Consider the following 56,496-nt stretch of genomic DNA (forward strand, 5'->3'; position numbering starts at 1 on the left):
CGGCAGACCTGCTGTACCTGAGGGGCGCCGTCCTGAGGTCTCCGAGGTGCCGGCTGTTCCGCCGGACCCCGTCACACCCGAGGTTCCTGCTGTGCCTGGGGTGCCTGCCGTACCCGAGGTGCCGGCAGTCCTGCTGTACCTCAGGGTTCCTGCCGTACCCGAGGTTCCTGCCGTACCCGAGGTTCCTGCCGTACCCGAGGTGCCTGTCGTGTCCGAGGTGCCGGCAGTCGTGCTGTACCTGAGGGTCGCGCCGCACCTGGGGTCCCGCTCTACTGGAGGTGCCGGCTTGTTCCGCCGACCCTGCCATACCCGAGTGTCCCGCCGCACTCGCCGTGTCTGCGGTGTCCGGCGTGTCTGCGCACGCGCTGTACCCGAGGTGCCTGTCGTACGCGAGGTGCGCGTGTCGGGCGTTCCTGCCGTGCCGGGGGCGCCCGCTGTACCTGCCGGGTCTGACGGGGCCGAGGTGCGCGTCATGCCTGTTGTGTGGTGGTGCGCGGCGTTCCCGTCGCACTCGCCGTGTCTGCGGTGTCCGGCGTGCCTGCGCACGCGCTGTACCCGAGGTGCCTGTCGTACGCGAGGTGCGCGTGTCGGGCGTTCCTGCCGTGCCGGGGGCGCCCGCTGTACCTGCTGGGTCTGAGGGGGCCGAGGTGCGCGTCGTACCTGTTGTGTGGTGCGCGGCGTTCCCGCGGCACTCGCCGCGTCTGCGGTGCCCGGCGTGCCGCCGTTCCTGCCGTGCCCGCGTATCCGGCGTGCGGGGGTGGGGCGGGTGTCGCGCCCGAGGCCCGTGGGTGTCTTCGGGAGGCGGCGATGGGCGTTGAGGCGTGTGTTGGTGATGGGTTTGATCGGGAGCCGGTGTGGCACCGCCCCGGCGACTTCCCAGGTCAGAATGTGAACGCAACAGCCGCTGGGGCTTGGCATTCGCGGACTGCGACGCCGTCGTCGGCTTGGTCGTGAACCACGATCCCGCTAGCTGCTTGGAGGGCTTGCAAGGCACCTGAGCCAGCCAAGGACCCAGCCACTGGTGTACTGCTGCTGGGGGACGGAGCGGGCTTCCGGCTCCGTACCGCCCCCCAGCAGGTCTGTCAGGCGAGGCCGGCCGTGCCTCGGGGGAGGAAGCGGGTGCCGTTGACCTTCTCGGCGATGCCGGTGCGGTCCAGGTACGGCGTGATGCCGCCGAGGTGGAAGGGCCAGCCGGCGCCGAGGAGCAGGCACAGGTCGATGTCCTGGGCTTCCGCGACCACGCCCTCGTCGAGCATGATCTTGATCTCCTCGGCGAGCGCGGTCAGCACCCGGGTACGCAGCTCGTCGGCGGTGGACGGGTTGTCGCCGACCGTCACCCGCGCCTCGACATCCGGGTCCACGACCGGCTTGCCGTCCGGCCACACGTAGAACGAGCTCTTGCCGGCGGCAACGACCTTGGCCAGGTTCTCCGACACCGCGAACCGCTCCGGGTACGCGCGGTTCATGGTCTCGGCGACATGCAGCGCGACCGGCAGACCGACCAACTGCAGCAGGACGAACGGCGGCATCGGCAGCCCGAGCGCAGACAGGGCACGATCGGCTTCCGGGATCGGCGTGCCTTCGTCGACCGCCGCGCTGACCTCGCCGAGGAAGCGGGTCAGCAGCCGGTTCACCACGAAGGCCGGTGCGTCCTTCACCAGCACGCAGGACTTCTTCAGCTGCTTGCCGACCGCGAACGCGGTCGCGAGCGAGGCGTCGTCGGTCCGGTCCGCGCGGACGATCTCCAGCAGCGGCAGCACCGCGACCGGGTTGAAGAAGTGGAACCCGACGACCCGCTCCGGGTGGTCCAGGTCGGCGGCCATCTCGGTCACGGACAACGACGACGTGTTGGTCGCCAGGATCGCGTCCGGCCGGACGATCTTCTCCACGTCGGCGAAGATCGTCTTCTTCAGCTGCAGCTCCTCGAACACGGCCTCGATCACGAAGTCGGCGTCGGCGAACACACCCTTGTCCACCGACCCGGTGACGAGCGCCTTCAGCTGGTTCGCCTTGTCCGGGCGCACCCGGCCCTTCGCGAGCAGATTGTCGATCTCGCCGTGCACGTACCCGACGCCGCGGTCCACCCGCTCCTGGTCGAGATCGGTGAGTACGACGGGAACCTCGAGCCGCCGCGCGAACAGCAGCGCGAGCTGACCCGCCATCAGACCCGCACCGACGACGCCGACCTTGGAAACGGGCCGCGCCAGCGACTTGTCCGGCGCACCGGCCGGCCGCTTGGCCCGCTTGTTCACCAGGTCGAACGCGTACAGCCCGCTGCGCAGCTCCTCGCTCATGATGAGGTCGGCGAGCGCCTCGTCCTCGGCCGCGAACCCACGGTCCCGGTCGTTGTCGCGAGCGGCAGCGATCAGCTCGAGCGCCCGGTACGGCGCGGGGGCGGCGCCACTCACCTTGACGTCGGCGAAGGCCTTGCCCCGGGCAACGGCAGCGGCCCAGGCGTCGCCGCGGTCTACCGAAGGCCGCTCGACGGTGACAGCACCCGTGAGGACCCTCGAAGCCCACAGCAGCGACTGCTCGAGGAAGTCCGCCGACTCCAGCAGCACGTCGCCGATGCCGAGCTTCACCGCCTCCGGCCCGCTGAGCATCTTGTTCTGGTTGAGGGCGTTCTCGACGACGACCTTCACCGCGTTGTCCGCGCCGATCAGGTTCGGCAGCAGGAAGTTGCCGCCCCAGCCGGGGATCAGCCCGAGGAAGACCTCGGGCGTCGACAGCATGCCCGCGGCCGTCGAGACGGTCCGGTAGGTGGCGTGCAGTGCGACCTCGAGCCCGCCGCCGAGCGCGACGCCGTTCACGAACGCGAACGACGGCTTGCCGCCGTCCACGAGCTTGCGCATCACACCGTGCCCGATCTTGCCGAGCGCGAGCGCCTGCTCCCGGTCGGTGAGCTTAGGTACGCCGGTCAGGTCGGCGCCCGCGGCCAGGATGAACGGCTTGCCGGTGACGCCGATCGCGACGATCTCGTCGCGGGCCAGCGCCGCGTCCAGGGCCTCGTTCAGCGACCCCAGGCCCTTCGGCCCGAAGGTGTTCGGCTTGGTGTGGTCGTGCCCGTTGTCCAGCGTGATCAGCGCCATCAGGCCGGCTTCCCCGGGGAGTACGACGTCCCGGGAGTGCGCGACCGTGACGACCTCGTCGGTCGACAACGCGGAAGCGCTGGAGATCAGTTCCTGCAAGCTCATGCGGCCGCACCTTCCCAGTTCGGGTTCTCCCAGATGACCGTGCCGCCCATGCCGAGGCCGACGCACATGGTGGTGAGGCCGTAGCGGACCTCGGGGCGCTGCTCGAACTGCTTGGCCAGCTGGTTCATCAGCCGGACCCCGGACGATGCCAGCGGGTGGCCGAACGCGATCGCGCCGCCGTACGGGTTCACCCGCGGGTCGTCGTCGGCGATGCCGTAATGCTCCAGGAACGCCAGCACCTGCACGGCGAACGCCTCGTTCACCTCGAAGGCCTGGATGTCGTCGATGGTCAGGCCGGCCAGCCGCAGCGCCTTCTCGGTGGCGGGGATCGGACCTTCGCCCATCACCTCGGGCTCGACCCCGGCGAAGGCGTACGAGACCAGCTTCATCTTCGGGGTGAGGCCGAGCTCCTCGGCGGTCTCCGCCGACGTCAGCACACAGGCGGTCGCGCCGTCGTTGATACCGGCCGAGTTGCCGGCGGTGACCCGCCCGTGCGGACGGAACGGCGTCTTCAGGCCCGCCAGGTCCTCGAGCGAGGTGCCCGGGCGCATCGGCTCGTCAGTGCTGGCATAGCCCCAGCCCTGCTCGGCAGACCGGGTCGCGACCGGCACCAGGTCCGGCTGGATCAGGTCGTTCGCGTAGGCCTTGGCGGCCTTCTCCTGGGACGCCACGGCGTACGCGTCGGCACGCTCCTTGGTGATGCCCGGGTACCGGTCGTGCAGATTCTCGGCGGTGGAGCCCATCACCAGCGCGGAGGTGTCGACGAGCTTCTCGGCGATGATCCGCGGGTTCGGGTCGACGCCCTCGCCCATCGGGTGCCGGCCCATGTGCTCGACACCGCCGGCCACGACCACGTCGTACGCGCCGAACGCGATTCCGGCGGCGGTGGTGGTGACGGCGGTCATCGCGCCGGCGCACATCCGGTCGATGGCGTAACCGGGCGTGGTGTTCGGCAGGCCGGCCAGCAGCGCGGCGGTCCGGCCGATGGTCAGGCCCTGGTCGCCGATCTGGGTGGTGGCCGCGATCGCGACCTCGTCCACCCGCTCCGGGGGGAGGCTCGGGTTCCGCCGGAGGAGCTCCCGGATGCATTTGATGACCAGGTCGTCGGCTCGGGTCTCGGCGTACTGGCCCTTGGCCTTGCCGAACGGGGTGCGAACGCCGTCGACGTACACGACATCGCGGATCTCACGGGGCACGGGGGCCCTCCTCTGGGGTCGGAAAAGCTACCCCGATGCTACCCGTGAGTAACAGAACCGCCAAAGTAGCCGCGCGTGTGGGTCCGCTCACAAAACCGTGACCCGTGGAAATGCGGCGCGAATGAGCGCATGCTGTGTTCAAGGTCCGCGTTACTGGAGTTGTTCCATGAACAATCTTGATCTGTCCGTGCCGGTCCTGAGCCGGGGGAAACATCGGAACCCACGCAAGGGTGCCTGCTTCATGGAGTTCGCGTCCTACCTGGCCGGTGAGCCGTGGTCGGACCATCCGTCCTGCACGCATCCGTTGCTCGCGGGCGTCGCCCGCGACGTCAACGACTGCACCACGGACGCCGGGCGCTCCCGTCTGGCTCCGCTGATCCCGTCGGTGATCGGGCTGACCCCGGACGACCCGCACGTCGTACCGCGGGTGACCGCGCGCTGCATCCAGCACGCGCTGCCGGTGGTCTCGCAGGAACGGCAGTACATCCTGGCCGTCGCGCTGCTGGTGGGGGAGAAGCAGTTGGCCGCGCTCGACGGGAGGCCGCTCGACGACGTCGAGCCGGATTCGCTCGCTGTGCTGGAGTCGGTGCCGTCGGCGACCAAGTGGGCGCGGTCGTTCACCGCCCGCGCGCGCCGTGCGACCCCGGACTTCGCCCGCCGGACGGCGCCACGCGCGGTGTCGTGCGCGGTCGAGGGCATCTCGCAGGCGTGCGTGACGGATCCGGACGACCGGCTCTACAAGCTGCTCGTCGACGCGATCGCGGAGACGACCGCGTGGATGCCGGCGCCGGTACCCGAGGCCGCGCCCGAGCCCGCAACGGAGTCGGCTACTCCTGAGGTCGTACGCTTCACTGTGTGACGTCGGAGATACCAGTCCACGAGTGGGGATCCGCTGATTCCGAGGCACCTGGAATCCTTGTGCTGCAGGAGATCTTCGGAGTCTCCGACTACATCAGGCGCCGTGCGGCGGATCTGCACGCCCTCGGGTACTACGTGATCGCGCCCGAAATCTACTGGCGCCTCGACGACACCGACCTGGACGAGTCCTCGCCGGACCTGCTGCCACGGGCGATGGGCATCGTCGGCCGCCTGGACTGGGATCTGGCGGTCAAGGACGCTGTCGCGGTGCTGGAGCGGCTGCGGGCGCGCGGCCGGGGCACCGGTGTGGTCGGCTTCTGCTTCGGCGGCGGATTGGGCTTCAACGTGGCTGCGGTGTCGTCGCCCGACGTCCTGGTCAGCTACTACGGCTCTGCCCTGCCTGGGCTGCTCGACCTCGCGCCGAAGGTGCGGGCGGCGAGCCTGCACCACTTCGGCAACGACGACGCCTACCTGGACGTCGATGCGGTGGTGCCGGGGCTGGGCGACGCCGAGATCCACCGCTACGACGGCGCCGGTCACGCGTTCGACAACCCCCTGCCGATGTTCCACCACGCCGAGGCGTCCGCGCTGGCCTGGCGCCGTACCGAAGACTTCCTTGCCCGTCACCTCCCAACCTCCCAAGGATGAGCATGAGCCTGTACGACATTCCGCTGACCACTCTGTCCGGTGCGCCGACCTCGCTCGGCGAGTACAAGGGCAAGGCCGTCCTGGTCGTGAACGTGGCGTCGAAGTGCGGTCTGACGCCGCAGTACGAGGGCCTGGAGAACCTGCAGGAGAAGTACGCGTCCCGCGGCTTCACCGTGCTCGGCGCCCCGTGCAACCAGTTCGGCGGTCAGGAGCCCGGGTCGGCCGAGGAGATCGAGACCTTCTGCTCGACGACGTACGGCGTGACGTTCCCGATGCTCGGCAAGCTCGAGGTGAACGGCGACCACCGGCACCCGCTGTACGCCGAACTCACCCGGACCCCCGACGCCGACGGCGAAGCCGGCGACATCCAGTGGAACTTCGAGAAGTTCCTCCTCAGCCCCGAGGGCGCCGTCGCCGCCCGCTTCCGCCCCCGCACCGAGCCGGAGTCCGACGAGATCGTCACCGCCATCGAGGCTCAGCTCCGGGCCTGACCACCGCAGATCCCCGCCGCCGGCGCGCGGCGGGGATCGTTTTCGTGCAGCATTGCAACAACTCTTTCGAAAGAGTACTTTCGACGCATGCCGAATCCGCACCGCCGACTGAGCGACCCGCGCGAACTCAACGCCCTGGCACACCCGGTGCGGATGGCGATCATCGAGCTGCTGTCGCTCAGCGGGCCACTGACCGCGACCGAGCTGGCCGACCGGCTGGACGAGACCCCGGCGAACTGCTCGTGGCACCTCCGCAAGCTGGCACAGCACGGGTTCGTCGAGGAGGCCGAGGGCGGGAAGGGACGGCAACGCCCCTGGAAGGTGCCGGGACTCGGATTCCGTTGGGACGAGGAGCACGCATCACCGTCGCTCGAGGAACGTCGCGCGGCGCAGGCACTGTCCGACGTGATGATGGGGCGGGCGATCGACCGTCTGCGGGAGTCGCAGCAGCGGGCCCCGGAGGACACCGAGGAGTGGCGTGCCGCGCGGAGCAACACCGAGATGGTCGCCTGGCTGACCGCGGACGAGCTCGAGGAGATGAACAGCGCGATCAACGCGGTGCTCGACCGCCATGCCGAGCGGCTGACCGATCCGTCGCAGCGCCCGGCGAACGCACGGCTGTGCGAGTTCGTCGCCTGGGGCGTGCCGACGTACTTTCCGGGGGTGGAGACCTCATGAGGAGGCTGTTCGCACAGCCCGGGTTCCCGCGCCTGTTCGGTGGCCTGAGTACGTCGATGCTCGGCGACTCGGTGATGCTGCTGGTGCTGAGTATGTGGGTGAAGACCCTCACCGGCTCGAACGCACTGGCCGGCTTGACGTTCTTCTTCATGGTGCTGCCGGCGCTGGCTGCTCCGGTGCTCGGCGTCTGGGTGGATCGGCTGCCGCGCAAGCCGATCCTGGTCTGGGGCAACGTCGCCAGCGGTGCCGCCGTACTCCCGCTCGTCCTCGTTCGGGACTCCGGCGACGTGTGGCTGATCTGGTTGGTCGCCTTCCTGTACGGCGTGTCGTTCGTCGTACTGCCCGCGGCGCTGAACGGACTGCTGAAGGACCTGCTGCCGGACGAACTGCTGGTCGACGCGAACTCCAGCCTGGCCACCATCAAGGAGGGGTACCGGCTGTTCGGCCCGCTGGCCGGCGCCGCGATCTTCGCCACCGCGGGCGGCTGGCTCGTCGCGATCGTCGACGCGGCCACCTTCGTGCTGGCCGGCCTGTTGATCGCGACGATCAAGGTCACCGAGACAACGACCGCGGCGAAGAGCACCTTCCGCGAGGACCTGCTCGGCGGTGCCCGTTTCCTCGCCGGCGACCGGGTGCTCCGCCACGTGCTGGCCGGGCTGGCGATCTCGATCCTCGTCATCGGCTTCTTCGAGTCGTCGATCTACGCGCTGATGGACGCCTTCGGCAAGCCGCCGACGTTCTCCGGCGTCTTCGTGACCTGTCAGGGCGTCGGCGCGATCGCCGGCGGCCTGACCGCGAGCCGCGCCGTACGCCGTCTCGGCGAGATCGCCACCTGTGCCCTCGGACTGGTCGTGCTCGCCGCGTCGACCGTCGTCTGTGTGGTCGCCCCCAGCATCCTCGTGGTGCTCATCGGCGCCGCGATCTGCGGTGTCGGCCTGCCGTGGACGTTCGTCTCGTTCACGACGTTGATGCAGCGCCGTTCGCCGGGTCAGCTGATCGGGCGCGTGTCGACCGCCGTCGAGGTGCTCGTCGCGACGCCGCAGGCGATCTCACTGGCCCTCGGAAGCCTGCTGGTGAGCCTGCTCAGCTACCGCCAGATCTTTGTCGTCATCGCGACGGTGATCCTGCTCGGCGCACTCCAGATCGTCCTCACTCTCCACCCCGAAATCCGGCGGGATCTGACGAAGGAGGAGGACGCGGTCAGTCCAGCGGTTTGACCGTGGCTTCGGACGCCATCGCGTCGGTGAGGACCTCCGCGGTGAGGGCGATCTGCCAGGCGCGGGCGTGGTGGTCGCGGAGGAAGGTCGTGACCACCTCGAGGCTCACGTCCTTGGGCGGCGACCAGGCGAGACGGCGGATCGTGTCGGGCGCGAGCAGGTTCTCGGTGGGGAGGCGGTGCGCCTCGGCGATCTCGGCGACCGCGGCGCGGGCGGCGGACAGCCGGGCGGCCGCGTCGGGGTCGCGGTCGGCCCAGGCGCGGGCCGGCGGCGGACCGTCGTACCGCGGGCCCTGCTTGGGGAGCTCGGCGTCGGGGAGCCGGCGGGCGTGGTCGATCGCCTCCCACCAGGTCCGCATGTGGCGGTGCGCGCCGCGGCCCTTGAACGCGGTCAGCCGCTGGAGCGTGTCGCGGTCGGCCGGCATCGCGGACGCCGCCTCGACGATCGCGGCGTCCGGCAGCACCCGGCCGGGGGAGATGTCGGCGGACTCGGCGATCTGGTCCCGGGCCTCCCACAGCGCCCGGACGACGGCCAGGCTGCGGCGGTTCCGGACCCGGTGCATGCCCGACGTTCGCCGCCACGGGTCCGGCTTCGGCTCCCGCGGCGGCGCGTCGAGGATCGCGGCGAACTCCTGCGCCGCCCACTCCCACTTGCCCTCGCGGTGCAGCTCCTGCTCGATCGCGTTCCGCAGCTCGATCAGCATCTCGACGTCCAGCGCGGCGTACACCAGCCAGGGCGCCGGGAGCGGGCGGGTCGACCAGTCGGCGGCGGAGTGCTCCTTGCGCATCCGGTAGCCGAGCACCTCGCTGACCAGCGAGGCGAGCCCGACCTTCGGGTAGCCGAGCAGACGGCCGGCCAGCTCGGTGTCGAACACCTGCCGCGGCACCATGCCGACCTCGGCCAGGCAGGCCAGGTCCTGGTTCGCGGCGTGGATGATCCACTCGGCGTCGACGATCGCGTCGCCGAGGGCCGACAGGTCCCCGAACGGGATCGGGTCCACGAGCGCGGAGCCGGAGCCCTCACGGCGCAACTGGACCAGGTACGCCCGGTGCGAGTAGCGGTAGCCGGAGGCGCGCTCGGCGTCGACCGCGACCGGGCCGCTGCCGGACCGGAACGCCTCGACCGTGCCGGTCAGGGCAGAGTCGGTGTCGATGACGTCGGAGAGCCCGTCCCGCAACTCCAGGAGGGGCAGCTGCGCGGTCGGGTCGTCGGGGACGGACGGCTGTTGGGTGGCTGGGCTCATCGGCCCCGCTGTCCGCGCCGGGTCGGCATCGCGACTACCCCCGGCGGAACGGGCGGCAGTCCGGCCGCCGTACACAGCACCTCGCCCCACGCCTCGGCGTGCCGGGTCACGTCCACGACGCCGCCGGGGCCGGGCACGGGGCTCCAGGACGCGCGGATCTCGATCTCCGCCGTCGCGTCGTCGTCGGCCATGCCGCCGAAGCTTTCCGATACCACCCTGGTGACGGTACCGCTCGGCGCCAGGAAGTCGGCACCCCGGTCCGCCAAGGCCTCCATCAGCCACGTCCAGCCCACGCCGCCGAGCAGCGCGTCGGTCACCATCTCCGGTTCGACGGCGGCACGCACGTACGCGACACAACGGAAGGTCGACTGCCAGGCGTCGTTCCCGGCCGGGTCGTAGAGGACGACCAGACGGCCGGTGGCGACATCGTCACCGTCGACCGTCACGTCGGCGCTGACCGCCGCCGCATGCGGTGCGATCCGCTGCGGTGCGGGCATCTCCTCGACGAAAACCTCGGGCCGGAACCGGGCACCTCGTAACTGCGAGACTGCCTCGGTGAACTCCGCGGGTGGCGCGTCGACCTGCTTGCGGGCACCCATATCGGCAGCCTACGACCGATTACTCACCGCCGCGCGTCAAGACGCGCCGGTAGCTGTGTGTGGCCGCGCGTGCGCCGCGGCGCGGTCGGGGCCTGTCCGGGCGCTCGGGAGCGCGTGGGATCATCGCTGTGTGACGCGACCCTCCGCTCTGGACGATTCCGCCTATCTGCTCGCTGCCAGGGGTGAGCGGGTGCCGCACACGCCGGTGTGGTTCATGCGGCAGGCCGGCCGGGCACTGCCCGAGTACCGCGCGGTGCGGGAGGGGATCTCGATGCTGGAGTCGTGCCTGCGGCCCGACCTCGTCGTCGAGATAACGCTGCAGCCGGTCCGCCGTTACGGCGTCGACGCGGCGATCTTCTACTCCGACATCGTGCTCCCGCTGAAGGCGGCCGGGTTCGACATCGAGATCAAGCCGGGCGTCGGTCCGGTCGTCGCCGACCCGATCCGGGACGCCGCCGGGGTCGCCCGGGTCCGTCCGGTCACGCCGGCGGATGTGTCGTTCACCACGGAGTCCGTGCAGCAGTTGGTGTCCGAGCTCGGCGGTACGCCGCTGATCGGGTTCGCCGGCGCGCCGTTCACCGTCGCGTCGTACCTGGTCGAGGGCGGGCCGAGCAAGGACTTCGCGAAGACCAAGGCGATGATGTACGGCGACCCGGCGCTGTGGCACGCGCTCGCGGACCGGCTCGCCGACGTCGCGATCGCGTACCTGGCGGTGCAGGTCGAGGCAGGCGCGTCGGCGATCCAGCTGTTCGACTCCTGGGCCGGCGGGTTGTCGCCGCGGGACTACGAGCGGTTCGTGCTGCCGCACTCCGCGAAGGTGTTCGACGCGATGGCGGGGTACGGCGTCCCGCGGGTGCACTTCGGCGTGAACACCGGCGAGCTGCTCGGCCTGATGAGCGAGGTCGGCGCGGACGTCGTCGGCGTCGACTGGCGGGTCCCGCTCGACGAGGCCGTGCGCCGGATCACGGCCGCCGGCGGCGCCCCGAAACCGGTGCAGGGCAACCTCGACCCGGCCCTGCTGTTCGCCGGCTGGGACGCGATCGAGCCCGAGATCGACCGGATCCTCGCCGAGGGCCGGGCCGCGCCCGGTCACATCTTCAACCTCGGCCACGGTGTCCCGCCGGACGCCGACCCGGAGGTGCTGCGCCGGATCACCAAGTACGTGCAGGCGGCCCATGTACCTGCCTGACCAGGGCGTCACGCTTGAGCCGCTGCGCGCGGACCACGCAGACGCAGTCCTCACTTTCGAGCGCGAGAACCGGGCGTACTTCGCGGCCTGGATCTGGGATCGCGGCGACGAGTACTTCGCCGACTTCGCGACCCGCCACGCGGCTCTGCTCGCCGAGCAGGAGGCCGGAATCTGCCGCTTCCACGTGCTGGTCGACGACACCGGCGCGGTCGTCGGGCGGGTGAACCTGATCGATCTGGAGCACGGGTCGGCCGAGCTGGGCTACCGGATCGCGGAGAAGTGGGCGGGCAAGGGGCTGGCGACGGCCGCGGTGCGTGCGGTGATCGAGCTCGCACCGACGTACGGGCTGACCGCGCTCCGGGCCGGGGCCTCGGATCACAACCCTGCCTCGCAAACGGTGCTGACCCGCGTCGGGTTCCGGGCGGTCGGGACCAGCAGCACCGACCTCGGGCCGGGAAAGCAGTACGAAATGAGCTTGGTATGAGCCGGGTCGTGGTCGTCGGCGGCGGGATCAGTGGGCTCGCCGCCGCGCACGCGCTGGCCACCGGGCCGAACCCGCCGCACATCACGGTGCTGGAGGGCTCGCCGCGGCTCGGCGGGAAGCTGGCCGGGGACGCGATCGAGGGCGTGCCGGTCGATCTCGGCGCCGAGTCCGTGCTGGCGCGGCGGCCGGAGGCGGTCGACCTGATCCGCGCCGTCGGCCTCGGGGCCGACGTGGTGCACCCGGCGACCACGTCGGCCGGCTTGTGGGTCGGCGACCGGATCCGGGCCATCCCGCCGACCGTGATGGGCGTCCCGGTGGACCCGGCGGCGACCGCCGACGTGCTCGGGGCCGCAGCGGCCGAGCAGGTCGCGCACGAGGCCGAGCTGCCGGCTCCCGCGCTGACCGAGGACGTGGCGATCGGCCGGTTCGTTGCCGAGCGCATGGGCTCCGCGGTGACCGACAAGCTGATCGACCCGCTGCTCGGCGGGGTGTACGCCGGGAAGGCCGAGGAAATCTCGCTCGCCGCCGCGGTCCCGGACCTGTACGCGAAGCTGCGGACCGCGCCGAGCCTGCTCGCGGCCACGTCCGAGCTGCGTGCAGTGAGTCAGAAGCGGACCGGCCAGCCGGTGTTCGCTGGCCTCGTCGGCGGTATCAACCGGCTGATCGGCGCCCTCGAACAGGACCTGGCCGCCCGCGGCGTGGAGATCCGGACCAAGCTCGCCGTCCGCCGGATCTCGCGGACCGCCGACGGGTTCGAGCTGGAGGCGGGCCCGGTGCCCGCGCCGACGCTGTTCACCGCCGACGCGGTCGTGGTCGCCGTACCGGCCGCTCCGGCGGGCCGGATGCTGGCGGAGACCGCGCCGGCGGCGTCGGCCGAGCTGGCGGCGATCGAGTACGCGAGTATGGCGATCGTCACCCTCGCGGTCCGCAAGCGTGACTGGCCGGCCGGCGCGACCGGTTCCGGGTTCCTCGTCCCGTCGGTGGAGGACCGGACGATCAAGGCCTCGACGTACTCGCACGCGAAGTGGGCCTGGTCTGCGGAGGCTGGAGGAGAGCTCGCCGTCCTGCGTGCCTCGGTCGGCCGCCTCGGCGAGGAATACGTGCTGCAGCGGTCCGACGAGGAACTGGTCCAGCTCGCGGTGTCCGACCTGAAGCAGGCCATCGGTCTCGACGCGCCGGTCGTCGGATCGCTGGTGACCCGCTGGGGCGGCGGCCTCCCGCAGTACGCCGTGGGGCACCTCGACCGGGTCGATCGCGTCGAGGCCGCGGTGGCCGGCGTCCCCGGGCTGGCGGTCTGCGGAGCGGCGTACCGGGGCGTCGGGATCGCCGCGTGTGTGGCATCGGGTGGCAACGCGGCCACCCGGGTGCGGGAGCACCTGGACGTATTGGAGACAATGACATCGTGGAAACCGTGACTGGTAAGCCGAAAGCCCGCGAGCTCAACAACGTCATCCGGTACACCTTGTGGTCGGTGTTCAAGGTCGAGACGCCGCTCGGCGACGCCGACCGCGACGAGCTGACCGCCGAGCTCAACGACCTGATCGGGAAGCTGGCGGCCGACGACGTGGTGATCCGCGGGATCTACGACGTCGAGGGGTTCCGCGCGGACGCGGACTTCATGATCTGGTGGCACGCGCCGACGTCGGACGCGCTGCAGCAGGCGTACCACGCACTGCGCCGGTCGCGGCTGGGTCGGCACCTGGTCCCGGTCTGGTCGCAGTTCGCGCTGCACCGGCCGGCCGAGTTCAACAAGAGCCACATCCCGGCCTTCCTCGCCGACGAGGAGCCGCGGCCCTACGTCTGCGTGTACCCGTTCGTCCGGTCCTACGAGTGGTACCTGCTGCCCGACGAGGAGCGCCGCGCGATGCTCGCCGAGCACGGCAAGATGGCCCGCGGCTACCCCGACGTACGGGCGAACACGGTGGCGTCGTTCGCGCTCGGCGACTACGAGTGGATGCTGGCCTTCGAGGCCGACGAGCTGCACCGGATCGTCGACCTGATGCGCGACCTGCGGGCGTCGACGGCGCGCCGGCACGTGCGCGAGGAGGTCCCGTTCTTCACCGGCAAGCGGACCGAGCTCGGCGACCTGATCGCCAACCTGGTCTAGGGATGCACCGCAAGGCGTTCCCGGTGCTCTACGTCAGCGACGTACGCCGGGCCGTCGGGTTCTACACGCTCCTCGGGTACGAGCCGACGTATCAGTTCCCGCTCGAGGGCGACCCGCACTACGTCGGCCTGGAGCGCGGCGAGTCGTCCCTTGGGCTGTCCGACGCGAACTGGCCCGAGGCGCAGCTCGGCATCACGGTCGGGACGGCGCCGCGCTTCGAGCTGTTCGTGTACGTCGACGACGTCGAGGCCGAGGTGGAGCGCTTCCGCGCGGCCGGTCACCCGGTCCTGCAGGAGCCGGCCACGATGCCGTGGGGCGAGCGCCAGGCGTACCTGGCCGACCCCGACGGCAACCCGGTGGCGCTCGCGACCCCGGTCTAGGTGTGCCCTAGGTTCCCGGCTTCTGCAGCAGGTAGTCCTCGGCGCGCATCGACGTGGGCGGCCGGACGTCGGACGGGATCAGCTCGCGCAGGTCCCGCTCGGTGAGCTGGTCCGGGTCGCTCGAGGACAGCCGGGTGGCCTGGTTGGAGACCGCCTCCTCGAGCACGTTCCGGATGAACCGGCCGTTACCGAAGCTGTGGCCGCGGGGCGCCGGCGGGATGACGGTGCGGACCTTGTCCAGCACCTCCTCGCCGTAGATCATGCCCTTCTGCCGCGCCTGCAGCTCGAAGATCGCCACCAGCTGGTCGGTGTCGTACTCGCTGAACGACAGCAGCTTCGGGAACCGCGACTGCAGACCGGTGTTCGACTCCATGAAGCGCTGCATCTCGCGGTGGTACCCGGCGACGATCACGATGCAGTCGTTGCGGTGGTCCTCCATCATCTTCAGGATCGTCGCGACCGCTTCCAGGCCGTAGTCGCCGGGGGTGTTCTCCGGCGTCAGGCTGTACGCCTCGTCGATGAACAGCACGCCGCCGAGCGCCTCACGGAACTTGGCCGCGGTCATCGGGGCGGTCGAGCCGACGGCGGCGCCGACCAGGTCGGAGCGGTCGACCTCGACCACGTGGCCCTTCTCCAGGACGCCGAGCTGGTGGTAGATCCGGCTGAGCAGCCGGGCGATCGTGGTCTTCGCCGTACCGGGCTTCCCGACGAACACCATGTGCCGGGCGCGCTCGTGACTCGGCAGGCCGAGCTCGGTGCGGCGCAGGTTGGTCTTGACCTCGGCGACCATCCGGCGGACCGCGTCCTTCACCGACTCCAGGCCGATCAGCGAGTCCAGCTCGGCGAGCGGGTCGTCGCTGAAGTCGACGACCTCGGGCATCGGATCGTCGAGGGTGCCGCCGCTGGTGCTGGGACGCGCCTTCGGCACCTCGTCGTCCTTGACGGTCTTCCAGGCGGCCGACAGCGACGCCTCCTGGTCGGCCGCGGCCGCGTTCTCGATGATGGCCCAGCGCTCGCGGTCGAGCATCCGGAACAGCGTGGTCAGGTCCGGGACCTCGGCCTCCGGCCACGGGCCCTTGGCCAGCACACCGGACAGGTGCACCCCGACGCGGGCCGCGGCGGCGCCCCAGGACCGGGCGAGCGCCGACTGCCCGCCGCGGATCGCGCGCGACATCCACTGGTTGACGTGGCCGTGCCAGATCGGCAGCGTGAAGGCCTCGTGAATGTCCTCGAGCGCCTTGTGGACGTCGAGCGTGGCATCGCCGAGGATGTTCGCCACCGACTGCGGGACACCCCGCAGGCCGGTGGCGAGGATCAGTTCGGCCAGCACCTGGGCGAAGTCGCCGGCGTACTCGTCCGGGCTCGCCATCAGCATCCGCGCGTGCGTGTCGCGGACCGAGTTGAGCGAGTAGCGCAGTGCCGCGGTGGGGCCGGCGAGCTCCGGCAGCACGGCGCGCTCGGAGTCCTTGAGCGCGTCGGTGCGCCAGAACTTCGCGATCTCGTCGTACTCGCCCGTGACGTGCAGTTCGGTCAGCTCGCGGTCGGCCAGCACCCGGTCGAACGCGGCGGTCAGGGCGGTGGCGCGGGCTGCCATCGGGGGAGCGTCGACGAACATCCCGACGACGTTGCGGGACAGTTGGAGCGCGTGCCGGCGGCCGTTCTCGCGGAACCCGCGGGCGCCGGCGATCGCCTGCAGGTGCCAGTCCGTCGGCGCGACGTAGATGACATGGCCGTTGCCGCCGAGCCGCGCCGACGGCCGGTAGAACTCGCGGGTCAGCTCGGTCGGCAGGTCGGCGTACTCACCGTGCAGGACCGGGATCCACCCGGTCAGCAGCGGCGCGGCCTGGTGGGTGAACCAGACCGCCGCCGGTGTGCCCTTCACGAAGTCCGGGAACGCCTCCGGCCGCAACGGCCGCAACGCCTCGGGATCGTCGGCCCAGGCCTTCAGCTGCGCCCGGATCCGGGACAGCCACGCGCCCGGCACCTCCCACGGTTCCTCCGCCGCCAGCACATCGAGAACCCGCGGTCTACGGACGTCGTCAGCCACCGATTTCCTTCCCCTGCGTCCACCAGCCGACCCAGTCTAGGACCCGACCGGCCGAACGGAGCGCAGGTCAGGCCGGGGTGAGGGTCAGGCTGATGCTGTTGATGCAGTAGCGGAGATCGGTGGGCGTGCCGTAGCCCTCGCCCTCGAAGACGTGGCCCAGGTGGGAGCCGCAGTTGGCGCAGCGGACCTCGACGCGCTTCATCCCGAGAGTGCTGTCCTCGATGTATTCGACGCGGTCCTCGGCCAGCGGCGCGAAGAACGACGGCCACCCGCAGTGCGAGTCGAACTTGGTCTCGCTCCGGAACAGCTCGGCGTCACAGGCGCGGCACTTGTAGACGCCGACCGTCTTGGTGTCGGTGTACTCGCCGACGAACGGCCGCTCGGTGCCGGCCTGCCGCAGCACGTGGAACTCGGCGGGGGACAGCTGCGCCTTCCACTCCGCGTCGGACTTCTGTACGGCGTACTGCTTGGTCGAATCAGTCACAGGACCAGTATCGGTCGCCCGGGCAAGAAAACCCCGCCCGGTCGACCGACGTAAGACTGCGGTTACCGCACCCAGGACGGCAGCGGGATCAGCTTCACCACCTGCGGGTCGTGGTCGGAGATCTGGTCCGGGAACTCCGCGTTCATGTGCACGACGTCGTACGCCGACGCCGGCCGCAGGTTCTGCGAGATCAGGATCTGGTCGAGGATCTGGCTGTTGCCCTCGAACACGTAGCTGTACCGCTCCGGCAGCGGCAGTGTCCGCGGCAGATCGATCAGCGCGGTCTTGCCCGAGCCGACCAGGATGTCCGCGGTCTCGGACCAGTCGAAGTCGTTCAGGTCACCGAGGACGACGACGTTCGCGCCCGCGTCCTTGGCCAGGATCTGGTCCACGAACCCGCGTACCGCCGCGGCCTGCTGGTGGCGCTTCTCCGCGGTGACCTGCACCGGCGGCTGGAAGCGGCCCCACAGCGGGTTGTCACCGCCCTTGGAGCTGAAGTGGTTCACGACCACGAACACGGTCTGCCCGTGCCACTTGAACTCGCCCGCGAGCGGCACCCGGGTGGCGGCCCAGGCCGGGTTCGCCGGGTCGACGCGGCCCGGTGACGAGCTCAGGTGCGGCCGGCCCGCGGCGTCGGTGACGATCGTGGTCGCGACCGTCGAGCCGCCGCCCGGCCGGTCCACGAACTTCAGCGGCTTGTCCGTCCGGTACAGGAAGGCGACCCGGATGTTGCCGCCCGGCTCACCGCCCTCGGCGTTGTTCACCGGGTCGATCTGCCGCCAGGCGTACTGCGGGCCGCCCGCCTTCACGATCGCCGCGGCGAGCAGGCCGAGGGTCTTGTCCGCGCTCGTGGTGCCGGAGTTGACCGCGCCGTCGTCGTCCTGCACCTCCTCGAGACCGAGGATGTCCGGCGACGCGAGGTTGTGGACGACGGCCTGCGCGAGCCCGTCGAACTTGGCATCGCCGTCGGACGGGTCCAGGTTCTCCACGTTGAACGTCGCCACCGACAGCTGCACCGGAGACGAGGCCTTCGTCGTCTCCCGCGTGACGCCGCCGTCGATCACGGTCGGCGTCGTGGTCGGCAGCAGCTTGAAGTTGCCGAACGAGTAGTCGAGGACACCCGTCACCACACCAGCCAGCTTGTCGCCGGTCTTGGCGTCCGGGATCGGCGTCAGGACGTCGTCCAGCAGCACCCGCTCCGGGTTGCTGTCGGTCTTCTGCAGCAGGATGCCGCCGCGCACCGTACGCACACCCGCGCCGGCCGCCACGACGGACAGCTCACGGAACGAGCTCGTCGGCCCGGTGACCTGGGGCTGGTCGATGCCCAGCCACATGCCCTCCAGCGACTCCCAGAAGTCGAGGCCGTCGGTGGCCGGGTCGAACGCGGTGCTGGTCGTCTCGACGTCGCCGGACGCGTCGTCCTCGATCACCGTCGACGGCGGCACCCGGCCGCCCGGGCCGACGATGGTCGGCGCCGGGACCGCGGCGGTGCCGGTCCCCGAAGCCGTGACCGTGACCTTCGTGTTGGTCAGCTCGGTGGTCGTCAGGTTCGTCGTACCGCCGGAACCGCCCGGGCGGAACTCGGCGACCGAGCCCTCGACCGTGACGGCGTCACCGACGGAGACCGTCGGCGCGGAGCTGGTGAACACGAACAGGCCCTCGCTGGTGGCCGGGTCCGCGTCCGGCTGCGGGTCCTGGAACCAGAAGCCGTTGCTGCCCTTGACCGTCACCACACCGGTGACGTTCGCGACCTTCTTGCCCTCCAGCGGGGAGCGGTGCGCGGCGCCCTGGATGTCGTGGATCTTCGCGTCGACGGGCGGCTCGGCGGGACCGCCGGTGAGCGTGCCCGGCGAGGGGTTGCCCGCGGCGAAGTCGGCGCTGTTGTTGTCGGTGTCCTGCTTCGGGTCGACCCGCGCGGCCGAGGTGGTGTTCGACAGACCCGGCGCCGGCGCGGTCTCGGAGTCGGTCGCGGTGCCGTAGCCGACGTAGTCCTTGACGGCCGGGTCCGCGTGGCAGGTGGCGCCGCAGGCGAGCGCGGTCTGGTTGGTGACCAGGGCGATCTTGCCGCTGCTCGCGGACATCGGGATCGTCCCGGTCACGTTCGGCGTCGGCATCGGCTGGCCGTTGGTGCCGCCACCCTCCTGGACCAGGTACGCCGCACCTGGCGCGATGGTGCCGGTCAGCTTGGTGACCTGCCACGACGAGCCGGTCGAGGACGCGTACTGGATCGACCAGCCGCTCACGTCGACCGGGGCCGAGCTGTTGTTGGTCAGCTCCACGAAGTCGTTCGTGTACGGCGCACCGCTGTTGCCGCCACCGCCGTACACCTCGGTGACGACCACGTCGGTGGACGCGGCGTCGGCAGGCCGGGCGACCAGTGCGGCGGCGCCGGCCAAGGCAAGACTTGAAGTGACCACGAGAGCGCCCAGGCGGCGCCGTGATACGTACAGGGCAGACATGGCCCGGATTCTCACACCGGCACGCGGCCGTTCCAAGGTCCAACACGTGAACACCCGGTGCCCGCCCGAAAGGCACGGGTGATCATTCACCCGAGCGCGACCAGCCGGAACACCTCGACGGGCTCGGCCTTGCCCTTCAAGCTCACCAGTCCGAGCGACTCGGTGCGGGCCTGCGGCAGCAGCGCCTTCGTGGCCGGCCCGATCGCGACCGCCCCGCCCGGAGCCTTGCCCTCGATCCGCGACGCCACGTTCACCGTGTCGCCGATGACCGTGTGGGTCCGTCCGCCCTCCGTCCCGAGCAGGCTCACGGACGCGATCCCGGTGTTGACCCCCACCCGGAACTGCGGCCAGTTCGGGTGCGCCGCCCGTACGGCGGTGGCCGCCGCCTGCAGCGCCAGACCGGCCTCGGCCGCCCGCCGCGCGTGGTCCGGCTGGTCGCCGCGCTTGTTGAACGTGACCATCAGCGCGTCCCCGATGATCCGGTCCACGTCGCCGCCGTGCCGCCGGACCACCGGCGGTACGACGACCTCGAAGTACGTGTTGAGCATCGCCGTGACCTCGGCCGGCTCGTGCTGCTCGGAGAACGCGGTGAATCCCTGCAGGTCCGCGAACAGCACGCTCAGTTCGCGCTGCCCGGACACGGTGTCCTCCTGGTACAGGTCGGCGAAGCGCTCCTCGTACCACTGGATCCGGACGCCCACGACGACCAGCACGAACGCGGAGAGCAGCAGCACGTGCCACTCCCACCACGACAACGCCCAGTTGCGGGCGAACACCAGCGCGATCATCGCCTCGCCGAGCAGCACGAACGCGGAGATCATCGACAGCAGCATCAGCGAGGGCCGCGCCCACCAGGTCCGCAGATACCGGGCCGCGGCGACGCCGTACAGCAGGATGGTCGGTACGGCGAGCGCGGCGAGGATGCCGTCGGCAACCTCGGGAACGGCCCGGCCGTGCAGCGGCCACAGCCGCAACACCGAGGCCAGTGCCCACAGCGCCATCAGCACGAGCAGAGCGACCCGCAGCCTTCGCCCCCACACGATGCCGGAAACCGTCAGGCTCGACAGGAACGCGAACACCGACGCCAGCGCCACGCCGACGGGTGTGGCGAGCGTGAAACCGGCGTTCGGTGTGTCCAGCATCACCTTCGGAGTCGCGAGCGCATGCAGTCCGAGGAACCCGGCGGCCGACAGGAACGCCAGCGACACGAACAGCACCCGCGCGTCACCCCGCCGGATGGCGGCCGCTCCGGTCGTGTAGGCGAGGACGGCGCTGAGCGCGGCGGTCAGCAGCACCAGCCAGAAGTGCGTGGGGTGGTGCTCGAAGTGCACGTCGAGCTGTGGCCTTTGCAGCAGCAGTATCAGGCCCGCGAGCGGGATCACCAGCACGAGTGCGGTCAGGCCGACCATGGCCGGCGAGTACACGAAGCGGCGCTCAGGCATCCGAACGAACCTTGAGATGGGTGTGGATCTGCGAGACCACCACCGATCCCTCACCGACCGCGGACGCCACCCGCTTCACCGACGCGCTCCGCACGTCCCCGATCGCGAACAGCCCGGGCAGCGTCGTCTCGTACGGCTGCGGCGGGCGGTCCTCCTGCCACCGGGGATCCGCCGCGGCGTCCGACCCGGTCAGCACGAACCCGTGCGGATCCCGTCCCACCTGCTCCGGCAGCCAGTCGGTCCCGGGAACCGCACCGATCATCACGAACAACCCGTCGACCGGGATCGTCTCCTCGGCACCGGTCGGCCGGTCCCGCAGCACGATCTCCTGCAGCCGGCCCTCGCCGCCCCCGCCGACCACCTCGCTTGACGCCCGGACGGTGACGTTGTCCGCGGCGTCGATCGCATCGATGAGGTACCGCGACATACTCGCGGACAGGTCCTCGCCGCGGATCACCAGCAGCACCCGGCGGCAGTACCGCGCGAGGTGCAGAACCGCCTGGCCCGCCGAGTTCCCGCCACCGACCACGCACGCGTCCCGGTCCTTCAGGCCGTGCGCCTCCGAGACGCTCGCGCCGTAGTACACCCCGGCCCCGACGAGCTTCTCCAGCGACGGTACGCCGAGGCGCCGGTAGGACACTCCGCTGGCCAGGACCACGGCCCGCGCCGAGACCTCGCCCACCTCGCCGACGGTGGCGACGAACACGTCACCCCGCTTCTCCAGCCGCTCCACCGTGCGCATCAGCAGGAAATGCGCCCCGAACACCCACGCCTGCTGGTAGCCGCGCTGGGCCAGCTCCGAGCCGCGGATGCCCCGCGAGAACCCCAGATAGTTGCGGATCAGTGAACTGGTGCCCGCCTGCCCGCCGATCGACTCGCGCTCGACGACCAGCGTCCGCAGCCCTTCCGACGACCCGTACACGGCCGCGGCCAGTCCACCCGGTCCGGCGCCGACGACCAGCAGGTCGAAGGACCGGTCCGCGTCGGGCGCGAGTGTGGTCGGCACGCCCCACGCCTCGGCGATCTCCACGTCGGTCGGATCGTGTAGCACCGGACCGCCCACCGCCGGCATCCACACCAGCACACCGTCGCCGGGATCGGGCTCGCCGATGAACGCCAGCGCGTCGTTCGCGAGCGCCGAGCCGCTCTCCCGGAACGCGCTCGGGATCCCGTTGCGGGCCAGCAGGCTGCGGATCGCCTGACCGCGGACCGAGTTCGGGGCCGCGATCACGACCACCTCGCGCCAGTTGGCGACCTCGTACCGCGACCACTCCTGGACGAACTCCGCCACTGTCCGGTGGAACAGTTCGTCGTGCGCGATCCACGGCTTCAGCACGTAGTAGTTGATGTCGCCGACCGCCATCGCGGACAGGATCGCCGACGCCGTCGTCCGCTCCGCCCAGGCACCCCACTCGATCAGCAGCGCGCGGCGGGCGTCGGGATGCAGCGTCCGCGACGCCGCGAGGATCTCCGCCCGCTCGTCATCGGGCAGCGAATGGTCGACCATCACGACCGCGACCCGTTGCTCCCAGTCGCGCGCCCGCCGCAGGCAGTCGAGCGCGGCAGCGGCCGTCACTTCGCCGCGGACCCGGAAGTCCGCACCGAAACCACGATCCAGCTCTGTCTCGCACCGCTCCAGACGCTCCGGGTCAGCGTCGACGACGAGCAGTACCGGCCGCGCGGTCCGTAGTCGCGGCCCCTCCCCGGGGTCCCCACCCATGTCTGTGACGGTAGGTCCGCACAAAGCAGAGGGCAATGCGATAAGCGGAACAAAGCGTTTGTTCGTCGGGTCCTGTCCGCCCCAGTGGGACAGGACCCGACGAGACCTACTGCGTCAGTTGACGCTCACAGCCGACCAGGTGGCGGCGACCGCGGCGCGCTCCGGGCTGCTGGCGCCGTACAGGTCGGTGGCCGCGTTCAGCGTCGCGGTCCGGGCCTGCGCGTACGTCGTACCGCTGGTCATGTACGTCGACAGCGCGCGGAACCAGATCTTGCCGAGCTTGTCGCGCCCGATGCCGGCCAGCGTCGTGCCGTTGCAGGTCGACGCGTTGTGCGGCAGGCCGCCGATCGTCTTCGCGCCGGTGCCCTCCGCGAGCAGGTAGGCGAAGTGGTTCGCCACGCCCGAGGAGTAGTGCACGTCGAGGTTGCCGACCCCGGACGACCAGCAGTCCGCGGAGTTGCCGTCCTTGCTCGGCTTGTCCATGAACCGCAGCGCCGGGCGGTCCTTCATGATCTCCTCGCCGATGTAGTAGTCACCGGGGTCGGAGGCGTTGTTGGAGTAGAACTCGACCAGGGTGCCGAAGATGTCGCTGGTGGCCTCGTTCAGACCGCCGGACTCGCCGGAGTAGGTCAGGTTCGCGGTGTGCTCGGTGACGCCGTGGGACATCTCGTGGCCGGCCACGTCGATCGAGACCAGCGGACCCGCGACGACGTTGTCGCCGTCGCCGTACGTCATCTGCTTGCCGTCCCAGAACGCGTTCACGTAGTTCGAGCCGTAGTGCACACGACTCGGGACGCCCTTGCCGTCGCCGAAGATACCGTTGCGGCCGTGCACGAACTTGTAGTAGTCGAACGTCGTCGCGGCGCCGTAGTGCGCGTCGACAGCGGCCGTGGCGCGGTCGGTGTTGGCCCCGGTGCCCCAGTGGTTGTCCGCGTCGGTGAACCGGGTCGGGGCCGTGCAGCCGAACCCGAACAGCTGGCACAGCAGCGAGTCGGTCTTGTTGTTCGCGTCGGCGGTGTAGCCGCCGCCGCGGGTGGCGTCGGTCAGCGTGTAGCCGCCGGTCGCAGTGGAGGTCTGCAGCGGCACGGTCCCGCTGTACAGGCTCTTGCCGTCGCCGGTCGCGGTCTCGATGTGCTGCTCGCTCACGAGCTTCGCGCCGGTCAGGGCGTCGACGGTGGTGGTGATGCGGCTCGGCGTGCCGTCGGCCTGGGTGCCGACCGCCGTGACCAGGTAGGCGAGCCGTGGCGCGCCCTTGCGGGCCTCGATCACCAGACTTGGTTTGCCGTCGGCCTTGAGGCCCTTGGCAACCGCCTTCGCGGTCGCGGTGGCGCTGCCGAGCTTCGGCGTACGACCGACGTTCGCGCTCTTGCTCAGCGTCAGGCTGGCGCCCTTGAAGGCGCCGTCCTTCGACTGGTGGACGACGACGTCGCCGCCGAGGACCGGAAGACCGCCGATGGTGCGGTCCATCCGGACGTGGCTGGACCCGTCCTGGTCGACGATCACGTCCTTGACCACGAACGCGTCGGCCGTGGTGGCCCGCAGCGCGGTCAGGTTGCCGCTGATCGCCTCCTTGGCCTTGGCGACGGCCGCGGCCGGGCTGGGGACAGGGGTCGCCGTCGGCGCTCCTGTTGCTGTGGTGGCGCTGGTCAGTCCGAGGGCGGTGGTGGTCGCCACTGCAGTCGCAGCGGCGAACAGGGCGGATCTGTTCATCCTCGCGCTCCTTGTCAGGTGTCCCGGGGGCCTCACGCCCCAGGAACGAGGTGCAGGAACGTTACCGCTCGGTCACCTACCGTGGCCAGAGGTCGAGAAAAGTTGCCTTTCCCGTGCGACGCACGGAAATCGGGCGGCTGTGTCCGGGCGGGGCGATACGGTCGCTGCATGGCGAAGAGCACACCGGTGATGCTCACCGTGGGGGACCGTGAGGTCCGGGTGTCCAGTCCCGAGCGAGTGGTCTACGAGGCGACCGCATGGGCTCCGGAGGTCACGAAGCTGCAGGTCTGCGAGTACTTCATCAGCGTCGCTCCCGCGTTCATGCACGCGTCGGGCGACCGCCCCGTCGCGCTCGAGCGCTGGCCCGGTGGCTGGCGTGAGGGCATGAAGCTGTCGGTGGACACGACCGGCCGGCAGACGGGTGACGGCTTCTACTCCAAGCGCCTCCCGAAGGGCGCGCCGGACTGGCTCGTGACCTGCAGGGTCCTGACCCCGAACGGCCGCCCGATCGACGAGCTGTGCCTGACCGAGCCCGCCGCGGCCGTGTGGGCGGCTCAGATGGGCACGCTGACCTTCCACCCGTGGGCCGTCCGCAGCCGTGACCTCGAGCATCCCGACGAGCTCCGCATCGACCTCGATCCGCAGCCGGGGGCGACCTTCGCCGACGCGCGCCGGGTGGCCGGCGTCGCCCGGGAGCTCCTGGAGGAGCTGGGCCTGCGCGGGTACGCGAAGACCAGCGGCAACCGGGGCATCCACATCTACGTGCGGATCCGGCCGGAGTGGACCTTCGACGAGGTCCGGCACGCCGCGATCGGGCTCGGCCGCGAGCTCGAGCGCCGCGACGACGGCGTCACCACCGCCTGGTGGAAGGAGGAGCGCGGCGAGGCCTCGATCTTCCTCGACTTCAACCAGAACCTCCGCGACCGCACCGTCGCGGGCGCCTGGTCACTGCGGCCCCGGCCGGGCGCCCCGGTCAGTACGCCGGTGACCTGGGAGCGGCTCGCCGAGCTCGACGATCCGCGCACCTTCAACCTGCACACGGTTCCGGAGTACCTCACCGACGGCGACCCGTGGGCCGGTATGGACGACACGGCGTACGCGCTGGACGCGCTGCTGCGGCTCTGGGAGGAGCTCCCCGGCGGCGAGCTGAACTTCCCGCCGGACTATCCGAAGATGCCGGGGGAGCCGCCGCGGGTCCAGCCGAGCAAGAAGGTCGCCGAGCACTGGGACGAGCAGGGCAACCGGATAGGTGACTGACGTCACCTCACAACCGGCGGGCCTACCTTGTCGGAACAGGTGTCATGAACCTGCTCGATCGCTAGGAGACACCTGTTATGGACGCTCGTCTGGACCTGTTCACCAACCCCGTCCTCGGCAAGTTCGTCAAGCACCTCAACACCGCGGCCCGGGGCGCGATGGACGCCGGCGTACCGCTGGCCACACTGGAGCTGGTCGAGCTGCGGGTCAGCCAGATCAACGGCTGCGCGTACTGCGTCGACATGCACTCGAAGGATCTCGCGCACCACGGCGAGACCGCGGTCCGGATCAACCTGGTCGCGACCTGGCGCGAAGCCACCGTCTACACCGAGGCGGAGCGCGCCGCGCTCGCACTGGCCGAAGCCGGCACCCGGATCGCCGATGCCGCCGGCGGCGTTCCCGACGACGTCTGGCTGAACGCTGCCAAGCACTACGACGAGGAGCAGCTCGGCGCCCTGGTCGCGGCCATCGCCGGCATCAACACCTGGAACCGCCTCAACGTCATCACCCAGCAGCCCGCCGGCGACTACGTCCCCGGCCAGTGGGGGTGATGGAGGCTCTCAGAGAGCGCGGAGGGCGCCGCCGTCGATCGGGATGATCGCGCCGGTGACGTACGACGCAGCGGGGGACAGGACGAACGCGGCCACCCGGCCGAACTCGTCCGGGGAGCCGTAGCGGCGCAGCGGGATCGTCTTCTCGGCGGCGCGCCGGGCGGCGTCGGGGTCAGCGGACCTGCCGTCCAGCTCCTTCAGCCGGTCGGTGGCGATCCGGCCCGGCATCAGCCCGTTCACCCGGATCCCGTTCGGCCCGAGCTCGTCGGCCAGCGTCTTGGCCACCATGGCGAGCCCGGGCCGCAGGCCGTTCGAGATCGCCAGCCCGTTGATCGGGGACTTCACCGACGACGACAGCACGAACGCGATCGAGGTGTCCTCCGCGCCCGCCCGGGCGACCGCGCGAGCGATCCGCAGGCCGCCGAGGAACACGCTGTCGAACGCCGCCCGCCAGTCCTCCTCGTCGGTGTCCAGCGCCGTCCCGGCGCGCGGACCGCCGACACTGATCAGCGCGCCGTGCAGCGCACCCCACTTGGCGATCGCGGTCGCGGCCAGCCGCTCCGCGCTGTCCGGGTCCGCGTTGTCGACCGGGATGCCGACGACGTTCTCGCCGAGCTCGGCGGCCGCCCGCGCGATCGATTCCTCGTTGCGGCTGGAGATGACCAGCCGGGCACCTTCGGCGGCCAGCGCCTTCGCGGTGGCGAAACCCAGCCCGGCGCTGGCGCCGGTGACGATGTAGGTGCGGTCGCGTAGTCCAAGGTCCACACCACCATCCTGCCGCACCGTCCCCGGCCGCGCACCTCGACCGTTCGTGGCCGACGGCAAACAGCGCGTCAGTCGCCGTGCTTCACGGGTTCGGGAGTTTCGTTGCGCGCAGCAACAACCTGCTGCGGTGCGCCGGTGTCCCGGGTCTGCTGACGGGAGAAGTACACCAGGCCGCCCAAGGCCAGCAGCGCGAAGAAGAACCACTGCAGTGCGTAGAAGAAGTGCGGCCCGTCGTCGATCTCCGGACCGGGGAACCCGCTGAACGCCGGGTCGTTGGCCGGTTCCTGCTTGTCGATCGTGAGGTAGCCGTCGTACAGGTCCAGCCCGAGCACCTTCGCGTAGTCGGGCCCGTTGATGAGCCGCGCCGTACCGTCGTCCGGAGTGCCGCCGTTCGTGCGGCCGCCGCGCTCGCTGCGTTGCAGGCGGCCCGTGACGGTCACCTCACCAGCCGGCACCGGGGGCACGTGCAGCGGCATCAGCTCCGAGCTCTGCCGGGCCAGGAACCCGCGGTCGACGAGCACCGCCTTGCCGTCGGCGAGGACCAGCGGCGTGACGATCTCGAAGCCCGGCTTGTCCTGCACGTTGCGGTACTTCAGCACCACCTGCTTGGAGGCGTCGTACCGCCCGGTGACGACAGCGGTCCGCCAGGCGTGCTGGTCGCCCACGACCCCCGGCGGGCCGAGAATCTGGTCGATCGGCGCCGCGGGCGCGGTCAGGTTGGTCCGGGTCACCTCGTTGCGCGCCTTGCGTTCGTCGAGGCGGTGCAGCTGCCAGCGACCGAGCTGCACACAGACGCCGGCGAGGAGGAGCACGCCGAGCGCGGCGGCGATCCAGCGGACGTTCATCAAGCGACCCACGTCTCGAACTTAAGCCATAGCCTGAAACGACCGGCGCGCGGCACGTAGGCTGGGGGCGTGACGGTGACCCCGGAAGTGACGCGAACAGGGCTGGCGGACCGGTACGGCCGGGTCGCGACCGACCTGCGCGTCTCGCTCACGGACCGGTGCAACCTGCGGTGCACGTACTGCATGCCGGAAGAGGGCCTGGACTGGCTGGCGAAGCCCGAGCTGCTCACCGACGACGAGATCGTCCGCCTGGTGGCGATCGCCGTCACCCACCTTGGTGTGCACGAGATCCGCTTCACCGGCGGCGAACCGCTGCTGCGCCGCGGCCTGGTCGACATCGTCGCCCGGACGACGAGCCTCGACCCGCGCCCCGAGGTCTCGCTGACCACGAACGGGATCGGTCTGGCGCGGTCGGCCGCCGCGCTGAAGGAGGCCGGTCTGGACCGCGTGAACGTGAGCCTCGACACGGTCGACGCGGAGACCTTCAAGAAACTCACCCGGCGCGACCGGCTGAAGGACGTGCTCGCAGGCCTGCAGGCCGCGCACGACGCCGGTCTGACGCCGGTGAAGGTGAATGCGGTCCTCATGCGCGGAGTGAACGACGCGGATGCGCCGCATTTGCTGGAGTTCTGCCTCGAACGCGGCTACGAACTGCGGTTCATCGAGCAGATGCCGCTGGACGCCCAGCACGGCTGGGACCGGACGACGATGATCACCGCGGACGAGATCCTCGGCATGCTCGCCGAGCGGTTCCACCTGACGCCGGACGACGCGTCGATACGCGGCAGTGCGCCGGCCGAGACGTTCCTGGTCGACGGCGGGCCGCGAACCGTCGGCATCATCGCGTCGGTGACGCGCCCGTTCTGCGGGGACTGCGACCGGGTCCGGCTGACCGCCGACGGTCAGGTCCGGGACTGCCTGTTCGCACGCACCGAGTCGGATCTGCGGAGCGCGCTGCGGGCCGGCGCCGACGACACCGAACTGGCCGATCGCTGGCGTCGTGCGATGCTCAACAAACTGCCGGGTCACGGCATCAACGACCCGAGCTTCCTGCAACCCGCGCGGCCGATGTCCGCGATCGGCGGTTGACGGTCGTACCGGCCCAATCCGGAAATGTACTTTTTCGGTACCGGGTATTCACCCGGTGAATGGCTCGACCTCGCGCAGGAATGACCGGCGCTCGAGGAAGTCGGACAAGCTGTCCTTGTGTTCGTCGCACGCCAGCCAGGTCTTGCGCCGGTCCGGGGTGTGGATCTTCGGGTTGTTCCACAGCAACGCCCAGGTCGCCGGGTTCCCGCAGCCCTTGGCGGAGCAGACCGCAGGTGTGCCTTCTTCAGTCATCCGCGGGTGCCATTCCTCTGCATTCCTGATGTCTCAATAATCAATAGCCTGGGCAAAATGAAGCGACGTCGGACAGCCACGGGGGGAGCCGTCCGACGCCGCATCAAGTCCCTGAATTTCACCGGTGAACTTCAGAGCACGCGGGAGATTCTGACACGGATCAGTCCAAGTTTTCCAGTCCCGGCCGAGATCACTTTTCGGTGTCGGCCGGACGGTCCTCGGAAGGGTCGCCGGAGGGGTCGTCGGACGCGTCGTTGTCGGCCCGTACGACGACCGTCGGCCGGTCCCCGATCGCGGGCCGGGCGGGCGCCACGTACGGGTCCGCGGCGGGCTGGGTCGCGGACCGGTGGGCGTTCGCCAGCACCACCGCGAAGTACGGCAGGGCGATCGCTCCGACGACGAACAGCCAGCGCCACGGCGACGGCGTGACGACGGCGAGCACGAAGCAGACGATCCGGATCGACATCATCCACGCGTAGCGCACGATCCGGCTGTCCAGGTCCTCGGACCGGCCGGGCTGCGCGCTCGTCACCGAGATGACCGTCGCGTCGCTCCGCTCCTGGCGTTTCGACATCTATCCTCCTCACAACAACGGTACGCCGCGCCGGTTCGGCAACCGAGCCCGGGCGTGGCCAGGCTGGAGAGAGGTTCGTCATGACCGATCGCACCTACCGGGTCACCGAGATCGTCGGCACCTCGAAAGAGGGTCTGAACCAGGCGATCACCAACGGGATCACCCGCGCCGGAGAGACGCTGCGGCACCTCGACTGGTTCGAGGTGACCGACATCCGCGGCCACCTTGCCGACAACCAGATCGACCACTACCAGGTGACGATGAAGGTCGGCTTCCGGCTCGAAGACTCCTGACACCTCCCGCGGGGTCGGGAGCACCCGCCCCGGTGGGATAGCGTTCCTCCGTCCGGCGATGTGAGGAGGGCTTGTGGGTAGGTCAGTGTTGGTGACCGGCGGTAGCCGCGGGATCGGGCTGGCGATCGCGACCGCGTTCAAGGAAGCGGGCGACCAGGTCGCGGTCACGTACAACACCAGCCCGCCGCCGGAGGGCTTCCTCGGGGTCAAGTGCGACATCACCGACCAGGAGCAGGTCGACGCCGCGTTCGACACGATCGCGGAGCAGCACGGGCCGGTCGAGGTGCTGGTGGCCAACGCCGGCATCACCCGCGACACGCTGCTGCTGCGGATGTCCGACGACGACTGGGACGCGGTCCTGCAGACCAACCTCACCGGCTCGTTCCGGGTCGCCCGCCGGGCCGCGAAGGGCATGCTGCGGCTGCGCAAGGGCCGGATCGTGTTCATCTCGTCGGTGGTCGGCCTGCTCGGCTCGCCCGGCCAGGTGAACTACGCGGCCAGCAAGTCCGGCCTGATCGGCATGGCCCGTTCGATCGCCCGCGAGCTGGGCAGCCGCGGCATCACCGCGAACGTGGTCGCCCCCGGCTTCGTCGAGACCGACATGACCGCGGTGCTGCCGGAGGAGACCCAGAAGCAGTACCTGAGCCAGATCCCGCTCGGCCGCTTCGGCCTGACCGAAGAGATCGCGAACGCGGTCCGCTGGCTGTCGTCGGAGGAGGCCGGCTACATCACCGGCGCGGTGATCCCGGTCGACGGCGGCATCGGCATGGGCAACTGACACTTCATCACTTCCAGACCGTTCTATCTTCGGGCAGAAAGGGGCATGCCGGTGGGCATCCTCGACGGCAAGCGGATCCTGGTCGCCGGAGTCACCCTCGACTCGTCGATCGGCTTCGCCACGGCCAAGGTCGCGCAGGAACAGGGCGCGACCGTGCTGATCTCGAACTTCGGCCGCGCGCTGAGCATCACCAAGCGGATCGCGAAGCGGCTGCCGACCGAGCCACCGGTCCTGGAGCTCGACGTCACGAACCCCGAGCACCTGGCCGCGCTGCCGGACGCCGTCCGCGAGCACGTCGACGGGCTGGACGGAGTCGTGCACTCGATCGCGTACGGCAACCCGGAGACGATCCTCGGCGGCAAGTTCCTGGACGGCCCGTGGGACGACGTGGCGCAGGCCGTGCACGTGTCGGCGTACAGCCTGAAGGCGCTCGCGGTCACCTGCGCGCCGCTGATGAGCCGCGGCGGCAGCGTCGTCGGGATGACCTTCGACGCGACCGTGGCCTGGCCCGGGTACGACTGGATGGGCGTGGCCAAGGCAGCCCTCGAATCCACCAGCCGGTACCTGGCGCGTGACCTCGGCGCCCAGGGCATCCGCTGCAACCTGGTGTCGGCCGGTCCGCTGAAGACCCTGGCCGCGAAGGCGATCCCGGGCTTCGAGAAGTTCGAGGAGCCGTGGCTGGACCGGGCCCCGCTGGGCTGGGACCCGTCGGACCTCGAGCCCACCGGGCGGACGATCGTCGCCCTGCTCAGTGACTTCTTCCCCGCGACGACCGGCGAGATCGTGCACGTCGACGGCGGTTACCACGCGATGGGAGCGTAGTGGCAACGTCTTTGGTGGAGCTCCGCGTTCTCGACGGCGCCAACCTCTACTTCAGTCGCGCGGCGATCAAGCTGACGCTGGACGTGTCGGCGATCGCGGACGCGCCCGCACCAGCGGCGAAGGCCTACGCGCAGGCGATCGGCCTCGGCGCCACCCGTCCGGGGCGGATCGGGTCCGGCTTCCGGCAGCGGTTCGCGATCCGGGTGGTCGGCCACGTCGTCCGCCGGATCGCCCGTGAGGCCGGGATCGGCCGGATCGGTGTCCGGGTCCGGCCGGAGGCCGACGTACGGCGGCTCGTGGTGGCGTTCCCGTGGGCGCACGAGGGCCGTGCGCGGGCGCTCGGCACCGCGATCGTCGACGTGTTGGACGCGTTCGGGGCCGATGACCTGACCGAGCTGATCGCAGCTGTCGGGGAACGGGTCCGGGAGGAGCCGCCGGGCAACCCGCCGCCGACGCTGCGGCCGAAGGTGCCGGTGGTCGCGGTGACCGGGACGAACGGCAAGACCACCACGTCGCGGATGATCGCGCACATCGGGCGGGCCGCCGGGCTGCACGTCGGCTGGTCGAGCACCGACGGCGTGTACTTCGACGGCGAACTGGTGAAGTACGGCGACTTCTCGGGCCCGAGCGGGGCAGGACAGGTGCTGTCGCAGCCGGGCATCCAGCTCGCGGTCACCGAGACGGCCCGCGGCGGGATCCTGCGCCGCGGCATCGGCGTCGCGTACAACGACGTGTCGGTGGTGACCAACGTCACCGCGGACCACCTCGGCCTGGGCGGGATCGACACCGTCGACCAGCTCGCCGAGGTGAAGGCCGTGATCACCCAGATCACCCGGCCGCGCGGCTGGTGCGTGGTGAACGGCGACGACCCGCGGACGTTCGCGATGCGGCTGGGCTCGCCGGCCAAGTGCTGGGTGTTCTCCCGCGACCCCGACTCGCCGTCGATCCGGACCGTGCTCGACGAGGGCGGCCGCGCGACGACCGTGCTGGACGGGTTCGTCACGGTGCTCGACAACGCCCGCGACCCGGAGCCGCTGCTCAAGGTGGTCGACGTCCCGATGACGCTGTCCGGGCTGTCGCACTACAACGTCGAGAACACGCTGGCCGCGGCGTCGGCCGCGCTCGGCCTCGGGTTGCCGCGAGCCGCCGTGATCGAGGGGCTGAGCACGTTCGCGCCGAACGAGAACAACCCCGGCCGGATGAACATGTACTCGCTGCGCGGCTTCACCGTCGTCATCGACCTGGCGCACAACGAGGCCGGGCTGGAGGCGCTGCTCGAGATCATGAACGGCGTCCGGCCGGAAGGCGGCCGGCTGATGCTGGCGCTCGGATCGCCGGGGGACCGGGCCGACGACATGGTCGCGGCGCTCGGCGCGATGGGCGCGCGGGCCACCGATCGGGTGGCGATCGGCCACAAGAGCGACTACCTGCGCGGACGGCCGCCGGAGGAGCTCGAGGCGGTGTTCCGCGAGGGGGCCGCCTCGGTCGGCGTGACCGACGTACCGGCGTTCCCGACCGAGCTGGCGGCGGCGCAGGCGCTGGTCGCGGAAGCCCGGCCCGGCGATGTGGTGGCGGTGATGTCTCTGCAGCATCGGGCGAGTCTTGACGACTGGTTGCGGTCCGAGGGGGCTACTGTCGACACACCGGAGACCTTGAAGAGCAAGGTCGAGAAAGCCCAGCACTAGCCCCATCCGCCCCTGCAACGGGACTGTTGGGGTGGGAACGGGGTTTGTGATGCGCTACCTGTGGTCGATCCCGGCCGCGGTGGCCGCCTGGTTCGTGGGCGGCTTCTCCGCGACCTACCTGAAGGGCCTGCCGGAGGGTACGACGTCCTTCGTGCCGCCGCGGATCGACCTGGTGGTGCTCGGCGGCTTCGCCGGCGGGGTGCTGGCGGGGCTGCTGATCGGGCGGATCCGGATCGCCGTACCGGTGGTGCTGGTCGTTGCCGCGGGCATGTGGTGGCTGACCGGGAGCTCCTTCGGCGAGCGCGACCTGCTGATCACGTTGCTGGTGGCAAGTGCTCTCGGCGGGTTCTTCGGCGCCCTCGGCGCCCGGAGCTCGGTGGTCGCCGCGTTCGCGCTGGCGCTGCCGGTTGCGTGGAGCGCGCTACGCCCGGCCGAGCAGTTGGCCGACTGGCGGTGGCTGTGGCAGCTCAACGGGCTGCTGGTCGGGGCCGGGCTCGCGCTCCTGCTCTACATCGCTTGCTGGAAGCGCGGCTGGCGGTCGGTGGGGTCCTGGCTCCCGCTGGCCGGGTTCTACCTGGTCTGCTTCGGCATCGTGGCGTCGGTCCGGCTGGTCAGCCAGTCAACCGGGAAGCCGATGGACGCCGTCGGCAACGCTTCGACCGAGGCGTTCTTCCAGTCCTTCGAGCCGCTGCTGCGCGAGTACTGGCCATGGCTGGTGGTCGGCGTCCTGCTCGCGATTCCGATGGTCGCGCTGAAGCTGCGCGCCCTGCCGCCGGCGCCGCCGCCTCCGGACCCGTACGCCGACCGGTCCAACGACGCGGTCCTGTCCGACGACCTCGACTGGATCGACGAGATCGAACCGCGCCGGCGTCTGCTCGCCCGTCGGCAACACGCCGGAGAAGCCTCTCTGGATGAGGGCTCGACCACCCGGGCCTGACCTTCCTCAGCTTCCCCGCGGGCTGGGCACCTGCAGGCGGTCCAGGGTCGGACGTCATCACGAGCGTCGCAGGGTGACAGGTCAGCTGAGAAGTTTCTGGCCGAGCCACTCGCCGGGCCGGAAACCGGGCGGGAGGGCGAAGACGGCGGAGCCGATGGTGGTCGTCCACTCGTTGAGGGCGTCGACGGCGTCCAGCCGGGTCAGCAGCGGGAGGAACTGGCCGGCGATGTCGGCCTGGTGGCTGAGGAAGATCAGGCCGGACTCGCGGGTGGCGCCGGTGTCGTGGACGTAGTTGAGGCCTTTGCGGAAGATCCGGCGGCCGTCGTTCTCGGAATGGTGGGAGAGACGGGCGTGGGCGTTCTGCGCGATGACCGGGCGGCCGTCGGCGTCGCGGGCCTCGAGGTCGAGTTCGTCGTGCTCGGCGGTGCCGGTCAGCGGTGCGCCGGTGGAGAGCTTGCGGCCGACGGCGCGTTCCTGCTCGGAGCGGGTCAGCTCGTCCCAGGTGTCGAGGTCCATCCGGATCCGCCGGACGACGAGCGTCGTACCGTCGCGGAACCAGTCGGGGCCCTCGGCCGACCAGACGGTCCGATCGAAGTCCGGCGTACCGAAGGCGGGGTTTCCGGTGCCGTCGACCTGGCCGAAGAGGTTGCGGCCGGTGACCGGTTCACCGTTCGGGCCGGTGCTGTCCCAGAAGCCGGTCTGCCGCCAGACCGGGGTGGCGAACGGCTTGGCGTCCGCGACCAGCCGCCGGACGGCGTGCACCACGCTCACTGCGTCGTCCGCGCCGACCATCACCAGCAGATCCCCGCCCGACCAGGCGGCTTCCAGCCGGTCGTGCCGCAGCACCGGCAGATCGTCCAGCCCCGCCGGCCGCTGTCCGGTCAGGTCGAACACCCGCGGCCCGAACCCGACTGTCACGGTCAGCCCTTTGCTCGCGACCGCCAACTCCGGCGCGGTGTCGCCGGGTGCGGGACGTCCGTCCGCCAGCGCGACGATGTCATTGGTCCACAGTCGCATCAGCCGTCCCAGCCCGGCCCGATCCGTGGTCAGCTTGAACGCCACCAGTTCGGCCGACGCCGGCGCCACGCGTGCGATCCCTGCCTGATGCGTTCCGTACGGCGAGATCGGCCGCGCCGGAGGCTGCACCGTGGCCCGATCGGCGCCAACGGCAACAACACCCGTCGCGCCGGCCACGACCCCAGCAGCAGCTACGCCGCCGAACCCGAGCACCCGCCGCCGCGAGGGGCCGTTGGTGGGTGTGGTCACTGGGGAGTCGGGTGGTAGTGCTCTTCTTCTTCGGTGAAGGCTTTGACGGGGACTTTGAGGTCGTGGGTGGTGTTGTCGGAGAACTTCAGGGTGAGGGGGACCTCGTCGCCGGGGTTCAGGGCGTGCTTCAGCGACATCAGCATGATGTGGTCGCCGCCGGGGGAGAGATGGGCGTGGGAGCCGGCAGGGACGGTGACCCCGCCGGTCTTCTCACGCATCACCATCTTGCCGTCCTGGGTCGCCATCTCGTGCAACTGCACGACGCCGGCCACCGGTGAAGTTGCCGAGGTCAACTTCACGTCGGTGTCGCCGGGGTTGGTCAGCGCCATGAACGCGGCCGTCATCGTGGTGTCCTTCGCACCGCTCGTCGCCCGCACCCACGCGTCCTCCACGAGGACGCCGGGGCCGCCGGCCGCGACCTCCTGCGTCGCATTCGATCCGCAACCGGCGAACAGGAACGGCACGAACAGCAGCAATAGCCTCGTCTTCACGCAACGGCCAACGAGACTTGCCCTAGGCAAGTTCCCGCGCGGGGTCCTCTGTGATCTCTTCGTCGGGTTGCACGAAGTCGGGGTCGCCGCCCTCGTCACCCGACCGGGCCCCGGCCTGCGCGAGATGCGACACCGATTCGAGCTCGGCGAGCACGGACTGGTGCTGATCGACGCACAACACCACGAGGTCCCCCGGGTTCGACCGCTCCAGCGCGAACCGGACCGCCTCGAGCTCGTCGAGGACGACGTCCACGCGCCGGCACCGCGCGCCGCTGTCCATCGCGGCCCGCACCCCGGCCGTCACCAGCTCCGCCGACTCGCCGCGCTTGCGGCCCCGCAGCCGGGCGTCCTCGCGGACCACGACCACGTCGAAGTGCTGTGCGGCGACCTCGCCGAGCTCGCGGATGTCGTCGTCGCGCCGGTCGCCGGCGGTCGCGATCACACCGATCCGCGACGGCCGCCCGACCTCGGACGACGCGCTCAGGCTCTCGCCGAGCCGGTCGACGAAGTCACCGAGCATCCGCATCGCCGGCGCGTTGTGGCAGTAGTCGACGATCACGCTGCGCCCGTCGACGTCGATCTCGTTCAGCCGGCCCGGCGACAGGTAGTACGACGTGCTGAACGTCCGCAGCCCCTGCCGGATGTCGTGCAGCGACGCACCCGCCGCGAACGCCGCCGCCGCGGCCGCCATCGCGTTCTGCACGTTCATCATCGCGCGCCCGCCGAACGTTGCCGGCAGCAAGTGGGTCCACGCGAGCTGCATCGACCGGCGGCCGTGCTTGACGACGATCATGTCGCCGAGGTCCGACCGCTCCAGCACCACGGCGCGCCCGCCGCGCCGGCAGTGGCCCTCGATGTAGTCGCGGATCTCGCTGCCCTGCTCGGCCATGCTGAACCACACGACCTGCCCCGAGCACTTGCGCCGCATCTTCCGCACCAGCGGGTCGTCGGCGTTCAGGACGGCGTACCCGGTCCGCGGCACCGCCTCGACCAGCACGGCCTTCACGTCGGCCAGCTGCTCGAGCGTCTCGATGCCGCGCAGCCCGAGGTGGTCGGGCTGCACATTCAGTACGACGGCCACGTCGTTGCGCTCGTACCCAAGGCCCTCGCGCAGGATCCCGCCGCGTGCCACCTCGAACACCGCGAAGTCGACCCGCGGGTTCTGCAGCACCATTCGCGCGGACTTCGGGCCGGAGGCGTCCTGCCGGATCACCAGCCGCTCGTCGATCACGATGCCGTCGGTCGAGGTCATCCCGACCTTGCGGCCGAGCCCCTTGAAGACGTGGCTGATCATCCGTGCGGTCGTCGTCTTGCCGTTGGTGCCGGTCACCGCGACGATCGGGATCCGGCTGGTCGCGCCGGGCGGGAACAGCATGTCCACCACGGGTTTGGCGATGTACTGCGGTTCGCCGACCGTCGGGTTGGTGTGCATCCGGAACCCGGGCGCCGCGTTCACCTCGCAGATCGCGCCGCCGGTCTCGCGCACCGGCTGGGTGATGTCGGGGCAGATGAAGTCGATCCCGGCGATGTCGAGCCCGATCATCCGGGCCGCCTCCTCGGCGATCTCGACGTTCTCCGGGTGCGCCTCCCAGGTCCGGTCGATCGAGATCCCGCCGGTGGACATGTTGCCGGTGAGCGTCAGCTTCACCATCACGTCCTCGGGCGGCACGTCGTCGAGCTCGAACCCCTGGTCGCGGACCAGCTGGCGGGCCGCGTTGTTGATCGTGATCCGGGTGAGGATCTTCTCGTGGCCGACGCCGCGGCGCGGGTCGGCGTTGGTGATGTCGACCAGTTCGGCCACGGTGTGGATGCCGTCGCCGACGACGTGCGCGGGCACGCGCTCGGCGATCGCCTCCATCCGGCCGTTGATGATCAGGCACCGGTAGTCCTTGCCGGTGACGAAGTTCTCCACGATCACGAACCCGCGCCGGGACTGCTCGGCGGCGATCGGGAACGCCTCGCGGACGGCATCCGCGTCCTGGAGGTTCAGGCAGACGCCGCGGCCGTGGTTGCCGTCGAGCGGCTTGCACACCACCGGGTACCCGATCTTGTGGGCGACCGAGACCGCCTCCTCCACCGTGCGCACCGACTCCGACCGCGGTACCGGCAGGCCGGCCGAGGCGAGCAGCCGCGTGGTCAGATCCTTGTCGCTGGCGACGTCGACCGCGATCGAGCCGGTCTCGGACGTCATCGTGGCCCGGATCCGCTTCGCGTGCACGCCCTGCCCGAGCTGCACCAGGCTGGCCTTGTTCAGCCGGATCCACGGGATGTCCCGGGACACCGCCTCGTCCACGATCGCCTGCGTCGACGGGCCGAACGCGGTCCGCTCGGCCTGCTTGATGAACTTCTCCAGCTCGGTGGTGAAGTCGAACGCCGGGTCCGGGTGCACGAGGTTGTTCACGAACCGTACGGCGAGTTCACCCGCCGCGAGCCCGACCGCCTCGTCGGCGTACGCGTAGGTGATGTTGTAGATGCCGGGCGACCCCTTGACCTGCCGGGTCTTGCCGCGGCGCATGTCGTGGCCGGCTTCCTGCTGCAGCTGCAGCGACACGTGCTCGGCGATGTGGCCGAGCCAGGTGCCTTCGTACAGCCGCTCGATGAACCCGCCCTTGCGGCCGCGCGAGCAGTGGTGCTGGTCGAGGCGGGGCAGGTCGGCGAGCAGCCGCTCGGTGAAGCCGGGGATGGTGTTCGACGGGAAGTTCTCCAGCGAGCCGAGGTCCACGACCAGGTGGATCGCGGGGTCGTAGCTCCAGACGTTCGGGCCGCGGTACACGCGGGTCTCGATGATCTTCAGGTCGGGGGCGGGCGTGCCGTGGGTTTCGGTCATTGGGGGGTCACTGTTCTGGGAGCGTGCGGTCGGGGGACGCAGGGTGCAGCGGGTCGGCGCCGGCCGCCTGTGTTGGTCTGGTCAGGGGCTCGGTCGCCTCCGGTCTGGATTCCCCGGCCGCGGCAGATCTATTCGCCCGGCGGCCCGCCCGCCGCTTCCGCTCGGCGTAGTACGCCGGTGACACCCCCTCCGCGGCGATCTCCTTCGCGAGCTTGCGCAGGTCCGCCTCGGCGGCGGCGAGCTCGGCGTACTCCGAGGCGGCCGGCTGCGGGCCGTACGACAGCAGCACCCGGTTCTGCAGGTCGAACGTCGCGGTCGCCGGCAGCACGTGCAGCACGACGCCGGACGCCAGGATCGGCTCGGACCGCTTGGCGTTGTGGGCGTTCGACGTGATCCGGGTGCCGTCGAAGATCGTCACCGCACCGCGCCCGACGACCTCCAGGTGACTGCCGCGGACGACCGCCGCGGTGTCCTCGTCGACGCCGATCCCGAGCAGGCCGGGGGACTGCGCGACCAGCGACAGCAGCCGGCCGTACCGGTTCCGCTGGGCGAAGTGCTGGTCGACGATCGCGCCCTGGACCAGGCCGAGACCGCCGGACAGCTGACTCATCCGCTGCCGTGGGGTGGCGCCGGAGCGGCCGAACGCGATCATGTGCTCGGCCAGGATGCTGGCGCCCGCCGACGTACCGCCGACGGCCGCGCCGCGCGCGTGGGCGGCGGTGACCGCGCGGCCGAACGCCGTGCCGGTGACGACACCCGCGAGCTTGAGTTGGTTGCCGCCGGTCATGAAGATGCCGGTCGCGTCGTTCAGCGGGGCGATGAAGGCCGGGTCGTCGGCGTCCTCCCGGTTCTCCGGGCGGACGCCGACGACGCTCTCGGCGCCTAGGGCCGCGAACAGCGCGCGGTACACGTCGACGACGTCGGGCCCCAATGCGGATGCGGTGGGCACCACCACGATCCGCGCCTTCGGCCCGCCCGCCGCGTCGACGAACTCCTGCAGCACCGTCCGCTTCTTCAACTTGTCCTCGGCGCCGCCGATGGCGAACAGGGCACCCGGCCCACCCTGCAGATCAGACATAGCCGAAGAATAGGTGGTGGGAGCCTCAGCGGCCGAACGTGAACCAGTTCAGGTTGACGTAGTCGGCCGGCTGACCGCTGGTGAACGTGATGTAGACGTCGTGTGTGCCGGTCACCGACGCCATGTTGGCGGGGACGGTGCGCCAGGACTGCCAGCCGCCGGTGTTGGCGATCGCGAAGCTGCCGATCGGCGCGTTGCTGCGGCTGTCCAGCCGTACTTCGACCAGCCCGCTGACCCCGCCCGCGGCACCGGACGCGACCCGCGCCACGAACTGCGTCGCCGCCGTACTGCCGAAGTCGATCCCGCGGTACAGCGCCCAGTCGCCGTTGCCGATCTGCATCAGGTTCTGGCCGCCACCGGTGTCGGTCGTGGTCTCCAGGCCCATGCCCGACTGCTGCGCGTACGACTCCGCCTGCAGGGTGCTGTACGCCGAGGAGCCGCCCGGCGGCGGTGTCGTCGGGGGAGTCGTCGTGCCGCCGCCCTTGGCGGTCACCGCGACGTAGTCGACGACCATCGGCCGGTCCGGGACGGTCGACGCGCGCGGCGTCGGCCCGTTCAGGGCGTCCGGGAACGCGCCGCCGATCGCGACGTTCAGCAGCACGAAGTAGCCGGCGTGCGATGTCATGTTCGACCAGGTGTCGGCCGGGAACTGGCTCTGGCTGAGCGTATGGAACTGCTGGCCGTCGACGTACCAGCGCAACTGGTTCGGCGAGACCGACGTGTCCCACTCGAACCGGTACGTGTGGAAGGCCGACTGGCAGGTCGAGCCCGGGCACGCGCGGCTGGCGCCGAGGCCGGTGGTCTCGTTGCACGGGCCGCCGGGGTTCACGCCGCAGTGCAGCACGCCCCAGACCGAGTTGATCCCGTTGACGTTCTCCATGATGTCGAACTCGCCGATGCCCGGCCAGTTCCAGTAGTTCCCGCGGTACGGCGACCCGAGCGCCCAGAAGGCCGGCCAGTAGCCGAGCGCGGCGTCGCCGGTGACGTTCGGCATCTGGATCCGGCTCTCGATCGCGAGGATCCCGCCGGACGGCGGCTTGAAGTCGCCGCGCTGGGTCTCGATCCGCGCCGACGTCCAGTTGCCGGCCGCGTCCCGGCGCGGCGTGATCCGGAGGTTCCCGGCACCGTCCAGGGACACGTTGTCCGGGCTGTTGGTGTAATTCTGGATCTCGCCGGTGCCCCAGTTCCCGGGGCCGCCCGGGTAGCCGTGGCCGGTGTCGATGATCCAGTTCGCGCCCGACGGCAGACTGCCGCCGGGCCCGTTGAAGTCGTCACTCCACACCGTGGACCAGCCGGCGGGTGGAGTGGGTACGTCGGCCTGCGCGGCGACGCCGATCGAGACGACGGCGAGCAGTGGGACGACCAGGGCGAGTGCGAGGGGGCGGATCCGCATGTCGACCTCCAGGGGCGGTGGATGAGGCCAATGTGAGCGCTCTCACGCCAGCGTGTCAACAGCTCACAGCGCAGTACGGAAAACCGTCGTGCTGCGGCGCACCGACATCCCGAGCCGCTCGTACATCGCGAGCGCCCCGGTCCCGGAGTGCGTCCAGAGCGTCAGCGTCTGCTTGTCCCGCCGCCCGGCGGCCGCCGCGGCGTAGGTGAGCAGCGCCCGCGCCAGCCCGCGGCCGCGGAAGTCCCGCCGGACGGCGACCTGGTCGACGTACCCGTCGGGGGAGTCGGGGAGATCGAGGCTGATGACGACGCCGACGATCTCGTCGCCGGCGACCGCGACCGGTGACGCCTCGGGGTCGAAGCTCGGGCGCTCGATACTCGTCCCGGCCCACTCGTCGTATTCGTGCCGCCGCGGCTGCCACTCGTCGAAGGCGTCCTGCACGACCTGGTGGATCACGTGCGCGTCACCCGGCGCGAACGGCCGCAGCGTCACGCCTTCGGGCAGGACGGGTGCGTCGCCGGTGACTGGGCGTTCGAGCAACCAGTTGGTCGCCAGCACGTCGTACCCGCGGGCGCGGAGCAGGTCGGTGCCGGCCGTGTCCGCGTCGTCGACTGTCTGCGCCAGCCAGTCGCTGCCGTGCTCGCGAGCGCGCGTCTCCGCCCAGTCGAGCAGCTGCGTCCCGAGGCCGCGACCGACGTACGAGGGATGGACGTCGACCTGCGCGCGCCGCCCGCCGTGAACCCACGCCCAGGCGACGAGCTCACCGTCCGGCGCCTCGATCACGCGGGTGTCGAGCTCGAGGGTGATGAGCGGACGCCGCAGATCGGCGGCCACGGCGTCCGGGCCCCGGTCGGTCTGTCCGTGCCAGCGCTGCTCGGCGGCGGCGATCAGCCGGTGGATCGCCGCCGCGTCGTCAACGGTTGCGGGGCGGTGCGTGAAGTCCATGCCGCCGATCCTGCCCCATCGTCGTGGTCAGGCGGGGGTGTCGGCGTCGGCCGCCTCGACCTCTTCGCGGGTGATGCCGAGCAGATAGAGGATCGTGTCGAGGTACGGCACGCTCAGATGCGTGTCGGCGGCCGCGCGGACCACCGGCTTGGCGTTGAACGCGACGCCGAGGCCGGCGGCGGCCAGCATGTCCAGGTCGTTGGCGCCGTCGCCGATCGCCACGGTCTGGGTCAGCGGCGTACCGGACTGCTCGGCGAACCGGCGCAGCGCGGTCGCCTTGCCGGGCCGGTCGACGATCTCGCCGACGACGCGGCCGGTGAGCGTGCCGTCGACGATCTCCAGCTCGTTGGCCTTCGCGTAGTCGATCCCGAGCTCCGCGGCCAGCTTGTCGGTGATCTGGCTGAATCCGCCGCTGACGATCGCGAACTGGTACCCGAGCCGCTTCAGCGTCCGGACCAGTGTGCGTGCGCCGGGCGCCAGCTCGATCGCGGCGTACACCTCGTCGAGGGCGGTCGCGGGCAGACCTTCGAGCGCCGCGACCCGGTGCCGCAGCGACTCGGCGAAGTCGAGCTCGCCGCGCATCGCCTGCTCGGTGACCGCGGCGACCTCGGCGAGCCGGCCGGCGTGGGCGGCGAGCATCTCGATGACCTCGCCCTGGATGAGCGTCGAGTCGACGTCCATCACGATCAGCCGCTTGGCCCGCCGGTACAGACCGCCGTCCTGGACGGCGATGTCGAGCTTCTGCCGGACGCCTTCCTGCGCGAGCACGGTCCGCAGCGCGTCCGGATCGGCGCCGGACACGGCGAACTCCATCGCGGTCACCGGGTAGCGCGCCATCCGGCTGATCCGGTCGATGTTGGCGCCGGTGTCGGCGATCCGCCCGGCGACCGCGGCCAGCCCGGCGGCGGACAGCGGATGCCCGATCACGGTCACCTGGCTGCGGCCCTTGCGCCGCGGCTCGTTGTCGCCGACGCCCTTCTTCACCGAGATGTCGACGTCCAGGACGTTCGCGAGCGCCTTCAGCTCGTCCTTCAGGTCCTTGTGGTCGCGTGGGGCGGAGAGCAGCACACCGAGGATCAGCCGGCCCCGGAGGACGACCTGCTCGGCGTCGATCACCTCGAGCCCGCGGGTCGCGAGTGTGGACAGCACCGCGGACGTCAGCCCCGGCCGGTCGCTGCCCGTCAACGTCACCAGCACCGTCGGCCGACCCGCCGCCGCCTTCTCAACCTCACTGAACTCACTCATCCCACCCGAACGCTACCCAACCCCCGCGCAGGGCGCCCCCACCGCCCGAATTCCGGCCACTTTGTGCACGAGATCCGTACGCCGAGGCGCCCGCGGCGCGGACCTGGTGCACAAAGTGGCCCGGACGCGGGGGTGGGGTGGCGCGGCGGGGTTGGGTGGGGTGCGGCGTGGGTGGGGCTAGGGCGCGGGAGGGGCGCAGGCGGCGACGAGGGCGCGGCGGGCGGCGGCCGCGAGGCCGAGCAGGGCCCGTCGCCGGGCGTCCGCCTCCGCGCCGGTCACCGCGGCGCCGTCGTCCTCGAGGGCCGCGTCGGCGATGGCGAGGCAGCGGCGCGCGGACGCGGCGGTCTTCACCGCGCGGGGTTCGTACCCCGGCGCCAGATCGTCGCCGCGCCCGCGCCCGATCTTGCGGATGTCGATCAGCGCGTCCGCCACCTCGGGCTTCCAGCGCGCCACGTCCAGCGCGGCCAGCGACTCGGCCGCGTCGATCAGCGCGATCCGCAGTGCGCGATCCGCCTCGCCGAAGTCCGCGGGCAGCGGCGACACCGCCGGCAGCACGGTCCACTGGACCGCGGGACCGACGTACGACGGAACCAGGCCGAGCTCCGGCCCCGTCAGGACGACGGCCTCGCCGGTCTCCAGCGCGGCCTCGTTGAACGGCGGCGGACCGGCCAGGCCGATCGGGTCGCCGGGGATCGGCAGGGCGAGATGCGCCTGCGTCGTCCCCGCGGCGCGCAACAGGTTCAGCGCGACCGGCAGCGTGGCCGGCTCGGGGTGGCCGGCGAGGCCGGCCACGTGGTGACCGACGTCGTCGCCGAGGATCTTCTGCGCGGCGGTGTCGGGATCGCAGGCACCGGTCAGCATCGCGTTCGTCCAGACCGTGAACCGAAGCGAGGCGGAGGTCGTCAGCACGCCCGCAAGTCTCGCACCACCCGATCACCGATCGGCAAGGGCGACCCCTTAGGTTTTGAGCATGACTGCAGTGGTGGAGCTGGCCGGGGTGACGATCGTCCGCGGTGACTCGCGGCTGGTCGACGGGATCGACTGGACGATCGACGAGGCCGACCGGTGGGTGGTGATCGGGCCGAACGGCGCCGGCAAGACGACCCTGCTGCAGGTGCTCGCCGCACAGCTGCACCCGACGTCCGGTGTGGCCGGCCTGCTCGGTGAGGTGCTGGGCGCGGTCGACGTCTTCGAGTTGCGGCCGCGGATCGGCCTGACCAGCGCCGCGCTCGCGGACCGGTTGCCGAAAGGCGAGCGGGTGTCCGACGTCGTGGTCTCGGCGTCGTACGCCGTGCTCGGCCGCTGGATCGAGGAGTACGACGAGCTGGATCACGAGCGGGCCGCGGCGCTGCTGACCGAGCTGGGGATCGGGCACCTGGCCGACCGGACGTTCGGCACGCTGTCCGAGGGGGAGCGGAAGCGAGTGCAGATCGCCCGGGCGCTGATGACCGACCCCGAGCTGATGCTGATGGACGAGCCCGCGGCCGGTCTCGATCTGACCGGACGTGAGCAGCTGGTCCGCTCGCTCAGCGCGATCGCCACCGCGGTCGGGGCGCCGGCGATGGTGCTCGTCACCCACCACGTCGAGGAGATTCCGCCCGGCTTCACCCACGCCCTGCTGCTCAAGCAGGGCCGCATCGTCGCCGCCGGCCCGATGGACGAGGCCCTCACCGCCGAGAACCTCAGCGAGACCTTCGACCTCGCCCTCACCCTCAAGCAGGAAGACGGCCGCTACACCGCCCGCGCCCTCTGACCGAACCCCATTTGCCTGGTTGGCCAGCGAGTTTGTGGGTTGTGCACCCTGAATCCGGGTGTACAACCCACAATTTGGCTGGCCAACCAGGCAAATGCGGGGGAGCGGGGGCGGATCGGGGCGCGTCGAAAGATCTGCTGGGAGCCCCCGACGTGGATAGGCTTGGGAAATGATGGATTGGCTGCGGGACAACATGTGGGCGGCGTGGCTGACGATCGCCGCCGTCCTCGGTCTGGCCGAGCTGGCCTCGCTCGACTTCACGCTGCTGATGCTGGCCGCCGGTGCGCTCACCGCGGCCGGGGTGGCGGCGTTCTTCCCGGGACTGCTCTGGCTGCAGATCGTCGTCGGGCTGGTCACCGCGGCCGCGATGCTCGCCGCGATCCGTCCGATGATCGTCCGGAAGATCCATCACGGCCAGGAGCTGAAGACCGGCTCGGCCCACGTGATCGGCCGCACCGGCACGGTGGTGAAGGAGATCCATCCCGACGGCGGCGGTTCGATCCGGCTCGGCGGTGAGCTCTGGACCGCCCGGCCGTACGACGAGGTGTCGACGATCGCGCCGGGGACCCGCGTCGAGGTGATGTCGATCGACGGCGCGACCGCGGTCGTGTACCCGGTCGGCGAACCGCTGCACCACCAGCTCGACGCCACCGAACCGCCGAAGCCGAACGACCCGCCTCAGGTCTGAGCTGTCCGCGCAGTACTGTCGGAAGTAGGGCGGCAGGACCTACTCGACGCGCCGGGAACCGGTACGCGGGATGGCCCGTCCATACGGAAGACTGTCCGTCCTGAGCGTTCTGTCGAGTGGAGGGTCGAGTGACCGCGTTCCTCGTAGTGCTGGCATTGGTCGCCTTACTGGTGATCGTCACACTCATCAAGTCCGTCCGGGTGGTGCAGCAGCAGACCGTCGGCATCGTCGAACGGTTCGGTAAGTTCAAGACCGGCCTGCAGCCGGGGCTGAACCTGCTGACCCCGTTCGTCGACAAGGTCCGCTACACCATCGACATGCGCGAGCAGGTCGTCGCGTTCCCGCCGCAGGGCGTCATCACCGAGGACAACTTGATGGTGTCGATCGACTCCGTCATCTACTTCCAGGTGAACGACCCGGTGCGGGCGACGTACGAGATCTCCAACTACATCCAGGCGATCGAGCAGCTGACCATGACGACGCTGCGCAACATCATCGGCGGCATGGACCTGGAGCAGACGCTGACCTCGCGCGAGGAGATCAACGAGAAGCTCCGGTACGTGCTGGACGAGGCGACCGGCAAGTGGGGTATCCGGGTCAACCGGGTCGAGCTGCGCTCGATCGACCCGCCGCCGTCGATCCAGGACTCGATGGAGAAGCAGATGCGCGCCGACCGCGACAAGCGCGCCGCGATCCTCACCGCGGAAGGTATGCGGCAGTCGGCGGTCCTGTCCGCCGAGGGCCAGAAGCAGTCCGCGATCCTCACCGCCGAAGGTGACAAGCAGTCCCGCATCCTGCGCGCCGAGGCCGAGCGGCAGGCCCGGATCCTGAAGGCGCAGGGTGAGGCGCAGGCCATCACCACGGTCTTCAACGCGATCCACGCCGGCAAGCCGGACCAGGGTCTGCTCGCGTACCAGTACCTGCAGATGCTCCCGTCGATCGCCCAGGGCGACGCGAACAAGCTGTGGATCGTGCCGAGCGAGATCGGCGACGCACTCAAGGGTCTCGGCAGCGCGGTCGGCCAGGTGGCCGGGATCGCGCAGCAGGCCGAGGGCAACTGGGAGGCGCCGCAGATCGAGAACGGCCAGGTGCCGGAGCTCGACACCGCCGGCGTCGGCAACGGCTCGGGTGGATCCGCGGTGGCCGAGGCCGACAACGCCGTCCGCGAGGCGATCGCGGCGGCCGAGTCCGCCGCGGTGAGCAGCCGCAGCCAGGCCGCGCCGTCGGCGCCGGCCGTCCCGCCGCCGGCTCCCACCCAGGACCTGCCGCCGCAGGAGCCGCCGGCTGCCGAGCCGCCGCAGCGCTGAGACGAACATCCAAGGCCCTCCCCGGGATCGCCCGGGGAGGGCCTTGTGCTGTCGATTGGCGACAGGTCGATCGCATACTGTCTGCCCAACGGACGGACCGATGAGCGGGAACCTCGATCAAATGCGTAAAGTCAGTCAGCGATGACATGGTTCGAGGCGGTGTTCGTCCTGCTGGCGGGGATGGGCGCGGGAACGATCAACGCCGTGGTGGGGTCGGGCACGCTGCTCACCTTCCCCGCGTTGCTTGCCGTCGGCATCCCCCCGGTGCTGGCGAACGTCAGCAACACGGTCGGCCTGGCACCCGGTACGGCGGCCGGCGCGATCGGCTATCGCCGCGAGCTGCAAGGGCAGCGCGGCCGGATGCTCCGGCTGGTGCCGGCGTCGCTGGCCGGCGGCATCGTCGGGGCAGTCCTGCTGCTCACGTTGCCCGACTCAGCGTTCCACGCCGTCGTGCCGGTGCTGATCCTGCTCGGCTGTCTGCTGGTCGCGTTCCAGCCGTGGCTGTCGAAGTGGATCAACGCACCGTCGCACCTGCACCGCGGGGCGTGGTGGGTGATCCCCGCCGTCTTCGCGACCGGTGTGTACGGCGGGTATTTCGGGGCCGCGCAGGGCGTGCTGCTGATGGCGATCCTCGGCCTCGGCCTGGACTCGAACCTGCAGCGGATGAACGGCCTGAAGAACGTCCTGGCCACGGTCGTGAACACCGTCGCCGCGATCCTGTTCGTGATCGTCTCCGACGTCGACTGGCTCGCCGCCGCGCTGATCGCGGGCGGCTCCACCATCGGCGGCTTCCTCGGCGCCCGCTACGGCCGCCGGCTGCCGCCGATCGCGTTACGGGCGCTGATCGTCTGCATCGGCGTCCTGGCCATCGTCACGATGGTGTTCTGAGTCCGGCGAGCAGCAGGTCGAGGCCGTAGTCGAACTGCTCGTCGCCGCCGGTGGTGCGCGCGAGCTCCGGCGCGAGCTCCACCACGGACGGGAAGTCCCGCGCGGACAGCGACTCCATCGACGCCCGCAACCGCCGCCACGCCTCCGGATCACGGCGCTCGGCGGCCATCTGGATCTCCCACGAGGTCGATCCCAGCACGTAAGTGAACAACGTCGTATGGGTCCGCGCCGCCGTCTCCGGGGCGAACCCGGCGGCCCGCAGTACGCCGAGAAGTCCCTCCGCGACCCGGGCCGTCTCGTGACCGCTCAACGGGCGTCCCGCGAGTAGTTGCGCAAGGCAAGGGTGCTCGAGCATCAGCAGCCGCAGCGAGCGGCACACCGCGCGCACCTGGTCCGGCCACGGCACGTCGGGCGGGACGTCCGGGAGGAGACCCATCAGGTGATCGCGAACGGCGTCGTACAGGTCGTCCTTGTTCCGGAAGTAGGTGTAGAGCGCCATCGGGCCGACGCCCAGCTCGGCGGCGACCCCGCGCACGCTGAACGCGTCGGTGCCGTTGGCCTCCATCAGCTCGAGCGCGGTCCGCACGATCAGCTCCGCGCTCAGCGTGTTCCGCGGCGTCCGCGCCATGTGACCCAGCTCCCTTCGATCTCCTCTAACGTACAGTGTATAGTACGGTGTATGCGAGCCATTCAGATCACCGAGTTCGGCGGCCCAGAGGTCCTGAAGGTCAGCGACGTCCCGGAGCCGGTCGCCGGCGACGGGCAGGTCCTGATCGCGGTCGACCGCGCGGGCATCAACTACGCGGACACCCACCAGGTCGAGAACAGCTACCTGTCGAAGACCGAGCTTCCGCTCATCCCGGGCGGCGAGGTCGTCGGGCACACGGCCGACGGTCGTCGCGTGGTCGCCCTGGTCGGTTCCGGTGGGTACGCCGAGCAGACGGTGGCGCACGCGCCGTACGCGTGGGACGTGCCGGAGGGCGTGACCGACGGCCAGGCGCTCGCGCTCGTCCTGCAGGGCACCACCGCGTGGCACCTGCTGAAGACGTCGACGCACTTGCAGCCGGGGGAGTCCGTCCTCGTGCACGCCGGTGCCGGCGGCGTCGGCTCGCTCGCCGTCCAGCTGGCCAAGCTCTGGGGCGCCGGCCGCGTGATCGCGACCGCCTCCACGGAGGACAAGCGCAAGCAGGTCCTCGAGCTCGGCGCCGACGCCGCCATCGACGGTACGCCGGAGGGCCTGAAGGACCGCATCCTCGAGGCGAACGGCGGCAAGCCCGTCGACATCGTGCTCGAGATGGTCGGCGGCCCGACCCTGGACGAGTCGTTCGCCGCGCTGGCCCGCTTCGGCCGCCTGGTCACCTTCGGCGCCGCGTCCCGGCAGCAGGCCGCGCCGATCGACCCGGGCCGGTTGATGAAGGGCTCCAAGACCATCGCCGGTTTCTGGCTGGCCGACTGCTTCGCGAATCCGCAGCTGCTCGGCGGACCGCTCGCCGAGCTGTTCGACCTGACCGCGGGCGGCAAGCTCCGCCCGATCGTCGGCGGCGAGTATGCGCTGTCCGACGTCGCCACCGCCCACGAGGACCTGCGAGCTCGCCGGACCGTCGGCAAGCTCCTGCTCGACCCCACTCGCTGAAACGGAGAACACCAGTTATGACAATCGCTGTCGAGAAGGTTCTGTACACCGCCCGCGCCACCGCGAACGGCGGCCGCGACGGCAAGGTCGCCACCGATGACGGCAAGCTCGACGTCGTGGTCGCGCCGCCGGCCGAGATGGGCGGCACCGGCAACGGCACCAACCCCGAGCAGCTGTTCGCGGCGGGCTACGCGGCCTGCTTCCACAGCGCGCTGAAGGTCGTCGCGCGCAAGGCTCGGCTGGATGTGGACGGCTCGACCGTCACCGCCGAGGTCGGCATCGGCCCGATCGACGGCGGCGCCGGCTACGGCCTCGAGGTCGCGCTGGTGGTCAGCCTGCCCGGCCTGGACACCCCCACTGCCGAGGACCTGGTCGCCAAGGCGCACCAGGTGTGCCCCTACTCCAACGCCACCCGCGGCAACATCAAGGTCGACCTCGAGGTCGCCTGAGCTACATCCTCGCGAGGGCCCGCAGCAGCAGGCCCTCGGTCGAGGACACCGGGGCCGCGGAGATCGTCAGGCCTTCCATGATCGCGACGTACTCGTCGACCTCCTCGAGCTTGTCGAGGTACATCGCGCTGGCCGCGTGCTCGATGTAGACGATGTCCGGCAGGTCGCCGTCCGGGAACCGCAGCAAGCTGAACGCGCCGCCCGCACCCGGGTAGCCGACGCTGCTGAACGGCATCACCTGCAGAGTGATGTTCGGCTGCTGGGACCACTTGAGCAGGTGCTCGATCTGGGCCCGCATGACTTCCTCGCCGCCGACCGGCCGGTGCAGCACGGACTCGTCGATGACGACCCACAGCCGGGCCGGGTTCGGCCGGGTCAGGATCTGCTGCCGGGTGACCCGCAGCTCCACCCGCTGGTCGACCTCCTGGTTCGGCAGGAACGACTTGCCCATCTGGACGACGGCGCGCGCGTACTCCTCCGTCTGCAGCAGGCCCGGGACGAACATCACCTCGTACGTCCGGATCAGCGTCGCGGCGACCTCGAGCCCGACGTAGTTCGCGAACCAGCTCGGCATCACGTCGCCGTACCGCGACCACCAGCCCGGGTTGTTCGCGGCCCGGGCCAGCTCCATCAACCGGAACCGCTCGTCCTCGTCGGCCATCCCGTACAGCTCGAGCAGGTCGCTGACGTCGCGTTCCTTGAACCCGACGCGGCCGAGCTCCATCCGGCTGACCTTGGACTCCGAGGCCCGGATCTGCCAGCCCGCGTCGGCGCGACTGATCCCGGCGGACTCGCGCATCCGCCGCAACTGCCCGCCGAGCATGATCCGGAGTGCCGTCGGTCCACCGTCGCCGCCACTCACCGTCTGCTCACTCACCCTGACCCACGCCCAGCCACGCACCCATTTCAGCGGGAGATGCTACCGGCTGTCCACAGGTACCGCGCGGGCAACGGTCCGCCGGCCGAGATGTTTGACGAGGAAGCGAGCATCCCGGTCCACGCCCTGGATGCTGGCGGACGCGATCGCGTACTGGAAGTCCAGCCCGAGGAAGTACAGCCCCGGTACGTCGGTGGACACGCCGCGCTCCTGCCGCGGCCGACCGCTGTCGTCGAAGACCGGCAGGTCGATCCACCGGTGATCCGGATCCGATCCGGTGCACCAGACCACCGTCCGGACGTCGCCGAGGACGTCGCCGTCGGCGGTCAGCGGCCTGCCGTCGCGGGTCCCCTCGATGCGCCCGATCCGCTCGATCCCGGCCGCGTCGAGGTGCTCGAGCTTGTTGCGCGTCAGCGGCAGCCCGTTGCGGACAGCGTTCGCGATCGCCTTGCGGCCCATCGGCGTACCGCGGGTCAGCACGTACTTGAACAGGAACATCACGACCGGCGTGAAGAAGTGCCCTGCCGCGGAATCGATGTCGACGGGCACCTGTCCCGGGTGCCGGCCGGCGAGCAGGGTGCGGTGCGTCTTCACGGCCTCGAGCGCGATATCGGTCCCGGAGTTGGCCGCACCAACGACCAGCACGGTCCCGTCCGCGAGCTGCGACGGGTTCCGGTACTCCAGCGAGTGCAGCTGCTTGATCGACGGATCGAGTTCATCCGCGAACGACGGCCACCGCGGCACGGCGTGCATCCCGGCCGCCACCACGACGTTGCCGGCCCTCCAGTCGCCAGCTGTCGTCTCCACCAGGAAGCCCTCGTCGTCCCGCGACAACCGCGTCACCCGTACGCCGGTCCGCACCGGCAGCTCGTGATGTACGGCGTACTGCTGGAGGTAGTCGGCCATCTCGTCACGGCTCGGGCAGTCCTGCGTGCCGATCCGCAGCCCCGGCAGGCTCGCGTACCGGGGCAGGCTGAACAGCCGCAGCGAGTCGTACCGCTGCCGCCAGCAGTCCCCGACGCGCTCGTTCCCCTCGAGGACGACGAAGTCCTCGCGGTCCTTGTGCAGGTAGTACCCGATCGCCAGCCCGGCCTGTCCCGCACCGATCACCACTGTTCCGACCTTGTTCATAACCCTCAAGTTAGGGCTCGGGTGTGGACCCGCACATCAACCGATGACGCCACTTTCCGGAGAGCCAATGGTCATTTCTACCCAGCCAGCCCGTTCTCGTAGGCGTACGCCGTCGCGGCGGCCCGGCTGTTCACACCGAGCTTCGCGAAGATGTTGCTGACGTGCCGGGCGACCGTCCGCTCGCTCAGGAACAGCTGATCGGCGACGGCCCGGTTCGTGGCGCCGGTCGCGAGCAACCGCAGTACTTCGAGCTCTCGGGGACTGAGCCCGCTGCCGCGGTCCGACTCCAACGCGGCGAGGTCGACCACCGCGCCGAGTCGCTCGAACACGGCCCGCGCGCTGTCGATCTCCATCTGCTCGGCGTCGACGTCACCGAGCACTCGGCATGCCCGCCCGACCAGCAGCCGGGTGTGCGCGCCTTCGTACGGCATGTCGAGCTGCTGCCACAGCGACCACGCGCGTCTCAGCAACGGGATCGCGCCCCGGGGATCGCCGCACGCGATCCGCACCGCGCCCTCGCAGGACGCCGCCAGAGCCTGCAGGTACGGCGAGTCCACGCGCGCCAGCTCGGTCAGCTCGGCGGCCGCCTTGCGGGCGGTCTCGCGGTCGCCGCTGGAGACCGCGAGCTCGGCCCGCGCGGCGAGCAGCAGCGGCCGGTTCGGGGAGAACGAGTCCTCGGCCAGGGCCCGCTCGAGGCCCGCGATCGCGAGGTCGACCCGGCCCTGCGCGGCTCGCAGCAGGGCGAGACCGGGCTGGACGTCCATCCCGTCCGCCGCCGCCGACAAGTACGCGCGTTCGGCGGCCTCGACGTGCCCGCGACGGCGTTCGACCTCCGCGAGCCGGTACCAGGCCGAACCGACGGCGCCGGCCGAGAGCCGGCGGCACGCGTCCTCGGCCGCATCGGCCGCATCGGACCAGGCGCCGCGGTATTGCAGGATCTGCGCGCGGTGCACCAGACACGCCCCGCGGTACGGGACGAGACCGGACTGCTGGTCGCACCAGCCCGTCAGCGCCTGCGTCCACTCCTGCGCGCGACGGATGTCGTAGAGGTTCATGCACAGCGCGATCACCGAGCAGTACGCCATCCCGGCGACCTCCGGGCCGACCTGGCTGGCGGTCACCTGCACCATCGCCTCGTCCAGCGCCTTGAGCGCCTCGGCGCCGCGCCCGAGCAGGTTCAGGCAGTTCCCGCGGCCGAGTGCGGCCAGCACGATCGCGTCCGGTTCGGTCGCCCAGCCCAGGTTCTGCTCGAAGAGGGGGAGCGCGGCGGCCGGGTCACCGGAGTTCATTCGCAGCGCGGCGTCGGCCATGGCGACCATCCCGGCCAGCTGCGGGCTGTCCTCGGGGATCAGCCGCTCGATCCGCGCCTGCCATCCCGCGGCCCGCGCGAGCTCGCCGTGCTGCTGCAGGTGGAACCCGAGCCAGAACCCGCTGCGGATCGCGGCCGCCACGTCACCGCGGGCGAGATGCTCCTCGTAGGCCCGCTCCCGGTACGCCGCGACCTCGTCGTCGCGCCCGAGCACGAAGGCGGCGACCGCGAGCCGGTCGAGGTCCGCGGGCGGCAGCGGCGCACGCCGGCCCGCCGCCGTCAGTTCGGCGTACTCGGCGGGCCAGTCGTGTTGCTCCATCGGGACTCAGGCAGGGCTCGGTCGGGCTCGGTCAGGACTTAGTGCTGGGCGAGGTCCAGCACCGCCGCGGTCGGCAACGAGGCCAGCTCCGCGCCGTCGATCAGGATCTTCGAGCCGCGGATGCCGCTGCCGATCACCACCGGTCCGGCCCGCACGACCGCCTCGTCGACGAGCACCGGCCAGTCCGCGGGCAGCCCGATCGGCGTGATCCCGCCGTACTCCATGCCGGTCGTGCCGACCGCGTCGTCCTGCGCGGCGAACGAGATCTTCCGGACGCCGAGGTGCTTGCGGATCACACCGTTCACGTCGGCGCGGTCCGTGGCCAGCACCAGCACCGCGGCGTACGACTCCTCGCCGGCGCGCTTGCCGAGCACGACCACACAGTTCGCCGAGGCGGCCATCGGTACGTCGTACTCCGCGCAGAAGGCCGCGGTGTCGGCGAGCTCCGGGTCGATACCGGCCGCGTACGCCGGGAGGTCGCCGAGCCCATCCCGCACCGGCGCCGCCAGCAGCTCCGGCACCTCGGCGGCCGGCTGCCATTCCAGCTTGCCCAGCACCGGTGCGGTCACTGCTGCGCCGCCTTCACCAGGTCGGCGTACTCCGTGTGCTCGGCGAGGAAGTCCTGGTAGAACGGGCAGGCCGGCTTCACCCGGAGACCACCGGCGCGGGCGTCGTCGAGGGACTTGGTCGCGATCGTGCCGGCCACGCCGCGGCCGCGGAACTCCGGCAACGTCTCGGCGTGGAGGAAGACGATGACGCCCGGGTGCAACCGGTAGTCGACGAAGCCCATCAGCGTGCCGTCGGCGTCGTGCGCCTCGTAGCGGCTCTGCTCCTTGGCGTCCACCACGGTGATGTCGTTCTGCATGATCGCAACTCTAGCGACCGTCACCCAGCGTTTGAGGATCGTGACTGCCGGGGTACCGGCCGTTGGGCTTTCGACAACCACCGTCATGGTCCGGGAGGAGCTGGGATGAGCGAGCACGCGTTGGAGCACGGGAAGGCGATACCGAGTCTCGTGCCGGCCCGGATGGACCGGCTGCCGTGGACACGGTTCCACTGGATGATCGTCGTCGGTCTGGGTGTCTCGTGGATCCTGGACGGCCTGGAGATCCAGCTCGTCTCTCTGGTCGGAAACGTCCTGAAGGAGCCCGAGACGCTGCATCTGACCACCTCGGAGGTCGGTCTGATGGCGTCGGTCTACCTGGCCGGCGAGGTGGTCGGCGCGCTGCTGTTCGGCCGGCTGACCGACCGGCTCGGGCGCCGCAGCCTGTTCATCGTCACGCTGCTCGTCTACCTGATCGCCTCCGGCGCGGCCGGGCTGTCCTGGAACCTCGGATCGCTGCTGTTCTTCCGGTTCATCGCCGGGATGGGCATCGGCGGCGAGTACGCCGCGATCAACTCCGCGATCGACGAGCTGATCCCGTCGCGGTACCGCGGCCGGGTCGACATCGGCGTGAACGGCACCTACTGGGCCGGCGCGCTGATCGGGTCGGCGGTCGGCCTGGTGTTCCTGAACACCGACATCGTCCCGATCGAGTGGGGCTGGCGGCTGTGCTTCCTGATCGGCCCGGTGCTGGGGCTGATCATCATCTACCTGCGGCGGCACATCCCGGAGAGCCCGCGCTGGCTGATGACGCACGGCCGCGTCGAGGAGGCCGAACGGACCGTCGACGACATCGAGGCGAAGGTCCGGCAGCAGGGCGGCGAGCTGCGCGAGGTCGGCGACGACGAGGCGATCGAGGTGGTCGACTACCCGCCGGTGACGTATCGCGAGATCGCCCGGGTGATGCTGCGCGACTACCGCAGCCGCTCGTTCCTCGGGTTCTCGATGATGGTCACCCAGGCGTTCCTCTACAACGCGATCTTCTTCACCTACGCGCTGGTGCTGAAGTCGTACTTCGGCCTGAACGACTCCAGCGTCGCGCTGTACTTCTTCCCGTTCGCGATCGGCAACCTCGCCGGGCCGCTGCTGCTCGGGCGCCTGTTCGACACGGTCGGCCGCCGGAAGATGATCCTCGGCACCTACACGCTGGCCGCCGTCGTGCTGTTCATCACGGCGCTGCTGTTCAACGCCGGCGTCCTGAACGCCGCGTCGCTGACCGGGTTGTGGTGTGTGGTGTTCTTCTTCGCGTCGGCCGGCGCGTCGTCGGCGTACCTGACGGTGAGCGAGATCTTCCCGATCGAGCTGCGCGGGCAGGCGATCTCGTTCTTCTTCGCGATCTCGCAGCTGACCGGCGGCGTGATCGCGCCGTTCCTGTTCGCCTCGCTGATCGGTGAGGGCGACCACCCGGCGCGCGGGCCGCTGACGGTCGGCTACATCATCGGCGCGGCCGTGATGCTGATCGGCGGCCTGATCGCCTGGTTCTTCGGCGTGGACGCGGAAGGCAAGTCGCTGGAGAACATCGCGACACCGCTGTCGTCGACGAGCGGGAGCACCCGTTTCCAGGGCGCGACGCCGCGGCTGCCGAGGACTGAACGGCGGCGCGAACAGGAACTCTAAGATGACGTCGTGGGTTCGCTGCTGATCGCCGGTACGACGTCCGACGCCGGGAAGACGACCGTCGTCACCGGGTTGTGCCGGTGGCTGGCGCGACAGGGTGTCCGGGTCGCGCCGTACAAGGCGCAGAACATGTCGAACAACTCGATGGTCTGCGCGGACGGCACCGAGATCGGCCGCGCGCAGTGGATCCAGGCCGTCGCGGCCGGCGCCGAACCCGAGGCGGCGATGAACCCGGTGCTGCTCAAACCCGGCAGCGACCGGCGCAGCCACGTGGTCCTGATGGGGCAGCCGTGGGGTGAGCTGTCCGCGCGCGGGTTCCTGACCGAGCGGGCCGAGCTGGCGAAGGCGGCGTTCGCGGCGTACGACGATCTCGCGTCGCGCTACGACGTCGTGATCAGTGAGG

54 protein-coding genes (1 of these 54 cut by a window edge) are annotated in these 56,496 nt (G+C 70.6%); 26 read left to right on the forward strand and 28 right to left on the reverse strand.

The genetic code is table 11. The features are described 5' to 3' along the window. Positions 1–1,082: 1,082 nt before the first annotated feature. Positions 1,083–3,194, reverse strand: coding sequence for a 3-hydroxyacyl-CoA dehydrogenase NAD-binding domain-containing protein (locus ABZX12_RS06780; RefSeq protein ID WP_355690518.1), 2,112 nt, complete (start codon positions 3,192–3,194; stop codon positions 1,083–1,085). Beyond that, complete coding sequence (locus tag ABZX12_RS06785) at positions 3,191–4,390, reverse strand: acetyl-CoA C-acyltransferase (protein ID WP_355690520.1); 1,200 nt, start codon at positions 4,388–4,390, stop codon at positions 3,191–3,193. The genes ABZX12_RS06780 and ABZX12_RS06785 overlap by 4 nt, the downstream gene beginning before the upstream one ends. A gap of 241 nt (positions 4,391–4,631) precedes the next feature. On the opposite strand from ABZX12_RS06785, the gene ABZX12_RS06790 reads away from it, so the two are divergent. The 5 genes from ABZX12_RS06790 (at position 4,632) to ABZX12_RS06810 (ending at position 8,282) form a co-directional block, all read left to right on the forward strand. Then, positions 4,632–5,249, forward strand: coding sequence for a hypothetical protein (locus tag ABZX12_RS06790; protein WP_355690522.1), 618 nt, complete (start codon positions 4,632–4,634; stop codon positions 5,247–5,249). Further along, positions 5,246–5,896, forward strand: a complete 651-nt coding sequence (locus ABZX12_RS06795) for a dienelactone hydrolase family protein (protein ID WP_355690524.1) — start codon at positions 5,246–5,248, stop codon at positions 5,894–5,896. Before ABZX12_RS06790 ends, ABZX12_RS06795 begins: the two co-directional genes overlap by 4 nt. Before the next feature lie 2 nt (positions 5,897–5,898). Next, on the forward strand, positions 5,899–6,387 hold the full coding sequence (locus ABZX12_RS06800; protein ID WP_355691316.1) for a glutathione peroxidase: 489 nt from the start codon (positions 5,899–5,901) through the stop codon (positions 6,385–6,387). Between the two features lie 87 nt (positions 6,388–6,474). Then, positions 6,475–7,065: a helix-turn-helix domain-containing protein gene (locus tag ABZX12_RS06805; RefSeq protein ID WP_355690526.1), complete on the forward strand. Its 591-nt coding sequence runs from the start codon at positions 6,475–6,477 to the stop codon at positions 7,063–7,065. After that, positions 7,062–8,282, forward strand: a complete 1,221-nt coding sequence (locus tag ABZX12_RS06810) for an MFS transporter (RefSeq protein WP_355690527.1) — start codon at positions 7,062–7,064, stop codon at positions 8,280–8,282. The genes ABZX12_RS06805 and ABZX12_RS06810 overlap by 4 nt, the downstream gene beginning before the upstream one ends. On the opposite strand, the gene ABZX12_RS06815 is transcribed toward ABZX12_RS06810, so the two are convergent. Together ABZX12_RS06815 and ABZX12_RS06820 are read right to left on the reverse strand one after the other, a co-directional pair. After that, positions 8,266–9,525 carry an HRDC domain-containing protein gene (locus tag ABZX12_RS06815; RefSeq protein ID WP_355690529.1) on the reverse strand — a complete coding sequence of 420 codons (1,260 nt, stop codon included), beginning with the start codon at positions 9,523–9,525 and terminating at the stop codon, positions 8,266–8,268. The two genes, ABZX12_RS06810 and ABZX12_RS06815, sit on opposite strands and share 17 nt — an antisense overlap. Then, positions 9,522–10,124 (reverse strand): DUF3000 domain-containing protein, encoded by a 603-nt coding sequence (locus ABZX12_RS06820; protein ID WP_355690531.1) that lies wholly within the window; start codon positions 10,122–10,124, stop codon positions 9,522–9,524. The genes ABZX12_RS06815 and ABZX12_RS06820 overlap by 4 nt, the downstream gene beginning before the upstream one ends. A gap of 130 nt (positions 10,125–10,254) precedes the next feature. On the opposite strand from ABZX12_RS06820, the gene hemE reads away from it, so the two are divergent. Genes hemE through ABZX12_RS06845 form a run of 5 tightly spaced genes read left to right on the forward strand, consistent with a single transcriptional unit; the run spans position 10,255 to position 14,284 of the window. Then, a complete protein-coding gene (gene hemE, locus ABZX12_RS06825; protein ID WP_355690533.1) occupies positions 10,255–11,313 on the forward strand; it encodes a uroporphyrinogen decarboxylase in 1,059 nt (352 codons plus the stop codon). Continuing rightward, complete coding sequence (locus ABZX12_RS06830; protein ID WP_355690534.1) at positions 11,300–11,797, forward strand: GNAT family N-acetyltransferase; 498 nt, start codon at positions 11,300–11,302, stop codon at positions 11,795–11,797. Before hemE ends, ABZX12_RS06830 begins: the two co-directional genes overlap by 14 nt. After that, the gene (hemG, locus tag ABZX12_RS06835) at positions 11,794–13,212 is read left to right on the forward strand and encodes a protoporphyrinogen oxidase (RefSeq protein ID WP_355690536.1); all 1,419 of its coding nucleotides are present in this window, start codon (positions 11,794–11,796) and stop codon (positions 13,210–13,212) included. The genes ABZX12_RS06830 and hemG overlap by 4 nt, the downstream gene beginning before the upstream one ends. Then, positions 13,200–13,904, forward strand: coding sequence for a hydrogen peroxide-dependent heme synthase (hemQ, locus tag ABZX12_RS06840; protein WP_355690538.1), 705 nt, complete (start codon positions 13,200–13,202; stop codon positions 13,902–13,904). Before hemG ends, hemQ begins: the two co-directional genes overlap by 13 nt. Before the next feature lie 2 nt (positions 13,905–13,906). Further along, positions 13,907–14,284, forward strand: a complete 378-nt coding sequence (locus ABZX12_RS06845) for a VOC family protein (protein ID WP_355690540.1) — start codon at positions 13,907–13,909, stop codon at positions 14,282–14,284. A 7-nt stretch (positions 14,285–14,291) separates the two neighbouring features. Here the strand turns inward: ABZX12_RS06845 and ABZX12_RS06850 are convergent, their stop codons facing one another. The 6 genes from ABZX12_RS06850 to ABZX12_RS06875 all read right to left on the reverse strand — a co-directional run bounded on the left by ABZX12_RS06850 (position 14,292) and on the right by ABZX12_RS06875 (position 24,146). Then, positions 14,292–16,331 (reverse strand): AAA family ATPase, encoded by a 2,040-nt coding sequence (locus ABZX12_RS06850; RefSeq protein ID WP_355690542.1) that lies wholly within the window; start codon positions 16,329–16,331, stop codon positions 14,292–14,294. 67 nt (positions 16,332–16,398) lie between these two features. Beyond that, positions 16,399–16,815 (reverse strand): peptide-methionine (R)-S-oxide reductase MsrB, encoded by a 417-nt coding sequence (msrB, locus tag ABZX12_RS06855; RefSeq protein WP_355690544.1) that lies wholly within the window; start codon positions 16,813–16,815, stop codon positions 16,399–16,401. Between the two features lie 62 nt (positions 16,816–16,877). Beyond that, the gene (locus tag ABZX12_RS06860) at positions 16,878–19,232 is read right to left on the reverse strand and encodes a lamin tail domain-containing protein (RefSeq protein ID WP_355690546.1); all 2,355 of its coding nucleotides are present in this window, start codon (positions 19,230–19,232) and stop codon (positions 16,878–16,880) included. A gap of 128 nt (positions 19,233–19,360) precedes the next feature. Next, complete coding sequence (locus tag ABZX12_RS06865; protein ID WP_355690547.1) at positions 19,361–20,716, reverse strand: adenylate/guanylate cyclase domain-containing protein; 1,356 nt, start codon at positions 20,714–20,716, stop codon at positions 19,361–19,363. Beyond that, positions 20,709–22,436, reverse strand: coding sequence for an FAD-dependent oxidoreductase (locus ABZX12_RS06870; protein WP_355690549.1), 1,728 nt, complete (start codon positions 22,434–22,436; stop codon positions 20,709–20,711). Before ABZX12_RS06870 ends, ABZX12_RS06865 begins: the two co-directional genes overlap by 8 nt. A gap of 114 nt (positions 22,437–22,550) precedes the next feature. After that, a complete protein-coding gene (locus ABZX12_RS06875; RefSeq protein WP_355690551.1) occupies positions 22,551–24,146 on the reverse strand; it encodes a M4 family metallopeptidase in 1,596 nt (531 codons plus the stop codon). Between the two features lie 168 nt (positions 24,147–24,314). Here ABZX12_RS06875 and ABZX12_RS06880 point away from each other — a divergent pair, with 168 nt between their 5' ends. Next, positions 24,315–25,403, forward strand: a complete 1,089-nt coding sequence (locus tag ABZX12_RS06880; protein ID WP_355690552.1) for a DNA primase small subunit domain-containing protein — start codon at positions 24,315–24,317, stop codon at positions 25,401–25,403. Between the two features lie 77 nt (positions 25,404–25,480). Next, positions 25,481–25,954 carry a carboxymuconolactone decarboxylase family protein gene (locus ABZX12_RS06885; RefSeq protein WP_355690554.1) on the forward strand — a complete coding sequence of 158 codons (474 nt, stop codon included), beginning with the start codon at positions 25,481–25,483 and terminating at the stop codon, positions 25,952–25,954. Between the two features lie 9 nt (positions 25,955–25,963). On the opposite strand, the gene ABZX12_RS06890 is transcribed toward ABZX12_RS06885, so the two are convergent. Further along, positions 25,964–26,719: an SDR family oxidoreductase gene (locus ABZX12_RS06890; RefSeq protein ID WP_355690556.1), complete on the reverse strand. Its 756-nt coding sequence runs from the start codon at positions 26,717–26,719 to the stop codon at positions 25,964–25,966. A gap of 68 nt (positions 26,720–26,787) precedes the next feature. Next, on the reverse strand, positions 26,788–27,576 hold the full coding sequence (locus tag ABZX12_RS06895; RefSeq protein WP_355690557.1) for an SURF1 family protein: 789 nt from the start codon (positions 27,574–27,576) through the stop codon (positions 26,788–26,790). A 57-nt stretch (positions 27,577–27,633) separates the two neighbouring features. Here ABZX12_RS06895 and moaA point away from each other — a divergent pair, with 57 nt between their 5' ends. Further along, on the forward strand, positions 27,634–28,653 hold the full coding sequence (moaA, locus tag ABZX12_RS06900) for a GTP 3',8-cyclase MoaA (RefSeq protein WP_355690559.1): 1,020 nt from the start codon (positions 27,634–27,636) through the stop codon (positions 28,651–28,653). A gap of 48 nt (positions 28,654–28,701) precedes the next feature. Here moaA and ABZX12_RS06905 read toward each other — a convergent pair whose 3' ends face one another. Continuing rightward, complete coding sequence (locus tag ABZX12_RS06905) at positions 28,702–28,905, reverse strand: hypothetical protein (protein WP_355690561.1); 204 nt, start codon at positions 28,903–28,905, stop codon at positions 28,702–28,704. A gap of 190 nt (positions 28,906–29,095) precedes the next feature. Continuing rightward, complete coding sequence (locus tag ABZX12_RS06910; RefSeq protein WP_355690563.1) at positions 29,096–29,479, reverse strand: DUF3099 domain-containing protein; 384 nt, start codon at positions 29,477–29,479, stop codon at positions 29,096–29,098. 80 nt (positions 29,480–29,559) lie between these two features. Here ABZX12_RS06910 and ABZX12_RS06915 point away from each other — a divergent pair, with 80 nt between their 5' ends. The 5 genes from ABZX12_RS06915 (at position 29,560) to ABZX12_RS06935 (ending at position 33,994) form a co-directional block, all read left to right on the forward strand. Then, positions 29,560–29,772 (forward strand): dodecin, encoded by a 213-nt coding sequence (locus ABZX12_RS06915; protein WP_131462027.1) that lies wholly within the window; start codon positions 29,560–29,562, stop codon positions 29,770–29,772. Between the two features lie 73 nt (positions 29,773–29,845). After that, complete coding sequence (gene fabG, locus ABZX12_RS06920) at positions 29,846–30,550, forward strand: 3-oxoacyl-[acyl-carrier-protein] reductase (RefSeq protein ID WP_355690565.1); 705 nt, start codon at positions 29,846–29,848, stop codon at positions 30,548–30,550. Positions 30,551–30,595: 45 nt separating this feature from the next. After that, a complete protein-coding gene (fabI, locus tag ABZX12_RS06925; RefSeq protein ID WP_355690567.1) occupies positions 30,596–31,372 on the forward strand; it encodes an enoyl-ACP reductase FabI in 777 nt (258 codons plus the stop codon). After that, positions 31,372–33,057 carry a Mur ligase family protein gene (locus ABZX12_RS06930; RefSeq protein WP_355690569.1) on the forward strand — a complete coding sequence of 562 codons (1,686 nt, stop codon included), beginning with the start codon at positions 31,372–31,374 and terminating at the stop codon, positions 33,055–33,057. Before fabI ends, ABZX12_RS06930 begins: the two co-directional genes overlap by 1 nt. A 31-nt stretch (positions 33,058–33,088) precedes the next feature. Then, complete coding sequence (locus ABZX12_RS06935; RefSeq protein WP_355690571.1) at positions 33,089–33,994, forward strand: hypothetical protein; 906 nt, start codon at positions 33,089–33,091, stop codon at positions 33,992–33,994. A gap of 81 nt (positions 33,995–34,075) precedes the next feature. Here ABZX12_RS06935 and ABZX12_RS06940 read toward each other — a convergent pair whose 3' ends face one another. The 8 genes from ABZX12_RS06940 to ABZX12_RS06975 form a co-directional block, all read right to left on the reverse strand. After that, positions 34,076–35,260 carry a Dyp-type peroxidase gene (locus tag ABZX12_RS06940; protein ID WP_355690573.1) on the reverse strand — a complete coding sequence of 395 codons (1,185 nt, stop codon included), beginning with the start codon at positions 35,258–35,260 and terminating at the stop codon, positions 34,076–34,078. Next, entirely contained in the window at positions 35,257–35,751 is a 495-nt protein-coding gene (locus ABZX12_RS06945; RefSeq protein WP_355690575.1) for a copper chaperone PCu(A)C, read from the reverse strand. Before ABZX12_RS06945 ends, ABZX12_RS06940 begins: the two co-directional genes overlap by 4 nt. Positions 35,752–35,773: 22 nt before the next feature. Beyond that, positions 35,774–38,578 carry a cyanophycin synthetase gene (cphA, locus tag ABZX12_RS06950; RefSeq protein ID WP_355690576.1) on the reverse strand — a complete coding sequence of 935 codons (2,805 nt, stop codon included), beginning with the start codon at positions 38,576–38,578 and terminating at the stop codon, positions 35,774–35,776. Between the two features lie 7 nt (positions 38,579–38,585). Continuing rightward, positions 38,586–39,656 carry a cyanophycinase gene (locus ABZX12_RS06955; protein WP_355690578.1) on the reverse strand — a complete coding sequence of 357 codons (1,071 nt, stop codon included), beginning with the start codon at positions 39,654–39,656 and terminating at the stop codon, positions 38,586–38,588. Positions 39,657–39,681: 25 nt separating this feature from the next. After that, complete coding sequence (locus ABZX12_RS06960; RefSeq protein ID WP_355690580.1) at positions 39,682–41,049, reverse strand: glycoside hydrolase family 16 protein; 1,368 nt, start codon at positions 41,047–41,049, stop codon at positions 39,682–39,684. A gap of 63 nt (positions 41,050–41,112) precedes the next feature. Further along, complete coding sequence (locus tag ABZX12_RS06965) at positions 41,113–41,994, reverse strand: GNAT family N-acetyltransferase (RefSeq protein ID WP_355690582.1); 882 nt, start codon at positions 41,992–41,994, stop codon at positions 41,113–41,115. Between the two features lie 27 nt (positions 41,995–42,021). Beyond that, the gene (gene serB / locus ABZX12_RS06970; protein WP_355690584.1) at positions 42,022–43,239 is read right to left on the reverse strand and encodes a phosphoserine phosphatase SerB; all 1,218 of its coding nucleotides are present in this window, start codon (positions 43,237–43,239) and stop codon (positions 42,022–42,024) included. 177 nt (positions 43,240–43,416) lie between these two features. After that, on the reverse strand, positions 43,417–44,148 hold the full coding sequence (locus ABZX12_RS06975; RefSeq protein ID WP_355690586.1) for a hypothetical protein: 732 nt from the start codon (positions 44,146–44,148) through the stop codon (positions 43,417–43,419). Between the two features lie 61 nt (positions 44,149–44,209). On the opposite strand from ABZX12_RS06975, the gene ABZX12_RS06980 reads away from it, so the two are divergent. From ABZX12_RS06980 to ABZX12_RS06995, 4 genes are all read left to right on the forward strand, one after another. After that, positions 44,210–44,992: an ABC transporter ATP-binding protein gene (locus ABZX12_RS06980; RefSeq protein ID WP_355479411.1), complete on the forward strand. Its 783-nt coding sequence runs from the start codon at positions 44,210–44,212 to the stop codon at positions 44,990–44,992. 169 nt (positions 44,993–45,161) lie between these two features. After that, positions 45,162–45,680 carry an NfeD family protein gene (locus ABZX12_RS06985; RefSeq protein ID WP_355690588.1) on the forward strand — a complete coding sequence of 173 codons (519 nt, stop codon included), beginning with the start codon at positions 45,162–45,164 and terminating at the stop codon, positions 45,678–45,680. Between the two features lie 128 nt (positions 45,681–45,808). Beyond that, positions 45,809–46,987, forward strand: a complete 1,179-nt coding sequence (locus tag ABZX12_RS06990; RefSeq protein ID WP_355690590.1) for an SPFH domain-containing protein — start codon at positions 45,809–45,811, stop codon at positions 46,985–46,987. Positions 46,988–47,128: 141 nt separating this feature from the next. Beyond that, positions 47,129–47,875, forward strand: a complete 747-nt coding sequence (locus ABZX12_RS06995; RefSeq protein ID WP_355690591.1) for a sulfite exporter TauE/SafE family protein — start codon at positions 47,129–47,131, stop codon at positions 47,873–47,875. Here ABZX12_RS06995 and ABZX12_RS07000 read toward each other — a convergent pair. Then, positions 47,859–48,503, reverse strand: coding sequence for a TetR/AcrR family transcriptional regulator (locus ABZX12_RS07000; RefSeq protein WP_355690593.1), 645 nt, complete (start codon positions 48,501–48,503; stop codon positions 47,859–47,861). The two genes, ABZX12_RS06995 and ABZX12_RS07000, sit on opposite strands and share 17 nt — an antisense overlap. A 51-nt stretch (positions 48,504–48,554) precedes the next feature. Here ABZX12_RS07000 and ABZX12_RS07005 point away from each other — a divergent pair, with 51 nt between their 5' ends. Both ABZX12_RS07005 and ABZX12_RS07010 read left to right on the forward strand, forming a co-directional pair. Next, positions 48,555–49,508 (forward strand): zinc-binding dehydrogenase, encoded by a 954-nt coding sequence (locus ABZX12_RS07005; protein WP_355690594.1) that lies wholly within the window; start codon positions 48,555–48,557, stop codon positions 49,506–49,508. A 17-nt stretch (positions 49,509–49,525) separates the two neighbouring features. Beyond that, complete coding sequence (locus tag ABZX12_RS07010) at positions 49,526–49,957, forward strand: organic hydroperoxide resistance protein (RefSeq protein WP_355690596.1); 432 nt, start codon at positions 49,526–49,528, stop codon at positions 49,955–49,957. A gap of 1 nt (position 49,958) precedes the next feature. On the opposite strand, the gene ABZX12_RS07015 is transcribed toward ABZX12_RS07010, so the two are convergent. From ABZX12_RS07015 to ABZX12_RS07035, 5 genes are all read right to left on the reverse strand, one after another. Further along, positions 49,959–50,780, reverse strand: coding sequence for a helix-turn-helix transcriptional regulator (locus tag ABZX12_RS07015; RefSeq protein ID WP_355691317.1), 822 nt, complete (start codon positions 50,778–50,780; stop codon positions 49,959–49,961). Positions 50,781–50,876: 96 nt separating this feature from the next. Next, positions 50,877–51,965, reverse strand: a complete 1,089-nt coding sequence (locus ABZX12_RS07020) for an NAD(P)/FAD-dependent oxidoreductase (protein ID WP_355690598.1) — start codon at positions 51,963–51,965, stop codon at positions 50,877–50,879. 77 nt (positions 51,966–52,042) lie between these two features. Then, on the reverse strand, positions 52,043–53,593 hold the full coding sequence (locus ABZX12_RS07025) for a LuxR C-terminal-related transcriptional regulator (RefSeq protein WP_355690600.1): 1,551 nt from the start codon (positions 53,591–53,593) through the stop codon (positions 52,043–52,045). Between the two features lie 38 nt (positions 53,594–53,631). After that, positions 53,632–54,162, reverse strand: a complete 531-nt coding sequence (locus ABZX12_RS07030; protein WP_355690602.1) for a YbaK/EbsC family protein — start codon at positions 54,160–54,162, stop codon at positions 53,632–53,634. Next, positions 54,159–54,458 carry a GNAT family N-acetyltransferase gene (locus tag ABZX12_RS07035; RefSeq protein WP_355690603.1) on the reverse strand — a complete coding sequence of 100 codons (300 nt, stop codon included), beginning with the start codon at positions 54,456–54,458 and terminating at the stop codon, positions 54,159–54,161. Before ABZX12_RS07035 ends, ABZX12_RS07030 begins: the two co-directional genes overlap by 4 nt. 105 nt (positions 54,459–54,563) lie before the next feature. On the opposite strand from ABZX12_RS07035, the gene ABZX12_RS07040 reads away from it, so the two are divergent. Continuing rightward, a complete protein-coding gene (locus ABZX12_RS07040) occupies positions 54,564–56,093 on the forward strand; it encodes an MFS transporter (protein WP_355690605.1) in 1,530 nt (509 codons plus the stop codon). Between the two features lie 9 nt (positions 56,094–56,102). Next, positions 56,103–56,496, forward strand: partial view of a cobyric acid synthase gene (locus tag ABZX12_RS07045; RefSeq protein WP_355690606.1) — the beginning only. 1,058 nt of this gene lie beyond the right edge of the window; only the first 394 of its 1,452 coding nucleotides appear in the window; the start codon lies at positions 56,103–56,105; its stop codon lies off the right edge, out of view.

Source organism: Kribbella sp. NPDC003505, from assembly GCF_040610875.1.
Lineage (GTDB): Bacteria > Actinomycetota > Actinomycetes > Propionibacteriales > Kribbellaceae > Kribbella.

Bases quoted from the DNA above. Each gene is read 5' to 3' on its own strand.
- ABZX12_RS06955 (WP_355690578.1), bottom strand. From the start codon at position 39,656: ATGTCTGATCTGCAGGGTGGGCCGGGTGCCCTGTTCGCCATCGGCGGC.
- ABZX12_RS06780 (WP_355690518.1), bottom strand. From the start codon at position 3,194: ATGAGCTTGCAGGAACTGATCTCCAGCGCTTCCGCGTTGTCGACCGAC.
- ABZX12_RS07010 (WP_355690596.1), top strand. From the start codon at position 49,526: ATGACAATCGCTGTCGAGAAGGTTCTGTACACCGCCCGCGCCACCGCG.
- cphA (WP_355690576.1), bottom strand. From the start codon at position 38,578: ATGACCGAAACCCACGGCACGCCCGCCCCCGACCTGAAGATCATCGAG.
- fabI (WP_355690567.1), top strand. From the start codon at position 30,596: ATGCCGGTGGGCATCCTCGACGGCAAGCGGATCCTGGTCGCCGGAGTC.
- ABZX12_RS06805 (WP_355690526.1), top strand. From the start codon at position 6,475: ATGCCGAATCCGCACCGCCGACTGAGCGACCCGCGCGAACTCAACGCC.
- ABZX12_RS06960 (WP_355690580.1), bottom strand. From the start codon at position 41,049: ATGCGGATCCGCCCCCTCGCACTCGCCCTGGTCGTCCCACTGCTCGCC.
- ABZX12_RS06885 (WP_355690554.1), top strand. From the start codon at position 25,481: ATGGACGCTCGTCTGGACCTGTTCACCAACCCCGTCCTCGGCAAGTTC.
- ABZX12_RS06915 (WP_131462027.1), top strand. From the start codon at position 29,560: ATGACCGATCGCACCTACCGGGTCACCGAGATCGTCGGCACCTCGAAA.
- ABZX12_RS06790 (WP_355690522.1), top strand. From the start codon at position 4,632: ATGGAGTTCGCGTCCTACCTGGCCGGTGAGCCGTGGTCGGACCATCCG.
- ABZX12_RS06830 (WP_355690534.1), top strand. From the start codon at position 11,300: ATGTACCTGCCTGACCAGGGCGTCACGCTTGAGCCGCTGCGCGCGGAC.
- ABZX12_RS07040 (WP_355690605.1), top strand. From the start codon at position 54,564: ATGAGCGAGCACGCGTTGGAGCACGGGAAGGCGATACCGAGTCTCGTG.
- ABZX12_RS06985 (WP_355690588.1), top strand. From the start codon at position 45,162: ATGATGGATTGGCTGCGGGACAACATGTGGGCGGCGTGGCTGACGATC.
- ABZX12_RS06980 (WP_355479411.1), top strand. From the start codon at position 44,210: ATGACTGCAGTGGTGGAGCTGGCCGGGGTGACGATCGTCCGCGGTGAC.
- ABZX12_RS07025 (WP_355690600.1), bottom strand. From the start codon at position 53,593: ATGGAGCAACACGACTGGCCCGCCGAGTACGCCGAACTGACGGCGGCG.
- serB (WP_355690584.1), bottom strand. From the start codon at position 43,239: ATGAGTGAGTTCAGTGAGGTTGAGAAGGCGGCGGCGGGTCGGCCGACG.
- ABZX12_RS06800 (WP_355691316.1), top strand. From the start codon at position 5,899: ATGAGCCTGTACGACATTCCGCTGACCACTCTGTCCGGTGCGCCGACC.
- ABZX12_RS06995 (WP_355690591.1), top strand. From the start codon at position 47,129: ATGACATGGTTCGAGGCGGTGTTCGTCCTGCTGGCGGGGATGGGCGCG.
- ABZX12_RS07035 (WP_355690603.1), bottom strand. From the start codon at position 54,458: ATGCAGAACGACATCACCGTGGTGGACGCCAAGGAGCAGAGCCGCTAC.
- ABZX12_RS06865 (WP_355690547.1), bottom strand. From the start codon at position 20,716: ATGCCTGAGCGCCGCTTCGTGTACTCGCCGGCCATGGTCGGCCTGACC.
- ABZX12_RS06810 (WP_355690527.1), top strand. From the start codon at position 7,062: ATGAGGAGGCTGTTCGCACAGCCCGGGTTCCCGCGCCTGTTCGGTGGC.
- ABZX12_RS07020 (WP_355690598.1), bottom strand. From the start codon at position 51,965: ATGAACAAGGTCGGAACAGTGGTGATCGGTGCGGGACAGGCCGGGCTG.
- ABZX12_RS06875 (WP_355690551.1), bottom strand. From the start codon at position 24,146: ATGAACAGATCCGCCCTGTTCGCCGCTGCGACTGCAGTGGCGACCACC.
- ABZX12_RS06880 (WP_355690552.1), top strand. From the start codon at position 24,315: ATGGCGAAGAGCACACCGGTGATGCTCACCGTGGGGGACCGTGAGGTC.
- ABZX12_RS06845 (WP_355690540.1), top strand. From the start codon at position 13,907: ATGCACCGCAAGGCGTTCCCGGTGCTCTACGTCAGCGACGTACGCCGG.
- ABZX12_RS07015 (WP_355691317.1), bottom strand. From the start codon at position 50,780: ATGCTCGGCGGGCAGTTGCGGCGGATGCGCGAGTCCGCCGGGATCAGT.
- ABZX12_RS06820 (WP_355690531.1), bottom strand. From the start codon at position 10,124: ATGGGTGCCCGCAAGCAGGTCGACGCGCCACCCGCGGAGTTCACCGAG.
- ABZX12_RS06815 (WP_355690529.1), bottom strand. From the start codon at position 9,525: ATGAGCCCAGCCACCCAACAGCCGTCCGTCCCCGACGACCCGACCGCG.
- hemG (WP_355690536.1), top strand. From the start codon at position 11,794: ATGAGCCGGGTCGTGGTCGTCGGCGGCGGGATCAGTGGGCTCGCCGCC.
- ABZX12_RS07005 (WP_355690594.1), top strand. From the start codon at position 48,555: ATGCGAGCCATTCAGATCACCGAGTTCGGCGGCCCAGAGGTCCTGAAG.
- ABZX12_RS06910 (WP_355690563.1), bottom strand. From the start codon at position 29,479: ATGTCGAAACGCCAGGAGCGGAGCGACGCGACGGTCATCTCGGTGACG.
- ABZX12_RS06870 (WP_355690549.1), bottom strand. From the start codon at position 22,436: ATGGGTGGGGACCCCGGGGAGGGGCCGCGACTACGGACCGCGCGGCCG.
- ABZX12_RS06965 (WP_355690582.1), bottom strand. From the start codon at position 41,994: ATGGACTTCACGCACCGCCCCGCAACCGTTGACGACGCGGCGGCGATC.
- ABZX12_RS06905 (WP_355690561.1), bottom strand. From the start codon at position 28,905: ATGACTGAAGAAGGCACACCTGCGGTCTGCTCCGCCAAGGGCTGCGGG.
- ABZX12_RS07000 (WP_355690593.1), bottom strand. From the start codon at position 48,503: ATGGCGCGGACGCCGCGGAACACGCTGAGCGCGGAGCTGATCGTGCGG.